This window comes from Mycobacterium sp. 852014-52450_SCH5900713 (assembly GCF_001667075.1).
Lineage (GTDB): Bacteria > Actinomycetota > Actinomycetes > Mycobacteriales > Mycobacteriaceae > Mycobacterium.
The window spans coordinates 1-56,213 of sequence record NZ_LZIL01000051.1 but is presented as its reverse complement, the minus strand read 5'-3'; the positions used below and the strand labels follow the sequence as shown (position 1 = coordinate 56,213).

Sequence of the window (56,213 nt, the reverse complement as noted above, 5' to 3'; positions counted from 1 at the left end):
TCCCGAGCACGACGACGTGCTGCTGTCCACCGAGCGGTTGCATGCGATCGACCATGTCGACACCGTCGAGCGCCGCCTCCGGGCGGCCGCGGGCGCGACGCTGGCGGCGGTGCAACGGGCCGCGGGGGCCGCGGGCCTGCTGTTCGGCGTCGACCTGGCCGCCCGGGATACGGCGACCGTCGGGGGGATGGCCTCGACGAACGCCGGCGGACTGCGCACGGTCCGCTACGGCAACATGGGCGAACAGGTTGTCGGCTTGGAGGTGGCGCTGCCCGACGGCTCGCTGGTGCGCCGCCACAGCCGCGTGCGCCGGGACAACACCGGCTACGACCTGTCGGCGCTGTTCGTCGGTGCCGAGGGCACCCTCGGTGTGATCACTTCGCTGGAGCTGCGCCTGCACCCCACCCCGGCGCGGCGGGTGACCGTGATCTGCGGGTTCGACGACCTGGCGGCGCTGGTCGAAGCCGGCCGGACGTTCCGGGACACCGACGGCATCGCCGCGCTGGAACTGATCGACGGCCGGGCCGCCGCGCTGACCGGCGAGCACCTCGGGGTGGGCGCACCGGTCGACGGCGACTGGCTACTGCTGGTGGAGTTGGCCGCCGACCACGACCAGACCGAGCGGCTCGCCGACCTGCTCGACGGCGCGCGGATGTCCTCCGAGCCCGCGGTCGGGGTGGATGTCGCTGCGCAGCAGCGGTTGTGGCAGGTGCGCGAATCGCTCGTTGAGGTGCTCGGCGTATACGGTCCGCCGCTGAAGTTCGACGTCTCCTTGCCACTGTCGTCGATCGACGAATTCGCCAGGGAGGCAGTCGATCTGGTCGGGGTCCACGCGCCGGAGGCGCTGCCCGTGCTGTTCGGCCACATCGGCGAGGGCAACCTGCATCTCAACGTGCTGCGCTGCCCGGCCGAGCGGGAGAACGCGCTGTACGGGCCGATGATGGAACTCATCGCGCGATCCGGCGGCAACGTCAGCTCCGAACACGGTGTCGGCACGCGCAAGCGCCACTACCTCGGCATGTCACGCGAACCGGCGGACATCGCGGCGATGCGAACGATCAAAGCCGCGCTGGACCCGACCGGCTACGTCAACGCGGCGGTGCTGTTCGACTGATCGTTCTTGCGCCGTCTGAGATACGCTGGGCTTCATGGCATCCGGGATCTTCGGCACGCCCATCGTCGGCATCGTCAACAATTTGTTCAATGGCATGATCGACGCGCCCGTCGTCGGACCACTGGTACGACGCGGGCTGATCAAGATTCGCTACGTCGGCAGGCGTTCGGGTAAGACGATCCAGACCCCGGTCGGGTACCGCCGCTCCGGCGACGGCATCGTCATCAACGTCATGTCGCCCGATAGCAAGACATGGTGGCGAAACTTTCTCGGCGAAGGCGGTCCGATCACGCTGCTCAACTTCGACGGCGCCGACCACACCGGCCACGCCGTCGCCAGCCGCGATGAGAAGGGCCGCGTCAAGGTCGAGGTGCAGCTCGACTGATCAGGAGCTGCTCTTGATCCCGACCGCGTGCCGCAGCTGCGCCAGGAACTGGTCGGCGTCGTCGCTGGGGACGATGTAGTGCGAGATCGCGATCCGGATGACGGTTGCCGCCTTCACCGCGGCGTTGGGACCGGGCAGGTGGCGCTGCAAGCCCTCGCGCATCTGCGGGATGACCCCGGAGAACTGGGCGATGGTGTGCTCGGGCTCGACATCGACCATGCGCACCCCGGAGTACGAGTGCTGGTACTCGACGATGAACCGCAACACGGCGTCGAGCTTGTCGACCCCCTTCAGGCCGGCCGTGGCCCGAACCAGGCCGCTCTCGAAGATCTGGCGCTCGTAGCTCGAAAAGGCCGACAGCAGTTCCTCTTTGGACGCGAACCAGCGGTAGAGCGTCGGGCGGGAAACCCCGGCCTGGGCGGCGACGTCGGACAGGCTGAGCTTGGTTTTGCCGTTGCGGCCGAGCACCTCGGCGGTGGCGTCGAGGATGCGCTGACGCGTCGAGGTGTCAGGCTCTGCGGTCTGGGCCGGACTGCTCATATCTGCAACTCTACGAAGTTGTTCACGGTGATTTCGCTTCCCGGTCGGACATGCCCGGGCGCGGGCGCACCAGTACCGATTGCTGGATGGCGCCGACCGCGCCGCGCTCGTCGAACAGCGTGCCGATCGTGGTCCCGATGCCGTCCGGGCCGTAGCTGGTCTCGGCGCGAATGCCGATCCACTCACCGTCGGGGACCCGGAACACGTGCACGGCCAGGTCGGTGTTGAGGAACGTCCACCGGGTGATGTCCAGCTTGCTGCCGATGCCGTTGGCGCAGTCGGCCACCGCGAAGAGGCGCTCCAGCGGCGTCATCGTCTCGCCGGTGACCAGGTCCACCGTCGGGTGGATCCACGATTCGCCCGGGCCCTCGCTGAGCGGTTCCGTCAGCCACAGCCAGTCGAGGCTGTGCACGTAGTTGCGGTCCCAGTCCCGCGCCTTGAGGTTGCGGTTGCGGGCCTCGCTGCGCGGCCCGGGCATCGGCGCGGCGGCGTGGGCTACCGCCCGGGTGTCCAGGGTTTGCAACCGCCATCCGCTGGCGCGCGCCACCGGCCGGGGTTCGCCGTCGGGACCGGGTGCCAGCATCTCCGCGCTGACGAGTTCGATCTGCTTCCCGCCGCGCTGAACCCGCGAGCTGACCCACAGGTCGCCCTCGGCCGGCACCCCGCCCAGCAAGTCGATGACGACGCGGGACAGTCGGGTGTCGTCGCGTTGTTCGCACCGCTCCAGCGCCCGCACCAGCAGGGCCGACACTGGCCCGCCGTGCTGTATCGCGGACGACCAGGTGCCGCGCGCCAGGTCGGTGGCGCGGAACTTTTCGCCCCACGTATCCGCGCCGTCGATGAGCTCGTAGTAGGAGTCGGTCATCGTCACCTCTCGTCAGGGCAGGCCGGCGCCGGGCGTGGTCACCGTGACGGCGTCCAGCCGGGACAGTCGGGTGCCGACCAGGCGCTGCGGATACGCCTCCGTGCTGGACAACAAAAACAACGTCCGGCGTTCGGGGCCGCCGAGCGCGCAGGCGATCGCGACGCGCTCACCCATGTCGATGCGGTCGGTCACGGCGCCACCCTCGATGATCCGCTCGAATTGGTGGGCCAGCGTCATCGAGGCCCACACCGCGCCGTCGGCGTCGAGCGCGATGCCGTCGGGCGGCCCGTCCAGGCCCTCGGCGAAAACGCAGCGGCCGGCCAGCCCGCCGTCGGCGCCGATAGTGAACGAGGTCAGCCGCCGGCCGACCGACTCGGCGACGATCAGTCTCTGCCCGTCCGGCGTGATCACCATTCCGTTTGGAAAGTCGAGGTCTTCGGCGACGACGACGGCGCTGTCGTCCGGATCGAGCCGGATGATGGCGCCGCCGTTAAAGGCCTGGCATCCGATGTACGCGCGGCCCGCGCCGTCGATGACCATGTCGCCGAGGTTGGTCGGTGTCAGTTCGGCGAGATCGGCGATGGTGTCGACGCTTTCACCGTCGTAGCGCAACACCTTGCGGTCTTCGACCGAGACGATCAGGAGCGATCCGTCGGGGCGAAAACCCAGGCCTGACGGGCAGTGCCCGGGCAGCGGCAACGTGGTAAGCGAGCCAGCCATGGTCGAGGTGTGGACCGCCTCGCCCAGCATGTCGGAGAACCACAGCAGTCCCTCGAACCAGCGCGGTCCTTCGCCGAAGCAGAAGCCGTTGGCCAGCGGCTCCGGAATCATCCGCTGCAGCCTTCGACGGCATCCTCCGCTTTACAAAACACCGCCAAAGTGTCATGCACCGCGGGCACCGGTGTCAATCTCGCTGCCGGGCGACTTCCCGCGCGACGGCCTCCAATTCTCCGGATTGGTGACGACGTCGTAGGCGGCCCCCGCGGACCGGGTGAAAGCGGTTAGCCAAGCTTTACAAATCTTGGCCAGAGTGTCACGCTGTGCGATGAGCTGCCAACGAGATGGGGAGCGGATTTGACTACCGAATCTGAGCAGACCGAGTGGACGGTGCAGGGCCTGCTGGACCTGTTCGACGTGCAGGCCGACGGCCAGGACCGGTTCACCGGTGACACCGGCGGTGATGTTGGAGCCGCCGGCGACGAACGTCAAGTGGTGGAAGGCACCCAGGTGCTCGCCCAGGCGATCGTCGCGGTGGCCAAGCGATTTCCGGACAAGTCGGTGCGCTCGGCACACGCGGTGTTCTCCCGCGCCGTGACCGTTGGACCGCCGATCGAGCTTGTCCTCGACGTCGTCGCCGAGGGCCGGTCCACCGCCACCGCGGTGGTCGCGGTGCACCAAAACGGGCGACGCTGCCTGAGCATCACCGTGCTGGCCGACGTGCCGACCGACGACGTCATTCGCCACCACCTGCCGCGGCCCGACGTGGCCGGGCCCGCGGATGCCCACCACTCGCCGATGCCGATGGTCGGCCGGGAACTGCGCCTGGTCGACGTCGTCGACGTGAACAGCCCCGACGAGGTCGGGCCGCCGGAGCTCTACGCCTGGCTGCACTACGAACCCATCCCCACCCGGGACGACCTGGCCAAGGCGTTGCTGGCGTACTTCACCGGCCACCTGGGGATTTCCACCACCATGCGCGCGCATCCCGGCATCGGCACCGCGCAGGCGCACCTGACCGTGTCCACCGCACCGATGAGCATCTCCGTCGCGTTCCACGAGCCGGTGCGCTGGAACGGGTGGCTGCTGTACACCCACGAAAGCACCCAAGTCGGCGCAGGCATGTCGTACGTGCGCGGCACCGTGCATTCCGAGGAGGGGGAGCTGCTGTGCTCCTTCGCGCAGGAGGCGCTGATCCGCCCGTTGCGCACCACCGACACGGCCATCGACTCCCGCGCACGGTTCTAACGGCCGGTCGCTGGCATGCACTTCACCATCACCCACCCGATGCACAGCCACCCGTACAACCGGGAGTTGGTGAGCGGAGATGGCATCGGGAAGGTGGCCGCGGCCACCGACGCGGCCGGAATTCACGGGTTCGGCTTCACGGATCATCCGGCGCCGTCGCAGCGATGGTTGGAGGCCGGTGGGCATGACGCGTTGGATCCCTTTGTCGCACTGGGCTTCGCGGCTGCCACGACGACCACACTGCGGCTGATTCCCAACATCGTGGTGCTGCCGTATCGAAACCCGTTCGTGGTGGCCAAGTCTGGTGCCACGCTGGACCTGCTCTCCGGCGGCCGGTTCACCCTGGCGGTGGGCGTGGGATACCTCAAGCGAGAGTTCGCCGCGCTGGGGGTCAGCTACGACGAGCGGGCCGAGCTCTTCGAGGAAGCGCTGCAGGTGATCCGGGCGGTCTGGACCGGCGACGACATCGTTTTCGAGGGAAGGCATTTCAGTGCGCGCGGGATCACCGCGCACCCCCGGCCGCTGAGTGACCCGCACCCGCCTATCTGGATCGGTGGCAACACGTCGTCGGCGCGCCAACGGGTGGCGCAATACGGTGACGGCTGGTGCCCATTCCCCGCGCCACCCCAACTGGCCCAGACCGCCGGCACGGCGGTCATCGACTCGCTGGCGCGCCTCACCGACGGCATCGACGACCTGCGCCGCCGGTGCGATGCCGCCGGCAGGGACTGGTCGGCGATCGACATCACCTTCACCAACTTCGAGGGCGGCAGCCCCGCCGACGACGAATTCAACGCCGATGCCTACCTCGACGGCCTGGAGAAGCTGGCGAAACTGGGCGTGACGTGGGTGAGCGTCCATCTCCCCGGCGACAGCATGGCGCACGCACTCGAGACACTCGATCGGTTCCGCACCCTCGTGATCGACGCGGCCTGATGGACTTCTCCCGCGTCGAACTCTCGCCCGAGGACCGGGCCTTCCGCGACGAGACCCGCGCCTTCATCGCGAAGCACGTCACGGACGAAGTGCTCCACCGGCAGCTGGAATTCGGCGAAAACTTCGACGAGCAAGTGCATCTGGCGTTGGGCGAAGCTGGCTACCTCGCATCGGATTGGAAGTTGGAGTCCGAAGGTGGATTCAGCCCGGTTCGTCGGCGCATCTTTCAACTCGAGATCGCCCGCGGGCACACGCCGTGGTACCACTGGGGCACCACGTCCGTCGTCGCTCGGCTGGTGCGGCAATTCGGGGCGCCGGAGCTCGCCGACCGGGTGCTGCCCGGTGTGTTGGCCGGCGAGATTCGGCTGTGTCTGGGCTACACCGAGCCCGAGGGTGGCTCCGACGTCGCCACCTGCAAGACGCGCGCGGTCCGCGATGGTGACGGGTCTAGCTGGATCATCAACGGCTCCAAGATGTTCACGTCGAACGCGCAGAACGCCAGGTATGTCTTTCTGCTCACCAACACCGACCCCCAAGGCCGGAAACACCGCAACCTGACGATGTTCCTGGTACCGCTCGACTCGCCGGGCGTCGAGATCCAGGGGATTCGGACCCTGGACGGTGACCGCACCAACATCGTCTACTACAGCGACGTCCGCGTCGACGACATCTACCGCATCGGTGAAGTGAACGATGGCTGGACGGTGATGCGCGCGGCGCTGGACTCAGAGCACGGCCTGGTGGATCGCGAAGATCATGGGCTGCAATACATTGCGGCGATGTCGGCGCACGGCGACCTGATGGCCGAGGTCATCGACGCCGTCGCCGCCGCCGTCGGTCGACGGGGTCCCGACGGGCGGACGCAGCTGGACGACGACTCGGTCAAATACCGGCTCGGGCGTGACGTGGCCCGGATGGAGGCGGCACTTTCCACGCCCGGGATGCTCGGGCGGGTAGCGATCGCGCAGACCATGCGCGACATCACCCCCGACCTGATGGACATCCTGGGGACAGCTTCGGCGTTGCCCACCGAAACTCCCAGCTCCGCCACCGACGGTGCGGCGGAACACCTTTACCGGCTGGCCCTGCCACTGGGGATCTACGGCGGCACCCTGGAAGTGTTCCGCAACATGATCGCCCAGCACGAGCTAAAGCTGGGACGCCCGAGCTACGGCGGATAGCTTCGGACGTTCGGGTGGGCCAACCCTCCCCGAGGGCGCTACCTTTTCACCGAGCATCGGTCGCAGAGAGGTGGGCCCGCAGTGGTTATTCTCGTGGCCCTCGGCTCGTTCGTCACCACATTGCTGGGCGGTTATGCCGCGCTGCGTATCGGTTCCTACCGCTATCTGGTGCTCGGGTTGGCGGCCGGGCTGATGCTCGGCGCGGTGGGCTTCGACCTGCTGCCGGAAGCGATGAGCCAGACGCCATGGAGCCTGTTCGGCATACCTGCTCCCTTGGCGGCCTTCGTTCTCGGCTTTCTGGTGCTGCACGTCGTCGAACACACCGTCGGCATCCATCGCGGTCACGGATCGGAGGATGCCGGTGATCCGGACGCGCCCGGCGTCGGGATCCTTGCCGCGTCGGGGCTGATCGGCCACAGCGTCATGGACGGATTCGCCATCGGGGCCGCCTTTCAAGCCGGGGCCGCGGCGGGCGTCGTCGTGGCGGTGGCGGTAATCGGCCACGATTTCGCGGACGGCTTCAACACCTACACCGTCACATCGCTCTATGGAAACGACCGTCGACGGGCATTGGCGCTGCTGGCCGCTGACGCGATCGCACCGGTGGCGGGCGCGGCGCTCACACTGGCCGTGACGATCCCCCATCGCCTGCTCGAGCTGTATCTCGGATTCTTCGCCGGCTTCCTGATGTACCTGGCCAGCGCCGACATCCTGCCGAGGGCGCATGCCGGACATCGCACCCCGGTGACCTTGGCGTGCACCATCGGCGGGGTGCTGTTCATGCTGGCGATCGTCGGGCTGGCCAGTTAGCCGCCCGCGAGCGGCAGCTCGGCCACGACATCCACGCGGGCGAGGTCGAAGCTCAGGAATCCCTTGATGGGCAGGCTTTCCGGCGGGGGGTCGGCGTAGCTCCAAGCGATGTCGTCGACATCACCCGCAGACCAATACGTCGCGAAACCCTTGTAATTGCAGTAGCTCAACGTCTTCGAGCGGCGCAACAGGTCGGTGCGCACGTGCGCCGGATCGACGTAAAGCCGTGGAGCCAAGGATGTTTCGAACACGATCACGGTGTCGTCGGTGTCCACCAGCACCGTGCCGGCGACCGAGACGCGCAAGCGACGCTTGGTGGGGCGGCAGTCGACGCGGTGGTACGGATTGGGCGGGTAGTGCACGAGCTCGCGGCCCTCTTCCAGCCAGGTGTCGACGGCGTCCCAGGGCACGTGCACGAAGCCCGGCGCCTCCGGCTCGGGTTCGCCTGGCAGGTCACCCACCTCGTCGGCCCGGAAGACATAGCTCAGCGGCTGCCCCCGCCGGTGCACCAGCAGCGCCCCTTCGGTGTCGAGCACCACACGCCCATCCTGGATGGCTTGCACACGGCGCGGATGAGGCTCGATGAAGACGACCTCGGCGGGCAGCGGGGGCGAGAAACGCCCGGCCGGATCACTGCTGAGCGGACCACGTCCGGCTACCAGGCTCATGCAGTGAGGCTAGACCTTTGCCCATCGGGATCATGCGGGGCTCAGTGGTCCGCATCGAGCAGCGCCGCGTACTCGCGTTCGAGCACCTTGGCAGCGCCGCTGTCCCAGCGCTCGGCCAGCGACCTTGACAGCGGATCGGGGAAGATTTCGTCGTCGTTGTTCTCCACTCCGTCGAAGATGGCGCGCGCCACCGATTGCGGTGAGGCCTTCGGTATGTCGAGGCCGCGGGTCATCTCGGTATCCACCGGCCCGGTCAGCACGGCATGCACCCGAACCCCCTGCCCGGCCAACATGGCACGAAGCGACTGCGTCATGGAGAACGCGGCAGCCTTGGAGACGGAGTAGGCCGGGATGAGTGGTAAGGGGGCCAACGCGTTCACCGACAGATTGTTGACAATCGATCCTCCGGAACGGACCAACAAAGGCAGGAAGGTCTGGATGACGGCGTAGGTGCCGAAAAGGTTGACCGCAAGATGCCGCTCAAGCGCGGAGTGGTCGCTCAAGTCATCGTAAAGAGCAAGCCCGGCATTGTTGATGACGATATCGAGAGAGTCGACCCGCTCGACCGCCGCCTCGAGGTCAGCCTTGTCGGTTATGTCCAGGGTCAACGGCGTCACGCGTGAATCGCCGTTGTCCGCCAAGGCCTTTCGGGTACCCACCCACACCCGTCCCGCGCCTCTGTTCAACGCTTCCACGGTCAGCGCGTGCCCGATGCCACGATTGCCACCGGTGATCAGAATCGCCTTTCCCGAGATTGTCGCCACGACGACCATCTCCCTTCTCGTTCGGAGTACCCGGCAGGCCCACGCCCGAGGGTCCGCCGCGGCGAGCCGTCGCGGCCCGCATGTATTCCGATGCACCGGGGCGCGCGAAATCATCGGCCCGCAGCTCAGGGGCCGGTGCCCCTGCGTACCATCCGGTTGACGGAAGGCAGGGACCAACCCATGGCGGGACCGATGGAGGGCGTCAAGGTCGTCGAGCTCGGGGTCTGGGTGGCCGGACCGGCCACCGGCGGCATCCTGGCCGATTGGGGCGCCGACGTCGTCAAGATCGAACCGCCGAGCGGCGACCCCGGGCGCATGTTCGGCAAGATGCTGGGCTGCGACCTCGGGGTCAACCCGCCCTTCGAGATGGACAACCGCTCCAAGCGCAGCGTCGTGCTCGACCTCACGGACGAGGCGGGCCGCGAATCCGCGTTCGAATTGCTCACCGGCGCCGACGTTTTCGTGACCAATGTGCGCCCCGGCGCGCTGCAACGCCTGGGGCTCGACTTCGAATCGGTGTCCGCCCGCAACCCGAGCCTGGTGTACGGGCTGATCACCGGATACGGCGAGACCGGACCCGACGCGGACCGGGCCGCCTACGACGTGGCCGCCTTCTGGTCGCGCGCAGGAGTGGCGCATCTGCTCACCCGGCCCGGCGATACGCCACCGTTCCAGCGTGGTGGGATGGGCGATCATTCGGCCGGCATGACGCTGGCGGCGGCCATCTGTGCGGCGCTGGTTGCCCGCGCCCGTACCGGGACCGGTCAACTGGTGAGCACATCGCTGTATCGGCAGGGTGCCTACACCGTGAGCTTCGATCTCAACACCTACCTGCTCACCGGCCAACCGATCGCAATCGGGCAGCGGGAATCGATGGGCAATCCCTGCATGAACAACTACGCCACCGCCGATGGGCGGCGATTCTGGATCGTCGGACTCGAAGGCGACCGGCACTGGCCCCCGCTGTGTCGTGCCGTCGGCCACCCGGAGTGGTTGACCGATCCGCGGTTCGGCGACGCATACGCCCGCTTCGTCAACTCGGCGGAGCTGATCGGCGAGCTGGATGCCATCTTTGCAACCCGCACCCTCGAGGAGTGGGCGCAGGCCTTCGCGGCCGAACCCGATTTCTTCTGGTCACCGGTGAACAGCCTCGAAGACGTAGTCGCCGACGAGCAGTTTCACGCCGCGGGCGGCATTGTTGACGTGCCCGATGGCGAATCCAGCGTCCCGATGGTGGCCACACCCGCCGATTTCCACGGCACACCTTGGGCACCGCGTTCTGCGGCACCGGAACTCGGGCAGCACACCGAGGAAGTGCTCGCCGAACTCAAGGCGCGCCGCGGCTTGTGACCACCGGTCGCACCTTTACAAATATGTCCTCAAGTGTCACGCTGTCCGGTAAGTCGCCTCAGGCGGCCCCAGCCCAGAACAAGCGTTGCGGTAACGCCGATGCACGTGCGGCGGTGAGGAACGGATTGAATGGTCACGTCAACGTTCGACATCAGGGAAGGCAGCCGGGTCCGCGCCGCCCGGGCGAGCCGTGCCGACCGGGAATGTCTGCGCTATCGGCTCGACGTCATTGCGGTGAGCGCCCTGGACGTCGTCGAATCGGCCGGAGGTTGGCTCTACGACCGGGCGATGGCCGGCTGGCAGGTGACGGTGCTGCTGCCGAATGACGGCGACGCCCGCTCGCTGCGGATCCTCGGCCTGCAGGCGCGCGATCTCGAGGAGTGGCTCACCGCGACGGGCCCCGGCTCGGCGAGCGAGAGCCTGGCGGTGAGCGCCGAGGCGTTCACCGCGGATGCGCGCGTGCGTGACAAGGTGCTCGCGTCGCTCGACGACCGGTTGACCGAAGTCGCGTTGTGGGGCCAGGCGCCTTCCGGGTGGCCCCTGCGCGTGGACCGCGAGGTGGCCAGGGCGCAGTACTCGCTCAGTGCGGCCGCGCGAAGGTTCAAGGGCCACGCGCTGGCGGCAGCCGGAAGTGACTGCCCCGCAGTCTATTCCACGGAAACATTGTTCTGCGATTTGGCGACCTGTGGGCGCGACGACTCGGGGCTGATCCGGCTCGACCGATGAAGAAGTACTACCGCCACACGCTGCTCTACCTGCACGAGACCATTTCGCTCGGCTCCGGGCGAAGCGACCGCTTCACCGAGGTGTTCGCCGACACCTACCGGCCCATGATGGAAGAGATCGGCGCCCGGCTGTTCGCGATCTGGGAGACCACGCCCTACAACGGCCACTGGCCGCAGGTGACGGTCATCTGGGAGATCGACGGGTTCGCCGACTATGCGCGGATCGGGGCCGCCCAGGCCCGCGGCGGCAGTCACGAGGCCGCGGCCGGCAAATGGTCCGCCTTTCTGGCCGACATCGGCGCCACGGGGGAGGGCCGAATCATGTACCCCGGCCCCAGCAACAGGACTCTTGCCCAGCTGCGGGAAGCCAATTTCGCTGCGCCGCTGGTGATCCAGGAGATCATGCAAACCAAGCCGGGGCGTCAAGACGACTACATCCGCGAACTGGAGCGGCTCTACGTCCCATGGTCGGAACGCGCCGGCAAGCGCTGGCTGGGCTCGTTCACCACGACCTTCCGCTACAACGAGGTCATCCACTACTGGGCACTGGACGGCGGCTGGGAATGCTTCGCCAACCATTACCCTTCGTGGAAGGAGAGCCCGCCCGCCGAGATCGTCACCTGGATGAGCGTGGCGCCCGCCCTGCGCGACGGCTGGGAGGATTCGATCCTGCAGGCCCTACCGCCCTCGCCGCTGCAGTGATGCGGCAGCAAGAGGCCGTGCACTTCGCCTACGACCCCTTCGACGCGCAGGTGATGGCGAATCCGCTGCCGTACTACCGAATCCTGCGTGACCACCATCCCGTCTACTACATGCCGCAGTGGGACACCTACGCGCTGTCCCGCTTCGAGGACATCTGGCAGGTGCTGGAGGTCAACGACGGCACGTTCGTCGCGTCGGAAGGGACGCTGCCGGCGGCGGCCGTCCTGGCCAAGCACAACACCGGCCCGGTCGACGACCCGCCCCTGCACCCCCTGCCGTTCCACGCGGTGTTCGACACGGATCTGTACGCGGAGATCCGGCGCGCGCATTCCCAGCCGCTGCGCCCCAGGGCGGTCACCGGCTGGGAGGCCAGAATCCGCGAGCTGGCCAACGAACGCCTCGATGAGCTGCTGCCCCGCGGTTCGTTCGACCTGACCCAGGACTACGGCGGCATCGTCGTGGCATCCGTCGTATGCGAATTGCTGGGCATTTCAACCGATCTCGCGCCCGAGGTGCTCGCCGCGGTCAACGCCGGCAGTCTGGCCGAGCCCGGCGTCGGGGTGGACACCGCCGAAGCGCGGCCCAACTATTTCCAATACCTGCTACCGGTGGTTCAGCGCCGCCGCGCCGACCGGTCCGGGGGGCCGCTTGCGGTCGTGGACGGCCTGCTCGGCTACCGCCTGCCCGACGGCAGCCCGCTCGACGACCTGGAAGTCGCGACCCAGATGCTCTGCATCTTCATCGGAGGCACCGAGACGGTGCCCAAGATCGTCGCCCACGGACTATGGGAGCTCAACCAGCGACCCGACCAGCTCGCCGCGGTGCGCGCCGACCCCGGCAACAACGTGCCGATCACGCGGGAGGAGATGATCCGGTTCTGTGCGCCGGCGCAATGGTTCGCCCGAACCGCGCGGAAGCCCTTCACCATTCACGGCGAGACCATCCGGCCCGGACAGCGCGTCATCACCCTGCTCGCCTCGGCCAACCGCGACGAGCGGGAATACCCCGAACCCGACGAATTCGTCTGGGACAGGCCCATCCGCCGGTCCCTGGCCTTCGGCCGCGGTCAACATTTCTGCATCGGCTACCACCTAGCCCGGCTGGAAGTCGATGTGCTGCTGGGGGAATGGCTGCGCCGGGTGCCCGACTACGCGATCCAGGCCGAGGCCGCCAAGCGGCTGCCCTCCAGCTTTCAATGGGGATGGAACAACATCCCGGTGGAGGTATGACGTGTGGTCCTACCGGATCGTCGCCCCCTACCTGTTCGAGCGGACAACGATCCCAGAGAAGACGCCCGAGTGCCTCGCCGACGCCGAGGTCCTGCTGCGGTTCACGGCCGCCGGCGTGTGCGGCAGCGATCTGCCCGCCTTTCGCGGTGCCCGCGGGCGCATTCCGGGCGACGACGGGACCAGCGCGGCCGAAAAGGTCGGCTTCCCGATCCACGAAGTCGCCGGCGAGGTGATCGCCAGCCGGCACCCCGAGCACCGTCCCGGCGACCTCGTGGTCGGCTGGGCATCCGGGTTCGACGGCATGATGGAACGCGTGGTCAGCAACGGCGACGGCCTGGCGCCGTACGACCCGGCGCTGACCCCGGCGCAGGCGGTCGGCCTGCAACCGCTGGCGTGCGTCCTCTACGCCTGCGAGCAGCTGCCGGATCTCGCCGGCAGGCATGTGGCGATCATCGGCCAGGGCTCCATCGGCCTGCTGTTCTCCTATGTGGCCAAGGCGGCCGGCGCCCGGCGCGTCACCGGGGTCGATCCCGTCGACCGGTCAAGCGTGGCAACCGCATTCGGCGTCGACGACCCGGTGCGCGCCACCAGTGACCGGTGGGTGAGCCAACTCGCCGCCGGCGACCGCGCCGACATCGTCATCGAGGCCGTCGGTCACCAGGTCGCCACGCTGGGCCACGCCATCGACGCGACCGCGCCCGGCGGCACCGTCTTCTACTTCGGCGTCGCCGACGACGACGCCTATCCCATCAACATGCGCGCCATGCTGCGCAACAACCTGACGCTGAAATCCGGTGTGACACTGGATCGGCGGCGGATGCTCGAGCTCGCGGGCAAGTACGCCGCCGAACACCCCGAGCTCCTCGCCACCTACCTGACCCACACGTTCGGCATCGACGACGTCCAGGGCGCCTTCGAGTTGGCCTGCCGTCCGGTTCCCGAGCGCATCAAGATCGCGATCGCGGAATGACCGACAACTCGCAGAGCGCGTTGCAGCGGGCACTGAACCGCGGCGGCCCGATATGGGGCGGCTGGATCACCGGGCCGACGTTGCTCGGCCCGGAGGAATTCGCCGGTGCCGGTTACGACTACGTGGGTTTCGACGCCCAGCACGGCTACCTCGACGACGCCGACATCGCCGGGATGCTGCGCCGGACCGAACACCTGCCGATCGGCACCCTGGTGCGGCTGCCCAACGCCGACGCGGCACCGATCGGGCGAGTGTTGGACGCCGGCGCCGACGCCGTCGTCATCGCGATGATCGAGTCGGCGGACCAGGCCGCCGCGGCGGTGGCCGCCACCCGCTACCAGCCCGCGGGCATCCGCAGCTTCGGCCCGTTGCGCGCCGGCCTTGGCCGTGACACCGCCGCGCTGGAATCCCGGGTCAGCGTGTTCGCGATGATCGAGACGGCCGCGGCGCTGGCCGGCCTGGACGACATCTGCGCCGTCGACGGGCTCGCCGGGCTCTACGTCGGCCCCGCCGATCTGGCGCTCTCGCTGGGCGTGGGCGTGGTCGGCGCGACGAAGGATCCGGCCGTCCTCGATGCCATCGTGCGAATCCACCGAGCGGCCACCGGCGCCGGATTGGTGACCGGCATTCACGCCGGGGACGGCACGACGGGCCGCGCCATGGCGAAGCTGGGGCTTTCGATGATCACCCTGACTGCCGAATCGCACGCGCTGCGCCGGGGAGCCGCCGAGCACCTGCGTGAGGCGACCGAACCATGAGCGACGATCAGACCGCGATCCGCGAGTTGATCGCCGATTACGCCCTCACACTCGACGCGGGCGACGTCGACGGGTGCCTGGCGCTGTTCACCCCGGACGCCGAATTCCTGGTCTACGGGCGGACCTTCGCCGGGCACGACGGCATCGGGCGGATGTTCCGGGATGCCCCGCGGGGGCTGCACCTGACCGGGGTCTCCCGGATTCACATCGACGACGACACCGCGACGGCCCGGTCGCAGGTGCTGTTCGTCCGGGCGGGTGACCTGCACCTGCGCCCCGCCCTGTACGACGACCAACTGGTCCGCAGCGACGGGCGTTGGCGTTTCCGGCGTCGGAGGTGCCAGTTCGTCACCAGCCACGGCCTGTCCGACAGCCCCGAGGTCACGTCATCATGAATCAACGCGTCGCACTGGTGACCGGCGCCGCCGGCGGCCAGGGTTGGGCGATCGCCAAACGGCTACGCGTGGAAGGCTATTCGGTGGCCGCCTGTGATCGGCGAGCCCACGAGCTGACCGCCTTGGTCGATGAATTGGGCGATGACGGGGTGATCGCGATCGAGCTCGACGTCACCTCCGAATCGCTGTGGGAGTCGGCCGTGCGCACCGTGATCGGCAGGTTCGGGGCGCTGACCACGCTGGTCAACAACGCCGGCGTGCTGCACCGTGCCTCGTTGGCCGACGAGACCGCCGGCGGGTTCGAGAATTCCTGGCGGGTCAATTGTTTCGGCGCTTTCCTGGGCATTCAGGCGACGCTGGAGCACCTGCGTGCGGCGCAGCAGGCCGCCATCGTCAACATCTGCAGCACCGGAGCCATCCGCCCCTTCCCGCATCACGCCGCATACAGCTCGGCGAAGTGGGCGCTTCGCGGCCTGACCCAGAACGCCGCCGCCGAACTCGCGCCCTTCGGCATCCGGGTCAACGCCGTGTTCCCCGGACCGATCGCCACCCCGATGCTCGATGACGCCACGCAACTGCGACTCGCCGCGTCGTCGGCCTTCGGGCGGATCGGACAACCGCGCGAGATCGCCGACGCCGTCGCGTTCCTGGTCTCCGGCGAGGCGTCGTTCATCACCGGTTCCGAACTGGTCGTCGACGGTGGCCAATGCGTGCAGATCCGATGACCGAATTCGACGGAGCACTGGACGCGACGGGCGCGGGACCTTCGGCTCTACTCTGAGCGCCCGGGCCATCGGCAGAATGTGCTGCCATGAAGATCACCGGCCTCGAGGTGGTGCCGTTCGAGACGTTCGTCGATCGAATCTCGTTCGGCCAGCTGATGACCGACTATCGCGTGGTGCAGACCGTGACCAAGGTGCTCACCGACGAGGGGATCGAGGGCTACTACTTCGGCGGTCACTTCCATGGCGACCAGGACGGCCTGCTCCCCGGGGATCAGGCGCTGATCACCCGATTCCTCAGCCCGCTGCTCGCCGGCCAGGACCCGTTCGACAGGGCGGAGATCTGGCGCCAACTGTGGGCCGCGAAGCTCCCCGAAAACGTCTGCAGTGTAATCGATCTGGCCCTGTGGGATCTGGCCGGCCGGGTTACCGGGTTGCCGGTGCACAAACTGCTCGGCGGGGCGCGGGACCGGGTGAAGGCCTATGCCAGCAGTTTCAACAATCTCGGATCGCCCGACGACTACGCCGCCCACGCCGTCGATTGCAAGCGTCAGGGCTACGGCGCCTACAAGATTCACCCCTACCACTACTGGAATCCCGCGACAGGCCAGTTCGCCCTGCCGCGGCCGTCCTACGTCGACTGGGACATGCGGGTGTGCCGCGAGGTTCGGGCAGCGGTGGGCGACGAGATGGTGCTGATGTTCGACCCCTGGGGCACCTACCACACCCACGAGGACGCGCTGCGGGTCGGCCGCGAGCTGCAGCGGCTGGGTTTCTACTGGTACGAGCACCCGATGCCGGAGTACCGGGTTGAGGCCTACCGGCGACTCGGCGACGAACTCGACATCCCGATCTGCTCTCCCGAGATCGCCGAGGGCGGCATCTACACCCGGGCGGATTGGATCCTGCGCCATGCCTCCGACATCAGCCGCATCGACGTGCTGCGCGGAGGCATTACCGGCGTGATGAAGCTGGCGGGGATGTGCGAGGCGGTCGGCATGCGGTGCGAGCTGCATATGAGCGGCTTCGGCAACCTGCAGGTGCTCGGCGCCACCAGCGAAGACGTCTGCGAGTACTACGAGCGCGGCCTGCTCGGGCCAGGCGCTCGCTACGACGCCGCGCCGCCGTATCTGAACTCGCCCTGCGATCCGCTCACCCCGGACGGGTTCGTCGAGATACCGCCGGCTCCCGGGCTGGGCTACGAAATCCGTTGGGAATACATCGAAGAGCACCGCCTTCCGGACGCGGCGGTGGAACCCGTCGCGCCCCTGCACCCGAGGTAGCGGCTAGTCGAACCTGATGAGCTGCCGCACGGCGGTACCGTCGGCCAGCTTGTCCATCGCCTCGTTGATCTCATCCAACCGGATCGACGACGACACCAGTGATTCCACCGGCAGCCGGCCCGCTTGCCAGAGTGCGACGAACCGCGGGATGTCGCGGCTGGGCACCGCCGAACCCAGGTAACTGCCGATCAGCGACCGGCCCTCGGCCACAAACCCTAACGGGGACACGGTGATTCGTGCATCCGGCGGCGGCAGTCCGACGGTGATGGTGCGGCCACCCGGCGCGGTCAGCGCGATGGCCGTCTCGAGTGCGGCGGGATGACCGACGGCCTCGACAACCACGGCGGCCTTCACCCGAGCGTCGGCAGCCTGCTGCGGCGTGTACGCTTCGTGCGCGCCCAGGGCGCGGGCGGTGGTCAGCTTGTCGGGCAATTGGTCGACGGCGACGACGCGCACGCCGTCATAGGTGAGCGCGGTGAGCACCGCCGCCATGCCGACACCGCCCAGGCCTACAACGGCGACTGTCTGGCCCGGCTGCGGATTGCCGACGTTGAGCACGGCGCCCCCACCCGTCAGCACGGCGCACCCCAGCAGCGCGGCGACTTCGGGCGGCACGTCCGGCGGCACCGGCACCACACTGGCCCGGTTGACCACCGCATGCGTCGCAAATCCGGATACCCCGAGGTGGTGATACACCCGGTGACCGGCGTGGTGGAGCCGGATGTCGCCGTCCAGCAGGGTCCCCGCGGCGTTGGCCGCGCTGCCCGGCTCGCAGGGGGTCAGGCCCTCGGTCGCGCAGGCCGCGCAATGACCGCACCGCGGCAGGAACACCAGCACCACCCGCTGACCGATGGCGAGGTCGGACACGCCATCACCAACCCGCTCGACGATTCCGGCCGCCTCGTGACCGAGCAGCATCGGCACCGGCCGCACCCGGTTGCCGTCGACCACCGACAGGTCGGAGTGGCACACCCCGGCCGCCTCGATGCGGATCATCAGCTCGTCGCTGCCCGGCGGGTCCAGCTCCAGATCGACAACTCGAATCGGCCGGGAATCGGCGTACGGGCGAGCGAGACCGACCCGGTCCAGCACGGCCCCCCGAATCTGAACCATGCTGGAATACAACCATGGCTTCGGAACCCCCGGCCTCGCCGGCTCCGGTGGTACCGCCGGCACCGGACGGGCTCACCAGTGACGACTTCCCCGTGCTGTGGCCGGTCGGAACCCGGTGGGCCGACAACGACATGTTCGGCCACCTCAACAACGCGGTGTACTACCAGTTGTTCGACACCGCCATCAACGCCTGGATCAACACCAGCACCGGGCTGGACCCGCTCACCACCCCCGCGCTGGGCATCGTCGCCGAGTCGGGCTGCCGGTACTACTCGGAACTGCATTTCCCCGAAGACCTCGCGGTGGGCCTGGCGGTGACCAGGCTGGGCCGCAGTAGCGTCACGTACCGGCTCGGCGTGTTCCGGGCGGCGCACGCAGAGCAGGCGCAGCCCGTCACCGCGCTCGGCCATTGGGTGCACGTCTACGTCGACAGGTCCAGTCGCAAGCCGATCGAGATCCCCGAGCCCGTCCGCTCGTTGCTGTCGTCGGCGCGCGTGGACCGATAAGCCTGAGATCGCCCGCGGGGCCGGGGCTTTCGTGCGAAACCGCCGGCCCGGCCGCACTGCCGGAGGGCGTCGCCCACCCGGCTATGCTTCGCCAATGCCCGTGATGAGCAAGACCGTCGAGGTCAGCGCCGACGCGGCCTTGATCATGGCGATCGTCGCCGACTTCGAGGCCTACCCGCAGTGGAACGAGGAGATCAAGGGTCTCTGGGTGCTCGCGCGATACGACGACGGGCGCCCCAGCCAGCTGCGGCTCGACACCGACTATCAGGGCATGCAGAGCATGTTCATCCAGGCCGTGTACTACCCCGGGGAAAACCAGATCCAGACCGTGCTGCAGCAGGGTGACCTGTTCACCAAACAGGAACAGCTGTTCAGCGTCGTGGCGATGGGGGCGTCGAGCCTGCTGACCGTGGACCTCGACGTCGAAACCTCGATGCCGGTCCCGGCGCCGATGGTGAAGCAGCTCCTCAACAACGTGCTGGACCACCTTGCCGAAAGCCTCAAGCGGCGCGCCGAGCAGTTGGCCGCGGGCTAGGCGCGGGCGAGGCAGGTCAGTCGAAGATTCCCGTGCGGTCCCGCATCTCGTTCAGCCGGGCGGCCGCGTCCGTGAATTGCCACACGGTGTGTTCGATCACCGCGGCGGCATCGCGCCGGCGCAGCGCCGCGATCAGCTGGCGGTGGTTCTCGACGGCGGCCGCACCCCACTGCTGATCGGCGGCATACATCAGCACCGGCATGTAGCGCGCGGCGTTGAGCAGGAACCAGGCCAGCTTGATCCGCCCGCTCGCCTGATTGAAGACCCGATGGAACGCGAACTCGATGCCCGCGATGGTCTCGGCATCGCTGGAGCCGACGGCCGCGGCGAGCGCCTCATTGATGCGCTCCAGCTCGTTGATCTCCGCGTCGGTGATGTGGTCGGTGGCCGCGGCCGCCAGCTCCTTGGCGATGGTGGCCTGCAGCCAGAAGATGTCCTCGACGTCCTGGCGCGTGAGCGGGAGCACGACGTGACCGCGGTGCGGCTCGAGCTGCACCATGCCCTCGCCGCGCAGCTTCAGCAGGGCTTCGCGCACCGGCGTGACGCTGACGCCGAGCTCGGCCGCGGTCTCATCGAGGCGGATGAACGTTCCCGGCCGCAAGGCCCCGGACATGATCGCCGCCCGCAGGTGGCCCGCGACCTCGTCGGACAATTGCGCCCGGCGCAGTGGCCGTCGGCGCCTCAGTCGCGTGGATATCGGTGCGTTCACGGGGGCTGCCAGGGCTTTCGGGGCGTCGTGGAGGTTGGTTTGAAACTTTTGTCGGGGCTTGTCAGCAGGGCTTTAAGGCCATAATGTGACCCAGACAACACCATGTTTTATCAAATATCAACCTGGCGCAAGCGGTGCGGGAGTGAGGGAAGGGTTGGGGTTGACCGCGCAATTAGCGAGCCATCTGGCGCAGGGAACCGAGCAGCCGTATCTGGCCCGGCGGCAGAACTGGGTGAATCAGCTCGAACGGCATGCCCTGATGCAGCCGGGCGCGACGGCGCTGCGGTTTCTTGTCAAGACCGTGACGTGGGGCGAACTGCGGAGCCGCGTCGGGGCGCTGGCCGATGCGTTGAGCCGTCGGGGAGTCGGCTTCGGCGATCGGGTCATGGTGTTGATGCTCAATCGGACCGAATTCGTCGAGTCGGTGCTGGCTGTCAACATGCTCGGCGGGATTGCCGTTCCGCTGAACTTCCGGCTCACCGCCGCCGAGATCGCGTTCCTGGTGCAGGATTGCGAAGCCCGCGTGATGATCACCGAATCGGTGCTCGCCCCGGTCGCCACCGGGGTTCGCGAGGTCGAGCCCCTGCTGGACACTATCGTCGTGGCCGGTGGCGCGGGCGACGACAACGTGCTCGGCTATGAAGACCTGATCAACGAGCCCGGCGGGCCCGCGAACATGCCCGACATCCCGAACGATTCGCCGGCGTTGATCATGTACACCTCGGGCACCACCGGCCGCCCGAAGGGCGCCGTGCTGACCCACACCAACCTGACCGGCCAGACCATGACGGGCCTCTACACCAACGGCGCCGACCTCAACAGCGACGTCGGCTTCGTCGGCGTCCCGTTCTTCCACATCGCCGGCATCGGCAACATGCTGACCGGGATGCTGCTCGGCACCCCCACGGTGATCTACCCGCTCGGCGCCTTCGAGCCGGGGCAATTGCTCGACGTGTTGGCCGAGGAGAAGGTCACCGGCCTCTTCCTGGTGCCCGCCCAGTGGCAGGCGGTCTGCGCCGAGCAGCGAGCGCGGCCCCGCGACCTGAGGCTGCGGGTGATGTCGTGGGGGGCGGCGCCCGCCCCCGACGCGCTGCTGCGCGAGATGTCGGCGACGTTCCCCGGAACCCAGATCCTGGCAGCCTTCGGCCAGACCGAGATGTCGCCGGTCACCTGCATGCTGCTGGGCGAAGACGCGATCCGCAAACGTGGATCGGTCGGCAAGGTGATCCCGACCGTGGCCGCACGTGTGGTCGACGAAAACATGAACGACGTACCGGTCGGTGAGGTTGGTGAAATCGTTTATCGCGCACCGACTTTGATGAGCGGCTACTGGAACAACCCGGAGGCCACCGCGGAGGCGTTCGCGGGCGGTTGGTTCCATTCCGGCGACCTGGTCCGGATGGACGCCGACGGCTACGTCTGGGTGGTGGACCGCAAGAAGGACATGATCATCTCCGGCGGCGAGAACATCTACTGCGCCGAGGTGGAGAACGTGCTGGCCAGCCACCCCAGCATCGTCGAAGTGGCGGTCATCGGGCGTTCCCATGACAAGTGGGGCGAGGTGCCGATCGCGGTTGCGGCGGTGGCCGGCGAGCAGCTGCTGCTCGACGAGTTGGCCGAATTCCTGGCCGAGCGGCTCGCGCGGTACAAGCATCCCAAGGCGCTCGAGATTGTGGACGCGCTGCCGCGCAACCCCGCCGGCAAGGTGCTCAAGACTGAGCTGCGGATCCGTTACGGCACCGCAAATATCGACGAAAATCGCTCTACCACAGAAGGTTTCACTGCCAGAGAGGAAAGCTGACGGAAACTGTAACGTTTGCCCGCTGTTGACGAAGGGTTAATTGTGCAGATGCAGTTCACACGTGCATGGCCATCGGGTACATTCCTGTGGTCTCCGTTACTACTTGCCAGTAGGGAGCCCATGGTCACACACGTTGGGTCGCGGCAAGGTGGGGGCACCCCCGGCCGCATAGCGGCGAGGGGGCGAATCGTGTTACACGATCCGCCGCGGCGCCCTGAGGCTCGCGGTATCGGCTGGAGGGGGCAGCGGTGACTTCAACGTCGACGAGTCGACAGGGCCCCTACCTGGTCGGCTACGTACGCGACCAACTGCAGACACCGTTGACGCTCATCGGGGGGTTCTTCCGGATGTGCGTCCTCACCGGACGGGCACTGTTCCGCTGGCCCTTCCAGTGGCGCGAGTTCGTCCTGCAGTGCTGGTTCATCATGCGAGTCGCGTTCCTGCCGACCATCATGGTGTCGATCCCGCTGACCGTGCTGCTGATCTTCACGCTCAACGTGCTGCTGGCCCAGTTCGGAGCCGCCGACCTGTCCGGTGCCGGTGCGGCGATCGGTGCCGTCACCCAGCTCGGGCCGCTCACCACGGTGCTGGTGGTGGCCGGCGCCGGCTCGACGGCGATCTGCGCGGACCTCGGTGCCCGCACCATCCGCGAGGAGATCGACGCGATGGAGGTGCTCGGCATCGACCCCATCCACCGCCTGGTGGTTCCCCGCGTGATCGCCGCGACGCTGGTCGCCACTCTGCTCAACGGCCTGGTGATCACTGTCGGCCTGGTCGGCGGCTACCTGTTCGGTGTCTACCTGCAAAACGTCTCCGGGGGCGCCTACCTCGCCACCCTCACCACGATCACCGGCCTGCCCGAGGTGGTCATCGCGACCGTCAAGGCCGCCATGTTCGGCCTCATCGCCGGACTGGTCGGCTGCTACCGCGGGTTGACCGTGCGGGGCGGCTCCAAGGGCCTGGGCACCGCGGTGAACGAGACCGTCGTGCTCTGCGTCGTCGCCCTGTACGCGGTCAACGTGGTGCTGACGACCATCGGCGTGCGATTCGGGACGGGCCACTGAGATGTCAACCTCTGCCGTATTGCGCGCCCGCTTCCCCCGGGCAGCCGAAAACCTCAACCGCTACGGCGGTGCCGCGGCCCGCGGCCTGGACGACATCGGCCAGATGGCCTGGTTCGGTGCGGAGGCCATCGCGCACATCCCGCACGCACTGCGCAACTACCGCAAGGAAACGTTGCGGCTGATCGCCCAGATCGGCATGGGCACCGGCGCCATGGCCGTCATCGGCGGCACCGTCGCGATCGTCGGCTTCGTGACCCTCTCCGGTAGCTCCCTGGTCGCGATTCAGGGCTTCGCCTCGCTGGGCAACATCGGGGTCGAGGCATTCACCGGCTTCTTCGCCGCACTGATCAACGTGCGCATCGCCGCCCCGGTCGTCACCGGCATCGCGATGGCGGCCACCGTCGGCGCGGGTGCGACCGCCGAGTTGGGCGCCATGCGCATCAGCGAAGAAATCGACGCCCTGGAAGTCATGGGCATCAAGTCGATCTCGTTCCTGGCGACCACCCGGATCATGGCCGGTCTGGTCGTCATCATCCCGCTCTATGCGCTGGCCATGATCATGTCGTTCCTGTCCCCGCAGATCACCACGACGGTGCTGTACGGTCAGTCGAACGGCACCTACGAGCACTACTTCCGGACATTCCTGCGTCCCGACGACGTGTTCTGGTCATTCCTCGAGGCCATCATCATCACGGCGGTCGTGATGATCACCCACTGCTTCTACGGATACAACGCCGGCGGTGGACCCGTCGGCGTCGGGGAGGCCGTCGGCCGATCGATGCGTTTCTCGCTGGTATCGGTGCAGGTCGTCGTTCTGGCAGCAGCGTTGGCGCTCTATGGTGTCAACCCCAACTTCGCACTCACGGTGTAGCCGCCATGACATCACCAGTGAAGGTCAACGCCCAACGGAAGCCGCCGTACAAGCTGGCCGGCATCGCGTCGTTGATCATCGCCTTGGTGGCCGGGGCCCTGGTCTACGGGCAGTTCCGGGGGGACTTCACGCCGAAGACGAAGTTGACGATGCTGGCGTCGCGGGCCGGGCTGGTGATGGATCCGGGCTCGAAGGTCACCTACAACGGGGTCGAGATCGGCCGGGTGGGCAACATCGCGGAGACGGTGCGTGACGGCAAGCCGGCCGCCAAGTTCACGCTGGAGGTCTACCCCCGATACCTGTCGCTGATTCCGGCCAACGTGAACGCCGACATTAAGGCGACCACGGTGTTCGGCGGCAAGTACGTCTCGTTGACAACGCCGCAAAACCCGTCGCCGCAGAAGCTCAACCAGCACACGGTGATCGACGCGCGCTCGGTGACCACCGAGATCAACACCCTGTTCCAGACCGTCACCTCGATCGCGGAGAAGGTGGATCCGGTCAAGCTGAACCTCACGCTGAGCGCGGCCGCCCAGGCGCTGACCGGGCTGGGCGACAAGTTCGGCCAGTCGGTGGTCAACGCCAACGCGATCCTCGATGACGTCAATCCGCAGCTGCCGCAGGCGCGTCATGACATTCAGCAGCTCGCCGGGCTGGGCGACACCTACGCCAACGCGGCGCCGGACCTGTTGGACTTCCTGAACAACGCGGTCATCACGTCGCGGACCATCAACGCGCAGCAGAAGGATCTGGACCAGGCGCTGTTGTCGGCGGCCGGGTTCGGCAACACCGGCGCCGACATCTTCAACAGGGGCGGCCCGTACCTGGCGCGCGGCGCCCAGGACCTGGTGCCCACGGCCCAGCTGCTGGACACCTACAGTCCGGAGCTGTTCTGCACGCTGCGCAACTACCACGACATCGAGCCCAAGGCGTCCTCGTTCCTGGGCGGCAACGGCTACTCGCTGAACGCCCACACCGAGGCGCTGTCGGGGCTCGGGTTGCTGGCCAACCCGGTCTCGGCGGTGGTCACGCTCGCCAGCCTGGTTGGCGGGCTGGCCGGGCTCGTCGGCGGCGCGCCGAACCCGTACACCTACCCGGAAAACCTGCCGCGGGTGAACGCGCGCGGCGGGCCGGGGGGCGCCCCCGGTTGCTGGCAGCAGATCACCCACGACCTGTGGCCCGCGCCCGAATTGGTGATAGATAGCGGCAACAGCCTCGCGCCGTACAACCACCTCGACACCGGATCCCCATACGCCATCGAGTACGTCTGGGGCCGCCAAGTAGGGGATAACACGATCAACCCATGAAAATCTCCGGAACAATCGTCAGGCTCAGCATCTTCTCGTTCGTGCTGCTGGTCTTCACTGTGATGATCGTCGTCGTATTCGGGCAGATGCGGTTTGACCGCACGAACGGCTACTCGGCGGAGTTCACCAACGTCAGCGGGTTGCGGGCCGGCCAGTTCGTCCGCGCCTCCGGCGTCGAGATCGGCAAGGTCAGTTCCGTGAAGGTTGTCGACGGCGGCAAGCGCGCGCGGGTGGAATTCAACATCGACCGCTCGGTGCCGCTGTACCAGTCGACGACGGCGCAGATCCGGTACCTCGACCTGATCGGTAACCGCTACCTGGAGCTCAAGCGCGGCGAGGGTGAGGCCGCCGAGAAGGTCCTGCCGCCAGGCGGTTTCATCCCAATGTCGCGGACCTCGCCGGCGCTCGACCTGGACGCCCTGATCGGTGGTTTCAAACCGCTGTTCCGGGCGCTGGACCCGCAGAAGGTGAACACCATCGCGACGTCGCTGATCACCGTGTTCCAGGGTCAGGGCGGCACCATCAACGACATCCTCGACCAGACCGCGCAGCTGACCAACCAGCTGGGTGAGCGGGACCAGGCGATCGGCGAGGTCATCAAGAACCTGAACATCGTGCTGGACACCACGGTTCGCCACCGACAGCAGTTCGACCAGACGGTCAACAACCTCGAGGTCCTCATCACCGGACTGAAGGACCACGGTGACCAGCTGGCGGGCGGCACCGCGCACATCAGCAACGCGGCCGGGACGGTCGCCGACCTGCTCGCCGAGGACCGCGGGCTGCTGCACAGCACCCTCAACTATCTGGATGCGGTCCAGCAGCCGCTCATCGACCAACGCGATCAGCTGAACGACTTCCTGAAGAAGGTGCCCACGGCGTTGAACATGATCGGGCGCGCCATCGGCTCCTACGGCGACTTCGTGAACTTCTACGCCTGCGACATCACGCTCAAGATCAACGGGTTGCAGGCCGGCGGCCCGGTCCGTACGGTCCGGCTCTTCCAGCAGCCGACGGGTAGGTGCACGCCGCAATGAGAACACTTGAACCGGAAAACCGGGTTCGCATCGGGCTGATGGGCATCATCGTGACGCTGCTCGTCATCGGCGTCGGTCAAAGCTTCACGAGCGTGCCCATGCTGATGGCCAAACCGCACTACTACGGCCAGTTCACCGATACCGGGGGTATCGCTGTCGGTGACAAAGTGCGAATCGCCGGCGTGGACGTCGGCAAGGTCGAGGCGCTCAATATCGAGGGCGACCACATCCTGGTCAAATTCAATCTCGGCACCGCGACCATCGGCACCGAGAGCCGGCTGGCGATCAAGACCGACACCATCCTCGGGAAGAAGATCCTGGACGTCGAGGCCCGAGGCAATCAGCAACTGAGGCCCGGCGACTCGTTACCGATTGGTCAGAGCACGACGCCCTACCAGATTTACGACGCGTTCTTCGATGTCACCAAGGCGGCCCAGGGCTGGAACATCGACACGGTCAAGGAATCGCTGCACGTGCTGTCGCAGACCATCGACCAGACCTATCCGCATCTGAGCGCGGCGCTCGACGGCGTCGCCAAGTTCTCCGACACGATCGGCAAGCGCGACGAGCAGGTCAAGCACCTGCTCGCCCAGGCCAACCAGGTGGCCAGCGTCCTCGGCGACCGTAGCGAGCAGATCGATCGCCTGCTGGTCAACACGAAGACGCTGCTGGCCGCCTTCAACGAACGCGGCCAGGCCATCAATGCGTTGTTGGCGAACGTCGCCGCCTTCTCCGAACAGGTCAAGGGCTTCATCAACGACAATCCGAACCTCAACCACGTGCTCGAACAGCTGCGCACGGTCAGCGACATCTTGAAGGAGCGCAAGGACGACGTCGCCGCGGGGCTCACCGAGGTCGGCAAGTTCCTGCCGTCGCTGAACGAGGCCATCGCGTCGGGACCGTTCTTCAAGGTGGTTCTGCACAACCTCGCGCTGTACCAGATCATCCAGCCGTGGGTCGACGCCGCCTTCAAGAAGCGCGGCATCGACCCGGAGAACTTCTGGCGCAGCGCCGGCCTGCCCGAATTCCGGTGGCCCGACCCCAACGGCACCCGGTTCCCCAACGGGGCACCGCCTCCGGCACCCCCGGTGCTGGAGGGCACGCCGGAGCACCCGGGGCCGGCCGTCCCGCCGGGATCGCCATGCTCCTACACCCCGGCCAACCCAGGCGGCAACGTCACCGTCGGCGACGAGGGCCTGCCGCGGCCGTGGAATCCGCTGCCTTGCGCCGGTGGTGGCATCGGACCGTTCGGCGGCCCGGGCTTCCCGGCTCCGGTCGACGTGATGACCTCGCCGCCGAACCCGAACGGTCTGCCGCCGACCCCGGGCATCCCGATCGCCGGGCGGCCGGGCGACCCGCCCCCGGACGTCCCGGGGACGCCCGTGCCGCTGCCGCCGCAGGCACCGCCGGGCGCGCGCACCGAGAACCTGGCGCCGGCCGGACCGACGCCGCCGCCGTCGACCTTCGCGCCCGGGTTCCCGCCGGGACCGGCGGCCCCACCCGGGCCGGGGAACCAGCTGCCGGCACCCTTCATCAACCCGGGCGGATCGGGCGGCAGCGGCGCTGCCGGGGGAGGTAGCCAGAATTGAGCACCGCCTTTGATATCCGGAACATCCGACTACCGAAGCTGACCCGGGCGACCGTCATCCTCGGGTCGCTGGTGATCGTGCTGGCCCTGGTCGTCGGGTTCGTTGGCTGGCGGCTCTTTGAGAAGCTGACCAACAACACGGTGGTGGCCTACTTCCCGGCGGCCAACGCGCTCTACCCCGGGGACAAGGTCCAGATCATGGGGTTGCGGGTCGGCGCGATCGACAAGATCGAGCCCGCCGGCGACAAGATGAAGGTCACCTTCCACTACGAGAACAAGTACCGGGTTCCCGCCAACGCCAACGCGGTGATCCTGAACCCGACGCTGGTGGCGTCGCGGGCCATTCAGTTGGAGCCGGCCTACAAGGGCGGGCCGGTGCTGGCCGACAACGCCGTGATTCCCGAGGAGCGCACGCAGGTCCCGGTGGAGTGGGACCAGCTGCGCAACAGCATCACGAACATCATCTCCAAGCTGGGCCCCACGCCCGAGCAGCCGACCGGCCCGTTCGGTGAGGTCATCGAGTCCTACGCCAACGGGCTGGCCGGCAAGGGCAAGGAATTCAACACCACGCTGAGCAACCTGTCGCAGGCGTTGACCGCGTTGAACGAGGGGCGCGGCGACTTCTTCGCGGTGGTGAAGAGCCTGGCGCTGTTCGTCAACGCGCTGCACAAGGACGACCAGCAGTTCGTCGCGCTGAACGAGAACCTGGCGGACTTCACCACGCGGCTCGCGCACAACGACCACGACCTTTCGAACGCGATCGAGCAGTTCGACGGTCTGCTGTCCACCGTGCGCCCGTTCCTGAACAAGAACCGCGAGGTGCTGACCTACGACATCAACAACCTGGCGACGGTGACGAACACGATCCTGCAGCCGGACCCGCTGAACGGGCTGGAGACCGCGCTGCACGTCCTGCCGACGGCCGCGGCGAACATCAACCAGATCTATCACCCGTCGCACGGGTCGGTGGTCGCCATCCCGGCGATCACGAACTTCGCCAACCCGATGCAGTTCATCTGCAGCTCGATCCAGGCGGGCAGCCGGCTCGGGTATCAGGAGTCGGCTGAGCTGTGCGCGCAGTACCTGGCGCCGATCCTCGATGCGATCAAGTTCAACTACCTGCCGTTCGGCGTCAACCTGTTCAGCACCGCCGAGACCCTGCCCAAGGAAGTCGCCTACTCGGAAGATCGGCTGCACCCGCCCAACGGATACAAGGACACCACCGTGCCCGGCATCTGGGTCCCGGACACCCCGACGTCGCACCGCAACACCCAGCCCGGCTGGATCGTCGCGCCTGGGATGCAAGGCCAGCAGGTCGGGCCGATCACCGCAGGTTTGATGACCCCGGACTCGCTGGCCGAGCTCATGGGAGGCCCCAACATCGCGCCCGTCCAGTCGAACCTGCAGACGCCGCCGGGGCCGCCGAACGCGTACGACGAGAACCCGATCGTGCCACCCATCGGCCTGAACGCGCCGGTGCCCATCCAGCCGCCGCCGCCCGGACCGGGCGTGGCCCCGGGTCCGGTGGCCCCGACGCCGGCGCCCGTCGGGGCGCCCGCGCCGAACGCCGGTGGGCCTGCGGTGCCGACTGACTTCGGGGGTGGCCAGTGAGGAGCAAGCCGAACCGACTTCCAGTGAGGCGCGCAATGAGTCTGGTTCGCCGCCGGGCCTGGCAGGCGATGGTCCTGCTGGTGGCCGCGCTGGTGCTGAGCTCGTGCGGCTGGCGCGGGATCTCCAACGTGGCGATTCCGGGTGGCCCGGGCAGCGGCTCCGGCGCCATGACGATCTACGTGCAGGTGCCGGACACCCTGGCGATCAACGGCAACAGCAAGGTGATGGTCGCCGACGTCTTCGTCGGGTCGATCAAGTCCATCCAGTTGAAGAACTGGATCGCCACCCTGACGCTGGGTATCGACAAGAACACCAAGCTGCCCAAGAACGCCATCGCCAAGATCGGTCAGACCTCGCTGCTGGGCTCCCAGCACGTCGAGCTCGCCTCCCCGCCGAACCCGTCGCAAGAACTGCTCAAGAGCGGCGACACCATTCCGCTGAAGAATTCCTCCTCGTATCCCACCACCGAGCAGACCCTGGCCAGCCTCTCGCTGATCCTGCGCGGCGGTGGCATCCCCAACCTGGAGGTGCTGCAGAACGAGGTCTACAACATCTTCAACGGGCGGGGCGAGGCGATCCGGTCGTTCCTCGGCAAGCTGGACACCTTCACCGACCAGGTCAACCAGCAACGCGATGACATCACCCACGCGATCGACTCGACCAACCGGCTGCTCACCTACGTGGGTGCCCGGGCAGACGTCCTCGATCGGGTGCTCACCGACATCCCACCGCTGGTCAAGCATTTCGCCGACACCAAGAACCTGCTGATCAACGCCGTCGACTCGGTGGGACGACTCAGCCAGGCCGCCGACCAGTACCTGTCGGAAGCCCGCGGGCCGCTACACACCGACCTGCAGGCGCTGCAGTGTCCGCTCAAAGAGCTGGGCAAGGGCTCGCCGTATCTGATCGGCGCGCTGAAGCTGATCCTGACGCAGCCGTTTGACATCGACACCGTGCCGAAGATCTTCCGCGGCGACTACATCAACATTTCGCTGACGCTCGACGTGACCTACAGTTCCGTCGACAACGCGTTCCTCACCGGCACCGGATTGTCGGGGGCACTGCGGGCGCTCGAGCAGTCGTTCGGGCGTGACCCCGAGACGATGATCCCCGACGTCCGCTACACGCCGAACCCGAATGACGCGCCCGGTGGGCCACTGGTGGAAAGGGGGGACAGGAATTGCTGACTCCTTTCATCAGACGCCAGTTGATCGCGTTCGGAATCCTGACGGTCATCTCGCTGCTCGTGCTCGGGGTGTACTACCTGCAGATCCCGAGCCTGGTGGGCATCGGCCGATACACGCTGAAGGCCGACCTGCCCGCGTCGGGCGGCCTGTATCCGACGGCGAACGTCACGTATCGCGGCATCACGATCGGCAAGGTCACCGACGTCGAGCCGACCGAGCGGGGCGCCAAAGCGACGATGAGCATCGACAGCCGCTACAAGATCCCGACCGACGCGACGGCCAACGTGCACTCGGTGTCGGCCGTCGGTGAGCAGTACCTGGATCTGGAATCGGCCGGGAACCCGGGCAAGTTCTTGTCGGACGGTCAGACGATCACGAAGGGCACTGTGCCCGCCGAGATCGGGCCGGCGTTGGACACGGCCAACCGCGGGCTCGCCGTGCTGCCCAAGGACAAGATTGCCCAATTGCTCGACGAGACGGCGCAATCCGTGGGTGGATTGGGTCCCGCCCTGCAGCGGCTGGTGGACTCCACGCAGGCGATCGTCGGCGATTTCAAGACCAACATCACCGACGTGAACGACATCATTCAAAACTCGGGCGGGGTGCTGGACAGCCAGGTCAAGTCGGGCGATGCCATCGAACGCTGGGCGCGCAACCTGAACAAATTGGGCGCGCAGTCCGCGCAGGAAGACCAGCACCTGAAAAGCGTGCTGCGCCAGGCGGCGCCGACGGCCGATCAGGTCAACGAGGTGTTCAACGACGTGCGGGATTCGCTGCCCCAGACGCTGGCGAACCTCGAGGTGGTGTTCGACCTGCTCAAGCGTTACCACACCGGCCTGGAACAGGTCCTGGTGTTCCTGCCTCAGGGCGCGTCGATCGCCCAGACGGTGGCCGCGCCGTTCCCCAACATGGCGGCACTGGACCTGGCGTTGTCGATCAACCAGCCGCCCCCGTGTCTGACCGGCTTCATCCCGGCATCGGAGTGGCGGTCGCCGGCTGACACCAGCCTGCAGCCGTTGCCGTCGGGCACCTACTGCAAGATTCCGATGGACACCCCGGCCAACAGCGTGCGCGGTTCGCGCAACATCCCGTGTACGGACATCGAGGGCAAGCGGGCGGCTACCCCCCGGGAATGCCGCGACCCCCACCCGTACGTCCCGGCCGGGACCAACCCCTGGTATGGCGACCCCAACCAGATCGTGACCTGCCCGGCCCCCGCGGCGCGCTGTGACCAGCCGGTGAAACCGGGTCAGGTGATCCCGGCGCCGTCGATCGACACCGGCCTGAACCCGGCGCCCTCGGACCGGGTGTCGGGGACGCCCCCGCCGACCAGCGACCCCTTGTCGCGGCCGGGGTCGGGTACCGTGCAGTGCAACGGCCAGCAGCCCAACCCGTGTGTCTATACCCCCGGTGGACCTCCCGTGGCGGTCTATAGTCCCCAAAGCGGTCAACTGGTAGGGCCAGACGGAGTTAAATACTCCGTCGAAAACTCGGCCAGAACAGGAGACGACGGATGGAAGGAGATGCTGGCGCCAGCCGGCTGAACCCCCCACCCATGCCGAAGTTACGTCGTCTGCGCAGGCGGCGTCCGAGGAGCCAGGACCCGGCGATCGCCGCCGAGCAGACCAATCCCGACGTGACGATTGAGGATTCGGCCGAACCCGAGGACGCCACCGAAGCGACCAGCGCCGACGGGACGGGCTCGATCGACGAAGCGGCGACGGCGGACGAGCCGTCGGCCGACGAGGCGCCCGCGGCGGAACCCGAGGCTGCGACCGAGGAGACCGGTCCCGCGGCCGCCGCCGAGGAGCCGCCGGAACCCGAAGCCGAGCTCGGGGCGGCAGCCGTACGGCGCGAGTCGCGGTTGGGCCGCGGCTGGTTGGCAGGCATCTCGGCGGTGCTCGTGCTCTGTGCCGCGGGCGTCGGCGCCGGTGGATACTTCGCGTTGCGTTACCACCACGAAAGCCAGGTGATAGCCCGCAACGATGCCGCGGCGCTCAAGGCGGCCGTCGATTGCGTTTCGGCGACCCAGGCGCCCGACACCAACGCGATGGCGGCGAGTGAGCAGAAGATCATCGACTGCGGCACCGACGCCTTCCGATCCCAAGCGCTGCTCTACACCAGCATGCTCGTTCAGGCGTATCAGGCCGCCAACGTTCACGTCCAGGTGTCGGACATGCGTGCGGCCGTCGAACGCAACAACCCCGATGGTTCGGTCGAGGTGCTCGTCGCGGTCCGCGTCAAGGTCGCCAACGATCAGACCCAGAACGAAACCGGGTACCGGCTGCGCGTGAAGATGGCGCAGGCGGAAGGGCAGTACAAGATAGCGAAGCTCGACCAGGTGACGAAGTGACGGTGGTGGTCGAGAAGCCACCGGCCACGGCCGTCCAGGAGTCCCCGCGGAAGGCGTTGGCGCCCTGGCATATTCGCGCCGGCGCGCTCGCCGTCGACGTCCTGCCCGGTACCGCGGTGGTGGCGACGATGGCGCTGGCCGGTTTCACCGTGCCGCCCGGCGGCGTGTGGTGGTGGCTGTGCATCGCGGTCATCGGGGTCGTCGTCCTGCTCGTGTTGGTGAACCGGCTGCTGCTGCCGACAGTCACCGGCTGGAGCGTGGGGCGGGCGCTGTTCGGCATCGCGGTGGTGCGGCGCAACGGCGAACCCATCGGACCGTGGGGGCTGCTGCTGCGGGACCTGGCGCACCTGCTCGACACCGTATCGGTGGTGGGATGGCTTTGGCCGCTGTGGGATTCGGGGCGCCGCACCTTCGCCGACATGCTGCTGCGCACCGAAGCGCGGCGCCGGGAATCGGAGGAGCCGGCGTTCGACGTTCGGCGGTGGACGACGGTGGTGGTGCTGGGCGCGGCGGGACTTTGCCTCGCGGGTGCGGTGATGAGCTATGCGGCGGTGTTCTCCCGGGATCGGGCCACCGACCAAACGCGGGCACAGCTCGACACGCAGGGCCCGAAGATCGTCGCGCAGATGCTGACCTACGACCCGAAATCGTTGCACGACGATTTCAATCGCGCCCTGTCGTTGGCGACCGACAAATACCGGAAGCAGCTGTCCGACCAGCAGGACATGGTGCAGAAGGGCAACCCGGTCATCAACGAGTACTGGGTGACCGACCACGCGATCCAGTCCGCGTCGCCCGATCGGGCGACGATGCTGATGTTCATGCAGGGGCGGCGCGGCGCGGCGCCCGATGAACGCTACATCTCCGCCACCGTTCGGGTGACTTTCGTCAAAGACGGCGGCGGCCATTGGCTCGTCGACGATCTCACGGTGCTCACCAAGCCCAAACCGCCCGGGAGTGGAAAATGAGCCCCCGCCGCAAGTTTCAGCCGGGCGAGGAGCCGCTGCTGGTCGCGCACCCGGTGCCGCCGGGGCGACCGTGGGGTCTGCCGCTGGCCACCGCCCTCGCCGCGCTCGTCATGACGGTCGCGATCACGGTGTGCACCCTGATGCTCATCAACCATCAAAGCCGAGAGCGCGCCGCGTCGAAGAATCGCGAGGTGCTCAGCTACGTGACCGGCTTCATGACGCAGTTCACCTCCATCGATCCCTTCCATGCGAACGACTACGTGATGCGGGTACTCGCCCAGGCGACCGGCGACTTCGCCAAGGAGTACCGCGACAAGGCGAACGAGATCTTGCTGCAGGTGGCCCGGGCCGAACCGGCCACCGGCACCGTCCTGGACGCGGGGGTGGAGCGATGGAACGACGACGGCAGCGCCACCGTCATCGTGGCCACCTCGGTCAGCTCGAAATCGCCGGACGGTAAACAAGTTTGGGAAAACGCCAATCGGTGGACGGCGACCACCACGCAGGAAGGAAGCCAGTGGAAGATCAGCAACCTGCAGCAGGTGATCTAGCCGCCGACGGGAGCGCCGCCGCAGAGGAGGCGGCGACCGAGGAGCGCGCCGAGTCGGTGGATGCCGACAAAGACTCCTCTGCCGCAGCGGAATCCACGACCGACGACGCCGAAGCCGAGCCGGCCGAGACGCAGCCCGCCGGTCGCAAACGGCGCAAATGGCTGGCCGGTAAGCGGCTGGCCATCACCGTCGTCGTGGCCGCCTTGCTGTTCGTCGGGTCGGCGGCCTTCGCCGGCGCGGCGGTGCAGCCGTATCTGAGCGATCGGGCCGCCGCGGCGACGAAACTCAAAGTGGCGCGAACGGCGGCCGACGCGATCACCACCCTGTGGACGTACACGCCGGAGAACATGGACACCCTCGCCGACCGCGCGTCTCGCTACCTCAGTGGGGATTTCGAGGCGCAGTACCGTAAGTTCGTCGACGCCATCGTGGCCCCCAACAAGCAGGCCAAGATCACCAACCACACCGATGTGACCGGCGCGGCGGTCGAGACGATCGACGACGCCAATGCGGCTGTCATCGTGTACACCAACACCACGTCCACCAGCCCGCTGACCAAGAACGTGCCGTCGCTGAAGTACCTGTCCTACCGGCTGTTCCTGAAGCGCGTGAAGAGCCGCTGGCTGGTGACCAGGATGACCACGATCACGTCGCTGGATTTGACGCCGCACGTCTAACGCGGTCTGCTACGACCCATGGCTGTTACCTCGCCGGTGTCGGAGCGATCGACCGTCGCGGCGTTGTTGCTGTTGACCTTCGCCACCGGCCTGGCGGACTCGATCAGTATCCTGGTGCTCGGCCACGTGTTCGTCGCCAACATGACGGGAAACGTTATCTTCCTGGGTTTTTGGCTGGCGCCCAGGACGAGCATCGACCTGACGGCGGTCGTGGTGGCGCTGCCCACCTTCGTGTGCACCACGATCCTCAGCGGCCGGATTTCCCGGCTTTTCGCCGACCGGACGCGGCAATGGATCACCACCGTATTGTCAATGGAGATAACCCTTTTGCTGGTCCTGGCGATCCTGGCCGGCACCGGGATCCTGCGATATCACGACAACACCAAGCTGATCATGATCGGCATCCTCGCGGTCACGTTCGGTCTGCAGCACTCGAGCGCCCGCCAGTTCGGCATCCAGGAACTGTCCACCACGGTGCTGACGTCGACGATCGTCAGCCTCGGTCTGGACAGCCGCCTGGCCGGCGGCACGGGCGATCGGCAAACGTTGCGTCTCGGCGTCGTGTTGACGATGTGTGCCGGTGCGTTCCTAGGGGCGACGATGTCACGATTCGTCGTCGCGCCGGTGTTCGCCGTCACGGCGGCGGTGGTGGCGGCCAGCCTCTTGATATTCCGCTTCGGCCGGGCTAGTTGAAGGCCAGCCAGCTGGGCAGCGCCCGCTCGTGCGAATCGCAGAGCACCTGCCGGGTGTCGCAGGAGCCCCGCGGCGAGCCCGCACCGGCCCACATGCCGCCGGTGTCGCGGCGCAACACGATGGCCGACGACCCGCCCCCGTCGAGCAGCACGGCGTTGTCGCTGCCCAGCCCGCGGAACAGGTCTTGCATGTTGTCCGGCGTGTAGCTGCCGCCCTCGAAGACGTACATCTCGTCCTTCTGCCGCGAGTACGCCAAAGCCGTTCGCGCGGCGCTCGGTCCGCCGTCGCGCAGCTGCCCGGTCTCGCCGGGCGCCAATAGCCCGATGCCGGATACCGCCACGAACCGCTCGTTCTTGTTCAGGAGATCCTGGACCACCGGAGTCGCGGAATCGTAGTCGCTCTTGGTTTTGGGCCACACCACGTACGGCGCACCGCCGGACGGCAGGATCATCGTCGTCAGGGCGCTCCAGTTTTCGCCACCGCCGGACAGGCCCTGCTTGCCGGGGTAGGCGAGGGTGCCGGTGACGGCCTGGTTGGCCCGGCCCTGCCCGTGGGTGTTGTCCACGAAGGCGCCCAGCGGTGAGCTGCAGCCGGTCTGGCGCCACGAGCCGGCCTTCTGCCCGCGCACGTCGAAGAAGTTCGCGTTGATCGCGATCGTCGGTTGACCCATCCGCTGCCACGCCTGCAGTGGCGCATAGAGTTCCGATGCCTGCCAGAGCCCCTCTCCGGTGCGGGCCCCGGGATTGTTCTCGCAGCGGGCCTGATCGCCCTGATGGGTGTCGACCAGCAGGTGGGGCGAGAGCCGTCCCGCCGCGTTCTTGATGATCATCAGGTGGCCGCCGTTGTTCATCTCATACCAACTGCCGCCGGCGTTGAGCATCGGTGCGGGATGGCCGGGGCCGAAGTTATAGACCAGGTAGGAACCCTTGGTGGTGTTGATGGCGTTCGCCAGCAGATCGCGGCCGTCGGCGGCGTGCGCGACCGGCAGTCCCGTGCACGCCAGGGCGACCCACGCGACCGCGGCGGTGCAGCCGGAAAGCAGCCGGCGCAAGCCCGCGCGTCGGGTCAGCACGATCGCCCTTTCCGCCGTGATCTCGATGCAACATCAACATCATCAGTCACATCCGTAACACTGTCAATCTAAGTAACGGGCGGATGACGCTTGGGCAGCGTTCGAATTACGTTTCCCCGCTTGAGCTTTCGCGCTCAGTGGCGATCGTCCGCTCGTGCTTGCCCTGGCGCGCCTGGTGTTGGGCCTGGTGCTCCATGGCGATCGCCGTCTCGACCGCCCCGGGGATCCGGTGATACCCCTTGCGGTCGTACAGGTGGGTGATGACGCCGCCGAGCAGCAGGCCGATCGCGAGGCCGATCGCGGTCATGATCAACGCCTGCGATATCCCGGTATCCGCACGGCCCTTGAAGTACAGCAGCGACCGAGCGCCCAGGAAAACCTGATGCATGGGCTCGAATTCGGCCAGCCAGCGGAAGAAGGGCGGCGTCGCCTCCAGCGGGACCGTGGCGCCGGCCGACGGCAACCCGAGGATCACGAAGATCAGCATGCTGACCAGCAGGCCGCCCGTGCCCAGCACCGAGAGCAGCGAGCTGGAGGTGATGCCCACCGCGGCGATCGCGAACACCCCGTACGCCCAGAGCTGCCAGCCGAGATCGATGGGCATTCCGAGCCCGTGGGCGATGGCCACGTAAACGGCCGAGGTGAGCAGCCCCAGCAGCAGCATGATGGCCCACTTGAGCAGCAGGGTCTGGAAGCGCGAAATTCTGACCTGCTCGGCGAAGCGATACACCGGGCCGAATTCGGCTGGTACGTAACCGAGTAACGCATCGACGAGGGTGCTGACCACGATGCTGCCGGTGAACCCCGCGAGCAGCAGCAAGAGCGCGTAATAGAAGGCCGACAGCCCGTTGCCGGTGCCGTTGGGCAGCGGGTTGTACACAGTCGACTCGATCTCGATCGGAGTGGAAAGGCCCTCTTCGGCGGCTCCGGCGAGCGGGGCGCCGCCCGTCTGCGCCTTGACCTGAGCCAGAAGTCGTTCGCCCACTTCGCCATTGGCCACGCCCATCGCCATGTTCAGGGTCTGGCCGGCGATGCTGGCGCCGAGAGTGCCGGCCCGCGGATTGGTCGAAATCGTGATCACGGGCCGTTCCGCAGGACCGGGAAGCAGCGCACTCGTCCCCAGGTCCCGCAGCTTCGACGAGAAGCTCGGCGGTATCAGCACCGAACCGTATACGTGACCCGTCTCCAGTTGATGCCTGGCCGTGTCACGGGGGAGCACGCGGACGTCGAACTTGTTCTTGTCCAGGCCGTTCACCAAGCGCCCGGTCAACTCCGCGCCCCCCGGCCCGGCATCCTCGTTCACCACGGCGATGGGGAAGTGCCGCAGGTTGGTCATCGGGTTCAAGATGCCGCCCAGGTACAGCGCGCACAACGCCGACATCAGGGCCAGCGTGATGACCAGCGGCGCCGCCCAGAAGCGTACGGTCCGGACCGCCTTGATGTTCCGGTTGGGGTTCGGCGCCGCGTGTTGCGATCGCGTTTGAGACATGCCGGCTCCTGTCTGTCACGCCCACTCTATGGGCTCAGTCGCCGAGCTTCGCGTGCATCTCCCAGACCAATAGCTCCGATGGCTCGTTCGCCGTCACTCGCCGGCCGGCATCGTCGGCGAACCGAACGGCGTCACCCTCCTGCAGGTCGCCCACGCCTTCGCAGGTGAGTGCGCCCCGGGCCGTGTATAGGTGCAGGTAGGGCGCTTTGGGAAGGGTCACCTGGTCGCCCGTCCGCAACCGCCCGGCGTGCAGCGCGGCATTGCGGTTGTGCAGGGCGATCGCACCGCCTTGCCCCGGGATGCCGGAGGCGATCGTCACGAGTGTGCCGTCCAACAGCTTCGCGTCGATCTCGTGCTGTTGATAGCCCGGGGCGATGCCGGCCTCGTCGGGCACCACCCACATCTGAACGAAATGCACTGGCTCCGTGGACGATTTGTTCTTCTCCGAATGCAGGATTCCACTGCCCGCCGACATGCGCTGGGCCAGACCAGGATAGATGACGCCGCGGTTGCCGATGGAGTCCTGATGTGCCAGTTCACCCCGCAAGACCCAGGTCACGATCTCCATGTCCCGGTGCGGATGCGTGTCGAATCCGGTTCCGGGCGCGACGATGTCGTCGTTGTTCACCAGGAGTAGTCCGTGGTGCGTGTTGTCCGGGTCGTAGTGGTCGCCGAACGAGAACGAGTGCCGGGAGGTCAGCCAGGGCGTGGTGGTGACGGCCCGCGCATCCGCGCGACGAACTTCCGCGTGGGCTGCCATGCCGTCAGCCTAATCGGCGGCGCGGTCAGGCCACCGTCGCGGTGAGCAGTCCTTGGGCATGCCGGAGGGCGGCGTCGAGCTCGGGCAGGGTCAGCTTGGCGGGGCGGCCCAAGTGGATCTCGATCTGGTACTCGGGCTGGGCGTCCGGCCCGAAAATCGGCAGGACCACGAATTCAGCTGCCCCCAAGTCGCTTTCGAGGGTGTCGGTGACCGATTGCAGCGTCACCATCGTCATCAGGGTGGTGAGCTGACGGGTGACCCGGGCCGTCGGCTCCAGGGACGCGAGCACGTCCGCCAGCCGGTTGTGCAGCGACTGATGGGTGTCGTCGAAGCGCCACGCGCCGTAGCCACGCGCGCGGATAGCGGCGAGCACCCGCTGGTGTTCCGTGATTTCAGACCGGGTCAGCCGCGGTAGCACTCGTTGCAGCCAGGCGTTGACCAACTCCTCCTCGCGCCAGGCCATCGCCACCAGGCCGAACGGCGGGTCGATGGGGAAGCGCTGGCCGACGGCCTGTCCGCCGTCGGTGCCATGGCCGACCGCGTCGACGGTGGTCAGGTGGCGGCCGCCGATTCTCGACATCGAGCAGCCCGCGCGGAGCGTCTCGTGCAGGAATCGCAGCGCCGCGCGGCCGCGGTCCAGCAACGGAAACTGCTCGCGCAGGCCGTGCACCAGCCCGAACAGGCCGCTGCCGAGCACATACCGCCGATCTTCGCGACGGGCCACCCAGGCTCGCCCCTCCAGCTCGGCCAGCACCAGGGCGCAGGTGGAGGTGCTTATCGCGCAGCGCTTCGCCAGCTCGGCCGACGCCAGCCCGCGCGGGGAATCCGCAAGCGCGGCAAGCACATCCATCACGCGGACGGTGGGCGGCGATTTGGCGGTTGACGTACCGATGCACACCTCCCTACGATCCGTCCAAAATACAAGGATAACCGTCCTAATATTAGGAGATATTCCGTCATGATCAAGGTGGGAGTGTGGGGGCCGGGTTCCATGGGGGTGATCGCGCTGCGCGGCGTGATCGACCACCCGGAGTTGCAGCTTGTCGACCTTGTCGTGCACAGCGATGCCAAGGCGGGCCGCGACGCGGGCGAGCTGTGCGGGTCCGGGCCGGTCGGGGTGGTGGCCACCCAGGACCCGGCGGCGCTGCTCGCCGGCGAGGCCGACGCGGTGGTGTACGCCGCCGGCGCCAACCTGCGACCGCTGGACGCCGTCAAGGACATGGCCTCGATCCTGCGGGCCGGCAAGAACGTGGTGTCCTGTTCGGTGGTGCCGCTGGTCTTCCCCGACGGGGTTGACGCCGCATTCACCGACCCGCTGCGGCAGGCCGCGCACGACGGCGGTGCGTCGTTCTTCACCACCGGCATCGACTCCGGGTTCGCCAATGACGTTCTGCCGCTGGTGCTTACCGGGGTTTCGAGGTCGATCGATTCGGTGCGGGTGACGGAGATGTTCAACTACGCCACCTATCCGGACCGGGCGGCGGTGTACGAGATCCTCGGGTTCGGCAAGCCGCCGGAGTACCAGGCGTTTGCGGCCCAGCCCGGGATGTTCGCCTTCGGCTGGGGGCCCGTTCTGCACCAGCTCGCCGCCGGCCTGGGGGTCAAGATCGACAACATCGAGGAAGGCAACGAACGCATCCCCGCCACCGAGTCCTTCGACACGCCCACCGGCCACATCGCCGCCGGGACCATCGCGGCCATGCGCTCCACGTTGACCGGATACGTCGGCGGCAAGCCAACTTTCATCCTCGACCACGTGACCCGGATGCGTGACGACGTCGCGCCGGACTGGCCGCAGCCGAACATCTCGATCCCGCCGAAGGACCTCGGCTACGGGGCCGCCTCCGGTCGCGGCCTGTATCGGGTGGAGATCGAGGGATCCCCAAGCATGCGGTGCGAATTCGAGATGGCCGAAGACCACGACCATGACCTGGGTGCGCGCATCGCCGGCGCCTCGCGGATGGTCAACGCCATCCCCGCGGTGTGCGCGGCCCCACCCGGGCTGCTTTCGGCGCTGGACCTGCCGCTGATCACCGGGGCCGGCTTGGTCCGCCCGGTGGCGGGACCGCCGCCGGACAGCCGCCTGTTCTAGGGCCGGTCGCCCGGATAGGTGGCGGCGGCGAGTTCGAGGATCTCGGCCCGGTCCGCCGCCAGGATGAACCCGCTGCCGATCGACGCATCGAGGGCCGCGGTGAAGCGTTCCAGGTATTGCGTCATCCCCCCTGGGTAGAGGCGGCGCAACGTGTCGGCGTCGAAGAGTTCGCCGGAGCCGAAGAGCCCGGCCATGATGCCCTCGTCGCCACCGAGCCCGGAGGTTCGCGCGACCGGCACGTCCACCCACGGCGTTCTGACGCCGCCCTGCGCCAGGCCGTTGGCATCCGGAACGGGTTGCGGTCCATAGGCATCGTGCACCTGCATGGGCGCCGCGCTGGGCGCCGGCGCACCCGTGCCCACCCATGCGTCCAGTGCGGCGATCGCCGCCTGTGCCACGTAGTGGTGCTGCGGGGCAAAGTTGATGTTGTGCGAAAAGCGTTGTCCCAAGAGCACGTTGGTCGGTGCGTAGGCGGCGACGAGGTGCGTGAGCGGTGCCGAACCGCTGTCGATAGGCGCCACCTGGATGGTGTAGTTGTCGGCGTGCGCGGCGCCGGGAATCTCCCAGACCCGCAGCCATTGGTTCTCAGGCTGTCTGGCGAAGAAATAGCCCTCCCGTGCGCCACCGAAGAGATCGGTCTCGGTGATGATCGTCAGCAACGGCACCCGCAGGTCCGGGCGGAACGCGACCGCTTGGGGCGCACCGGTTTCGTCGAAGATGGAGGTTCCGTCGAGCGGTGCGGCGGGGCCGAACCTCGAATGGACGAAGAAGCCGTCGTACGTCGCGGCCAGTGGGTCGACCGCGTTGACGTAGGTGGTGAGAAACATCGCCGACTGCGACTCGCCCAACGCAATGACGTGCCGGGCCCGCAGATCACCCAAAACCCCTGTGCCGCTGGGCCTTTTGATCAGCCCGCCGATCTGAGAAAAGATGTCGTAGGAGAAGGCGTCACCCGGGTGGCGCAGGGGCGCATAGCGCGTCGGGTCCTGGCTCTTCAGCGACATGTCGACCCCGAGCAGACTCGCGCCACCGTCGATCCCGACACGCTGGGCCGAGACGGCGACGTACGCGTAGCCCGCGCGAATGATCTCCCGGTGCGCCATCATCCACACCGCGGGCGCGTCGATGCCGCCGCTCACGTTGAGCCATTCGACCAGCACCGTCCCGTTGAACCGTGCGGGATCCGCGGGTGTCAACACCACCATGCGGGTGGTGTAATCCGCTGTCGCGGAGGGTGTTACGCTCCACCGGCCGTCGGGCTCCAGAGCCGCCGCGGGGGCATACGAGGTGGCCGTCCCGGACACGAAGAACTCCTCGGCGCGGTAGCCAACGCCGGCGAGGTCGAAAGCGCCCAACAGCAGCAGGGGGCGCCCGGGTACGGGTGTGATGTCGAGCGGGCCGGTCATAGCGAATCGGGCAGCCCGAACTTCGCGAACAGCTTCTCGTCGAGGAACGCGACCACATGTGACACCCGGTCGCCGCGCACGTCCAGGACGTGCAACTGGAAGGGGACGTGCCGGTCCCCGGCCCGCATGTACATCGCGGCGCCGGGCTGGCCGTTGGCGACCAGCGGCAGGAGGCGCATGTCGCCGGGGGACTCGGCGGGGCATTGCTGATGAATGAGGGTGACGATGTCCCGCGCACCCTGGTACCAGCCGGTGTAGGGCGGCATCTCCCAGATCGCCTCGGCGGTGAACAACTCCACCAGGCGGTCGATGTCGTAGGTCTCGAAGGCGGCGATGTAGCGGTCCAACAGGTCCTGCGTCTCGGCCGAATCCGGCGGGGCCAACCGGTCGTCGGCGCTGGGTCCGACGGCGTCCAGCTGGGAGCGGGCCCGCTGCAGCAGGCTGTTGACGGCGGTCGTGGTGGTACCGATGGCCTCGGCCACCTCGGCGGCCTTCCACTGCAGCACGTCGCGCAGCAGCAGCACTGCTCGCTGCCGGGGTGAAAGGTGTTGCAGCGCGGCGACAAACGCCAACCGCACCGACTCGCGCGACCCGACGATGACCGACGGGTCGGCCGGGTCATTCGTCGGATCCGGAAGCGGCTCGAGCCAGGGCACCTCGCGGCGCTCCTGCAGCTCGGCGGTCGGGTCGGCGCTGGGCGCGCCCAGGCCGGTCGGCAAGGGCCGGCGTTGCCGGCCCTCCAGCGCGCTCAGGCAGGTGTTGGTGGCGATGCGATGCAGCCACGTCCGCACCGAGGACTTGCCTTCGAAGCTGTCGTAGGCCCGCCACGCCCGCAGCAGCGTTTCCTGAACCAGATCCTCCGCGTCGTGCAACGACCCGGTCATCCGGTAGCAGTGGGCGAGCAGCTCACGACGGTACGGTTCGGCATGCGCCGAGAAGTCCCCGTCGACCGTCGGGACGAATTCGGAGTCGGCGGTGTTTTGCGCGAGCAGCCCCACGATGGGAGAGCCTACGGCAGTGTCTGGCGCGGCGACCTGCGGCGGGAGCCATTACGCTGCCCGTAATGACTAGGACCGTGGTGAACCGCGACGAACGGAACTTCGACGGATTCGGCGGCGTGCGCATCGTCTACGACGTCTGGACACCCGACATCGCGCCGCGGGCGGTGGTCGTCCTGTCGCATGGTCTCGGCGAGTATGCCCGGCGTTACGATCACGTCGCTCAGCGCTTCGGTGCGGCGGGCCTGGTCACGTACGCGCTGGACCACCGCGGGCACGGCCGCTCGGGCGGCAAGCGGGTGCTGGTGCGGGACATCTCCGAGTACACCGCGGACTTCGACAGCCTGGTCCGGATCGCCACCCGCGAGCATCCCGGGCTCGAGTGCATCGTGCTCGGGCACAGCATGGGCGGCGCCATCGTGTTCGCCTACGGCGTCGAACGCCCCGACAATTACGACCTGATGGTGCTGTCCGGGCCGGCGGTGGCGGCGCAGGATCAGGTCTCGCCGCTGATGGTGCTGGCCGCCCGGGTACTCGGCGCCCTGGTGCCCGGCCTGCCGGTGCAGGAGCTCGACGTCGACGCCATCTCCCGGGATCCCGCGGTGGTGAAGGCATACAAGAACGATCCACTGGTGTACCACGGCAAGGTCCCGGCCGGCATCGGTCGGGCACTCCTGCAGGTCGGCGAGACGATGCCGGAACGCGCGCCGGCGCTGACCGCGCCGCTGCTGGTGGTGCACGGATCCGACGACCGTCTGATCGCCGTCGCCGGCAGCCGGCGACTGGTCGAGTGCGTGGGCTCCACCGACGTGCAATTGAAGGTTTACCCGGGGCTTTACCACGAGGTCTTCAACGAGCCGGAGCGCGACCAGGTGCTTGGCGACGTGGTCTCGTGGATCACCGCCCGGCTCTGAGCCGAATGTGTCGGATCGCTCCCGTAGTTTGGCGCATATGACGCGCGCCGGCGACGATGCAGAACGAAGTGATGCGGTGGGGGTGCCCCCGGCCGCGAAGCGGCGAGCGGGAGAGCGGCGCATATGACCGACGACAAAATGCTGGCCCGCATCGCCGCGCTGTTGCGTCAGGCCGAAGGCACCGACAACCCACACGAGGCGGACGCCTTCATGAGCGCCGCGCAGCGGTTGGCGACGGCGGCCTCGATCGACTTGGCGGTGGCGCGTTCGCACGCCGCCAATCGCTCGCCCGCCCAGGCGCCGACCCAGCGCACCATCACCATCGGAAACGCGGGCACCAAGGGGTTGCGGACGTATGTGCAGCTGTTCGTGTTGATCGCCCTGGCCAACGACGTGCGCTGTGATGTGGCATCGAATTCGACGTTCGTTTACGCCTACGGGTTCGCCGAGGACATCGACGCTACCCACGCGTTGTACGCCAGCCTGGTCGTCCAGATGGTGCGGGCGTCGGACGCCTACCTCGCGTCGGGCGCGCACCGGCCCACGCCGACCATCACCGCGCGGCTGAACTTCCAGCTGGCCTTCGGGGCGCGGGTGGGCCAGCGCTTGGCGGACGCGCGCGACGAGGCCCGGCGCGAGGCCACCAAGGACCGCAGGCGCCCACCGGGCACCGCTATTGCTCTGCGGGACAAGGATGTCGAGCTACATGACTACTACCGGAGCGCATCGAAGGCGCGCGGCACCTATCAGGTGAGCCGGGCGACGTCCGGTTATTCCTCGGCGGCGCGGCGCGCCGGCGACCGCGCCGGTCGGCGGGCGCGGCTGGGCAACAGCCCCGAACTGCCCGGAGCGCGCGCCCCGCTGGGCCGGTGAGCCCGGCGCGGTCCGGCAAGCGGGACTCCCAGCGAGCCAAGGTGTACGCGGCCGAGGAGTTCGTCCGGACGCTGTTCGATCGTGCCGCCGAACACGGGTCGCGCACCGTGGACTTCTTCGGCGCGCAGCTCACGCTGCCGCCGGAGGGACGATTCGGCTCGGTCTCCGCTGCCCAGCGCTATGTTGACCAGGTGCTTGCGTTGCCGGCGGTGCGCCGGCGGTGGCCCTCCGCCCCGCCGCTTCGGGTGCGTCCGCGACAGGCCGCCACCGCGGCCCACTACGAATTTCGTGATGGCGCAGGCATTATCGCGGTCCCCGACCGCGACACCGCCGACTGGGCGCTGCGCGAGCTGGTGGTGCTCCACGAAGTCGCGCACCACCTGTGCCAGGCCGAGCCGCCCCACGGCCCGGAGTTCGTCGCGACGTTCTGGGAGCTGGCGGAGCTGGTGATGGGGCCGGAACTCGGGCACGTGCTGCGCGTCGTGTACGCGAAAGAGGGTGTGCGGTGAGCTCGTTCGGCGGCGACGCGGATGCCCGGGCGCGCGAGGTCGAAGCCCGGATGACCGACGACGAGCGATTCGCGTTGCTGGTCGGGGTGATGGGTGCCGGTGAAATGTGGCCCGTTCGCGACGAGCGCATCCCGCCGGATGTTCCGATGAGCGCCGCCTACGTCCCCGGCGTTCCGCGGCTCGGCGTGCCGGCTTTGCTGATGAGCGATGCCGGGCTGGGTGTGACCAATCCGGGCTATCGCCCGGGCGACACGGCCACCGCGCTGCCCGCCGGGCTGGCGCTGGCCGCCGGCTTCGACCCGGCACTCGCCCGCGCCGCGGGTGAGGTGATCGGCCGGGAGGCCCGCAGCCGCGGGTTCAACGTGCAACTCGCCGGCGCCATGAACCTCGCGCGCGACCCGCGCAACGGACGCAACTTCGAATACCTTTCCGAGGACCCGCTTTTGACCGCGGCCATCGCCGCGGAGTCGATCGACGGCATCCAGCGGCAAGGTGTGATCTCGACCGTCAAGCACTTCTCGCTGAACTGCAACGAGACCAATCGGCACTTCTTGGACGCGGTCATCAACCCCGACGCGCATCGCGAATCCGACCTGCTGGCCTTCGAGATGGCCATCGAGCGCGCGCGGCCCGGTGCCGTGATGGCCGCCTACAACAAGGTCAACGGAACATACGCCGCCGCCAACCAAATCCTGATCAACGGGGTGCTGAAAGATGCCTGGGGATACCGGGGCTGGGTCATGTCCGACTGGGGGGCGACGCCGTCCTGGGAGTGCGCGCCGGCCGGGCTGGACCAAGAGTGCGGGGCGCAGATCGACGCGCTGCTGTGGCAGTCGGAGACATTCGGTGCGCCGCTGCGGGCCGCCCACGCCGACGGCAGGCTGACCCACGAACGCCTCTCGGACATGGTCCGGCGGATCCTGCGGTCGATGTTCGCGGTCGGCGTCGACCGGCCCGAAGCCGCGCCCGCGCCGGACATGGCCGCGCACAACGAGATCGCGTTGCGGATCGCCCGGCAGGGAATCGTGCTGTTGACCAACCGCGGGCTGCTCCCCCTGGCGCCGGCATCGACCGCCCGGATCGCCGTCATCGGCGGATATGCCCACGCCGGGGTGCCCGCCGGCTACGGGTCGAGCACCGTCGTCCCGCCGGGTGGTTACGCGGCCGTCATCCCGATCGGCGGCTCGGGGCTGGAGGCCGGGCTGCGCAAGCTGCACCTGCTGCCGTCCAGCCCGCTGGACGAGCTGCGAAAGCAATTCCCCAGCGCCGAAATCGAGTTCGACCCCGGCGCCAGTCCCGCCGAGGCCGTCTTCGCGGCGCGGCGCGCCGACATCGCCATCGTGTTCGCGATCCGCGCCGAAGGGGAGGGCTTCGACATCGCCGACCTGTCGCTGCCCTGGGGACAGGACGCGTTGATCTCCGCCGTGGCGGCCGCCAACCCCAACACCGTCGTGGTGCTCGAAACCGGCAACCCGGCGGACATGCCCTGGCGGGACTCGGTCCAGGCCATCGTGCAGGCCTGGTATCCGGGACAGTCCGGCGGCCGGGCCATCGCGGAAGTCCTTGCCGGCCAGGTCAATCCGTCGGGCCGGCTGCCGATCACCTTCCCGGTCGACCTGCGTCAGACGCCGCGCCCGGAGCTGCCCGGCCTTGGCCTGCCATGGGGGGAGCCGAGCACGGTCGACTACATGGAGGGATCGGATGTCGGCTACCGCTGGTTCGCCACCACCGGTGAGGCCCCGATGTTCGCCTTTGGTCATGGGTTGTCGTACACCGACTTTGCATACCGCGATCTGGCGGTAACCGGAGGGGACACGGTGACCGCAAGCTTCAGCGTCGTCAACACCGGCGACCGCGCCGGCGCCGACGTCCCGCAGCTGTACCTGACCGCCGACCCGGACCGAGAATGCCTGCGGTTGCTGGGATTTGAACGGGTCGAGCTCGATCCGGGCGCCACCCGCCGCGTCACGATCGAGGCCGACCCGCGCCTGCTCGCCCGCTACGACGGCACCGTGGGACGCTGGCGCATCAGGGCGGGCGGCTATCTGGTCGCGGTCAGCGCGTCGGCGGTCGCGCCGCGGCTGGCGGCGGCGGTGCAGCTCGCCGGTCGTACGTTCGGGCGCTGATTCCCGGCCGCATCGAGTGTGCGTTCACGGCTTTGACTGTGCGCTCAGGGTTTGGTTTCCCCGGCGCGTCGCCGCCCTGGACGCACACTCGACGCGGGCCTCAGCGGATTAGTTGACCGGGGTCAGCTCGTCGCCACAGGTGCAGCGGTACGGCTCGCCCGAACCTGAGCAGTGGCAGGGAACCTCGATGCGAACGCGGCACCCGCAGCCCTCGTGGCCACAGGTCAGTTCGGTGCCTGCTTCGTAATTTGCCATTTCACTCACCCATTCCTTTGTCGTGGACTCCTACGGCTGTGATCGAACACATCGTCACTATATACCCCCCATGGGTATCCGGGGAAGGGGCGCGAGGAAGTTCCGGTGTTCAACGCACTCTGAAGCAATCTGCTGTATCTGAATGCGTCGTATCGGGTCTGAGCGTGAGAGTCCTCGGCCGTCGTCGATTGGCCGCTCGCGCAGGGCTGTCTGGTCCCGCGCAAGCCGCAGAGACGCCGGCGGCTTCCGGGCGTCGACGAAGTCACTTCAGCTTCGCCCAAATCGCAGCATGGTTTGACGCTTGATGTACCGGGGCGGTCGTGTCATAGATCGGCCATGGATCCTTGGCGCTCCTTGTGCACCTGCCACTACATCGGTGACGTGGGATGGGCGACACGCGTCATTCGGCGGTTACACTACAGCTCATGTCTCTAGCGATGAGCGGTCCCATCCGTTGGGTAAGAGAAGAGCTCCCGGCGTGCGCAACCGAGATATGTTGCAGTACAACGCCGTTGTGACATTAGGAACTCTCCCGAGAAGCCCTCGTACAAAACACAATAGGGATAGTCATGGCCAAGCAACCTATTGACGTGCCATTCCAGCCCATTCGGTACGAGCTCTATACGTCGATGGAGTTGATGGCCGGCTATGACATCACCAAACCCGACAGCATGGCTTCGACGCTGGACTTCCGCTCCTATCGCTATTTCATAGCCAACGGCGGTGCTGCACATACGGATCCCTACGCAGGCATGATCGAGGCGCTCCACGACAACTCGATAATGCAAGCCATGACACGACTACTCGAAGCCGTTGACAGGCCGACCGTCGCCATTATGGGCGGACATGACGCATCTCGGGACGCCCCGAACTATGCTCACGTAGTTGAGATTTCACGCCGGCTCACCAACAGCGGTTGCTTCGTTGCCAGTGGTGGCGGACCCGGCGCGATGGAGGCAACACATCTGGGAGCGTTGTTCGCACCTGCGAGTGACGACCAGGTTACGCACGCGCTGGAACAATTGCGGTCAGTTCCTGAGCTTCCCGCCAGCGCAAAAGTGGTCGGCGCCAGTGGTGAGATCGACATGGCCATCGTGCGCGAACTACACGCGTGGGCTAGGCCGGCATTCGAGCTCGCTGAAGCGCAAATCGGCAACGGCGGGCAGAGCCTGGCGGTACCAACCTGGTACTACGGAAACGAGCCGATCACTCCGTTCGCGACATCGGTTGCCAAGTACTTTCAGAACAGCATTCGCGAGGACGTACTCCTGTCGCTGGCCGCCAACGGCATCATCTACACACCAGGAACGGCGGGCACCCTGCAGGAAGTCTTTCAGGATGCGCGGCAGAATTACTATCTGACCCATCCAGAGCAGTTCGCCCCGATGGTCTTCTTCGGTGAGGATTATTGGACGAATGTCCTGCCGGTTCGTCCCGTCCTGCAAGCCTTATTCGTCAACAAGATGGGAATGTCGTTGAGCGATTTCGACCGGTTGGTCGCGATCGTCGACACGGTGGACGACGCCGTCGACACGCTGTTGGGACACGCACCGTCGAAAGCCAAGACGGCCCATCGCATGGAGGCGCTGGGATTCGGGCCAATGATGACCTTGGCACGCCAACCCAGATAAGGCAGGAGCGATCGACGGTGCGAGGGTGCGCTCGGGCTAGCGTTGGCTGATGATTGAGAAACCGACCCCGCAAGACGTCGACGCTTTTCTGGACAACACCGTGGTTGGCGACGATCCGGCCCTGAGCGCGGCGGTGGAAGCCAGCGACGCCGCCGGGCTACCGCAGATCGCCGTGTCGGCCCAGCAGGGCAAGTTTCTGAGCCTGTTGGCCGGGGCTATCCAGGCACACCGCATCCTCGAGCTCGGCACGCTGGGCGGCTTCAGCACCATCTGGCTGGCCCGCGGTGCCGGCCCGCAGGGCCGGGTGGTGACGCTGGAATACGAGCCCAGGCACGCCGAGGTCGCACGGGCCAACCTGGAGCGGGCGGGGCTCGCCGACCGGGTGGAGGTGATCGTGGGCGCCGCGCTGGACACGCTGCCGACATTGAACGGTGACCCGTTCGATCTGGTGTTCATCGACGCCGACAAAGAGAACTATGTCGCGTACCTTCAGTGGGCTGTCCGGCTAACCCGTCCCGGCGGACTCATCGTGGCGGACAACGTCGTTCGAGAAGGGCAGGTCCTGGAACCGCAGGACAACGCCCAGGCGCGGGCCGTGCGCGAGACGTTGGAGCTGATGGGTGAGCACCCGCGACTCGACACGGCGGTGATCCAAACGGTGGGAGCCAAGCGCTGGGATGGCTTCGCGCTCGCGTTGGTGCGCTAGCGTCGATCAGCGCGGGCTGAGGTCGGCGACCGCCTGGGCGGCGGAGGTGAGTTCGCCGATGCGCAGCGCGGTTTCACCGGCGTACAGCGCCGCCCGGTCCACCCACGCATCGGGCATCTCCGCGAGCGGTGCGAGCGGCGTGAACAGCGGGCGGCCCGCCGACTGCAGGCGCATCAATGCGCCGGCGTCGAAGTAGCCCAGCGCGGCCATCGAGCGGCTCGCCGCGTTGATGGACGCCGGCAAAGTCTTCGCCCAGCCGTCGTCGCGGCACCAGCGCCGCGTCGCGGCGTTGGGCACGACGCGATGCCGCAGCGGCCAGCTCAGGCCGAACAAGTTCGTTTCGATCGTCTTGTCCGCCTGGGCTACTCGCCGCTGATACTCCCGGTTGGCGTTGGCCTCGTGCGTCATCAGGAATCGCGTTCCGGCGACAACGCCGCTGGCGCCCGCCGCCAGGGCGGCCCGGCTGTCGGCGCCGGTGGCGATACCGCCCGCGAGAAACACCGGGCGAGTGCCGGCCGCGGCCAGCGCCTGCGGCAGGAACTGCAGTGCCGGCATGGTGCCGACGAGGTGGCCACCGGCCTCGCGGCCCTGGGCGATCAAACCGTCGGCGCCCCAACCGATAGCGGCGCCTGCCTGTGCCGCGGTACCGACCATCACGAAGACGAAGATGCCGGCATCGCGAAGGTGCTGCACGAGTCCCCGCTTTTCACCGAACGCCAGCACGACGGCGTCAACACCGGCATCGACGCAGACCGCGACGTGCGAGCGATGCACGAAGGGCATCAACAAGTTCACCGCGATAGCGCGGCCCGGCGCCCCCTGGCGCACCTGATCGATGGCCGCCCGGAGCTGGCGCGGGGTGGCCAGGCCCAGGGTGCCGAGGCCGCCCGCCTGGGCGACCGCGGCCACCAGCGCCCCGCCCGCCAGGCCACCGCCCATGCCCGCCTGCGCGACCGGAACATCCAGGCGCAGCCGGTCCACGATGTCCATGTCCTACGACGCTACGCGGGCGGTCAATCCCGCTTATGGCGGGCTTGATTTCGTTGCTGGCGCACCGCGATCGAGCGTAATCTTGACGGCAGATGGATGGGTGCAGACAGCCCACAGTGCTTGTCACACAACGGGCTTGCTGCATAACAGAAAGGTCACAAAATGAGTACAGTCCATTCATCAATCGATCACCACCCGGATTTGTTGGCTCTGCGCGCGAGCTATGACCGCGTCGCCGAGTCGATGAGTGCGCACGTCACCTTCGGACTGGCGTTGCTGACCGGCCTGTACGTGGCCGCGTCACCGTGGATGGTGGGTTTCAGCGCGACGGGATCGCTCGCCACGTCCAACCTGGTTGCCGGAATCGCGGCGGCGTTCTTGGCGTACGGGTTCGCCACGGCGCTCGACCGAGCCCACGGCATGACTTGGACGATGCCGGTGCTCGGCGTGTGGGCCATCGTCTCGCTGTGGATTCTGCCGGACGTCGCGCTTACCGCCGGCATGATGTGGTCGAACATCGTTGCCGGTGCGTTGCTGACGCTGCTGGGCCTCAACGCCACGTACTTCGGCAGGCGCACGCGCGAGGCGGCGACCCGCGCATAATTCCAAACCCGTTGAGCGAAGCGGCGATCGGACCTAACCGCAGACCGCGCCGATCGCCGCGGAGCTCACCAGCTTGACGTACTTGGCCAGTACGCCGGTCTGGTAGCGCGGTGGGGGAGGGGTGAAACCCTCTCGCCGGGAATCGAATTCGGCCGGATCGACGAGGACGTCGAGGACCTGGTTGGCAACGTCCAGGCGGATCGGATCGCCGTCGCGCAGGAAGGCGATGGGCCCGGCGTCGACCGCCTCGGGGGCGATGTGGCCCACGCACAGGCCGGTCGTCCCGCCGGAGAAGCGACCGTCGGTCAGCAGCAGCACGTCCTTACCCAGTCCGGCGCCCTTGATCGCGCCGGTGATCGCGAGCATTTCCCGCATCCCGGGCCCACCCTTGGGGCCCTCGTAGCGGATCACCACGGCGTCGCCCTTGGTGATCGTCCCGTCCTCGAGGGCGTCCAGCGCGGCGCGCTCGCCGTCGAAAACCCTTGCCGTGCCCTCGAACACCTGCGAGTCGAAACCGGCCGACTTGACCACCGCGCCCTCGGGCGCCAGCGACCCGCGCAGGATCGTGATGCCGCCGGTCGGATGGATGGGATTGTCCAGGGCCCGCAGCACCTTGCCGTCCGGGTCGGGCGGGTCGATCGCGGCCAGGTTCTCGGCAAGGGTCCGGCCCGTCACCGTCAGGCAGTCCCCATGCAGCAGACCGGCGTCCAGCAGCGCCTTCATCGCCACCGGCACACCGCCGATCTGGTCGACGTGCGACATGACGTGGCGGCCGAACGGTTTGACGTCGGCCAGGTGCGGAACCTTGGAACCGATCCGGCTGAAGTCGTCGAGCGACAGCTCGACGTCGGCCTCGTGCGCGATCGCCAGCAGGTGCAGCACGGCGTTGGTCGACCCGCCGAATGCCATCACCACCGCGATGGCGTTTTCGAAGGCCTCCTTGGTGAGGATGTCGCGGGCGGTGATGCCGCGACGCAACAACTCCACGACGGCCTGGCCGCTGCGGCGCGCGAACCCGTCGCGGCGGTAATCGGTGGCCGGCGGCGCCGCGCTGCCGGGCAGCGACATGCCGAGGGCCTCCGCGGCGCTGGCCATCGTGTTGGCGGTGTACATGCCGCCGCACGCGCCCTCGCTGGGACAGATCGCGCGCTCGATCGCATCGACGTCCTCCCGGGACATCAAGCCGCGGGCGCACGCGCCCACGGCCTCGAACGCGTCGATGATGGTGACCTCGCGTTCCGTGCCGTCGGACAGCTTCGCTCGTCCGGGCAGGATGGAGCCCGCATACAGGAACACCGCCGCCAGATCCAGGCGCGCGGCGGCCATCAGCATCCCGGGCAGCGACTTGTCGCAGCCGGCCAGGAGCACCGACCCGTCGAGGCGCTCGGCCTGCATCACGGTCTCGACGCTGTCCGCGATCACCTCGCGCGACACCAGCGAGAAGTGCATCCCCTCGTGGCCCATCGAGATGCCGTCGGAAACCGAGATCGTCCCGAACTCGAGCGGATAGCCGCCGGCCGCGAACACGCCTTCCTTGACCGCCTTGGCGAGCCGGTCAAGCGAGAGGTTGCACGGGGTGATCTCGTTCCACGACGACGCCACCCCGATCTGCGGCTTGGCGAAGTCCTCGTCACCCATGCCGACCGCCCGCAGCATGCCGCGGGCGGCGGCCTTCTCCAGGCCGTCGGTTACGTCACGACTGCGCGGTTTGATGTCGGTGACTCCAGTCGCATCGCGTGTTGTGGCCATCCTGCAAGTATGCGTGAACTGGCCGGACGGCAAATCCGCGGGTCATACCCGGGCGGGGTATAAAGTGGGTTCGTGGCGCCGACGGGCGCGAAGTGGCAGAGGTGAGGCAGGCGATGACGAACGCGCACGGATATTCGCAGCAGAAGGACAACTACGCCAAGCGGCTGCGGCGCATCGAGGGTCAGGTGCGAGGCATCGCCCGGATGATCGAGGAAGACAAGTACTGCATCGACGTCCTCACCCAGATCAGCGCCGTGAACAGCGCGCTGCGTTCCGTCGCACTGAACCTGCTTGACGAGCACCTCAACCACTGCGTCACCCGGGCCGTGGCCGAGGGCGGCGACGATGCGGATCACAAGCTCGCCGAAGCCTCCGCCGCCATCGCGCGCCTGGTTCGTTCCTGATTGGTGATCGAGTTGAGACCCGAACTCCGGCCCTGACAAGGGGGGAGCCGTAGTTGCGGTCCGTACGCTAAGGCAGTGTGATCGCATTAGGCGCGACAACCCAGGACCTGGGTAGCCCGGCCGATACCGACGCCATGACTGCCGAACCCAATGCTGCCGCGCGAACGTGGACCCCACGGATCGCCGCCCAACTCGTTGTGCTGGCCGCGGCGGCGTTCATCTATGTCACTGCCGAAATCCTGCCCGTCGGCGCGTTGCCGGCCATCGCCCGCAACCTGCACGTCAGCCTGGTGCTGGTGGGCACCCTGCTGTCGTGGTACGCCCTGGTGGCGGCCCTGACGACGATCCCGCTGGTGCGCTGGACCGCGCACCTGCCGCGGCGCCGGGTGCTGGTGCTCAGCCTGACCTGCCTGACCGTCTCCCAGGTGATCTCCGCGCTGGCGCCCACCTTCGCGGTGCTGGCCGCCGGTCGCGTGCTCTGCGCCGTCACCCACGGCCTGCTCTGGTCGGTCATCGCGCCGATCGCGACCCGGCTGGTGCCGCCCAGCCACGCCGGCCGCGCGACGATGTCGATCTACATCGGGACCAGCCTCGCGCTGGTCGTCGGGAGCCCGCTGACCGCGGCCATGAGCCTGATGTGGGGTTGGCGCCTGGCGGTCGTGTGCGTGACCGTGGCCGCCGCCATCGTCACGGTGGCCGCCCGAGTGATGCTGCCGGAGATGGTGCTGACCGCGGACCAGCTCAAGTGCGTGGGGCCCCGGGCCCGCCACCACCGCAACCGCCGGCTGATCATCGTCAGCATCATCACCATGGTCGGCGTGACCGGGCATTTCGTCTCGTACACCTACATCGTGGAGATCATCCGCGAAGTTGTCGGCGTGCGCGGGCCCAACCTCGCGTGGGTGCTGGCCGCCTATGGCGCCGCCGGGGTGGTCGCCGTGGGCCTGGTGGCGCGGCCGCTCGACCGGCGGCCCAAAGGGGCGATCATCGGCTGCATGACCGGCTTGACGGCCGCGTTCGTCGTGCTGACCGCGCTGGCGCTGGGCGGGCGGCCCGCCGCGGCGGCAGCCCTGATCGGGACCGCCGCGATCGTGCTCTGGGGGGCGATGGCGACCGCCGTGTCGCCGATGATGCAGTCCGCGGCGATGCGCAGTGGGGCCGACGATCCCGACGGGGCGTCGGGCCTGTACGTGACGGCGTTTCAGGTGGGCATCATGGCGGGCGCGCTGGCCGGCGGCCTGCTGTACGAGCGCAGCATTGTCCTGATGCTGGTCGCCTCGGCCGGTTTGATGGCCGCCGCGCTGGTCGGTGCGGCGGCCAACCGCCACGCACTCGACGTTGCGCCGACAAGCTCACGCGATTCATAGCTGGCCAGCTCAACGGCGCAAATGCGGTCGGAACGGGGCGCCGGGGCACCCCGGAATACGTTAGCTGGAGTGCGCCCTATGCCACACTGTGTCAGGAACTCGAGCGTGGAGGGATGCATATGTCGGGCTGGACGCGAGGGAGGCTTTGGGCCGCCCTGAACGCAGCCGGATTGGCTTCGGTCATGGGTTTGGCACTGGTCTTGAGCGCCGCTCCGGCGCTGGCGGATCCGGACCCGGCCCCCGGTGATCCGGGCGTGGTGGCGGGCCCCCCCCCCCCCCCCCCCCCCCCCCCCCCCCCCCTGGCCCCCCCCCCCCCCCCCCCCCGGCCCCGGCCCC

Annotated in this window: 56 protein-coding genes and 1 pseudogene (1 of these 57 running past the window's edge); 41 read left to right on the top strand and 16 right to left on the bottom strand. The window is 67.7% G+C overall.

Features of this window, described 5'->3' with window-relative positions; translation table 11 throughout:
* On the top strand, positions 1-1,114 hold the 3' portion of the coding sequence (locus A5773_RS15910; protein WP_067791540.1) for an FAD-binding oxidoreductase. 227 nt of this gene lie to the left of the window's left edge; only the last 1,114 of its 1,341 coding nucleotides appear in the window; its start codon lies off the left edge, out of view; the stop codon is at positions 1,112-1,114.
* Between the two features lie 34 nt (positions 1,115-1,148).
* Complete coding sequence (locus A5773_RS15905; RefSeq protein WP_067262040.1) at positions 1,149-1,499, top strand: hypothetical protein; 351 nt, start codon at positions 1,149-1,151, stop codon at positions 1,497-1,499.
* Here the strand turns inward: A5773_RS15905 and A5773_RS15900 are convergent, their stop codons facing one another.
* From A5773_RS15900 to A5773_RS15890, 3 genes are read right to left on the bottom strand one after another with little or no spacing between them, the layout of a single operon-like run.
* A complete protein-coding gene (locus tag A5773_RS15900) occupies positions 1,500-2,039 on the bottom strand; it encodes a TetR/AcrR family transcriptional regulator (protein ID WP_067791538.1) in 540 nt (179 codons plus the stop codon).
* A gap of 22 nt (positions 2,040-2,061) precedes the next feature.
* The gene (locus A5773_RS15895) at positions 2,062-2,904 is read right to left on the bottom strand and encodes a thioesterase family protein (protein WP_067791601.1); all 843 of its coding nucleotides are present in this window, start codon (positions 2,902-2,904) and stop codon (positions 2,062-2,064) included.
* Positions 2,905-2,916: 12 nt separating this feature from the next.
* Entirely contained in the window at positions 2,917-3,735 is an 819-nt protein-coding gene (locus A5773_RS15890) for an SMP-30/gluconolactonase/LRE family protein (protein WP_066949433.1), read from the bottom strand.
* A gap of 243 nt (positions 3,736-3,978) precedes the next feature.
* Here A5773_RS15890 and A5773_RS15885 point away from each other — a divergent pair, with 243 nt between their 5' ends.
* From A5773_RS15885 to A5773_RS15870, 4 genes are all read left to right on the top strand, one after another.
* Entirely contained in the window at positions 3,979-4,869 is an 891-nt protein-coding gene (locus A5773_RS15885; protein ID WP_197505385.1) for an acyl-CoA thioesterase II, read from the top strand.
* A gap of 15 nt (positions 4,870-4,884) precedes the next feature.
* Positions 4,885-5,805 carry an LLM class F420-dependent oxidoreductase gene (locus tag A5773_RS15880; protein ID WP_067791536.1) on the top strand — a complete coding sequence of 307 codons (921 nt, stop codon included), beginning with the start codon at positions 4,885-4,887 and terminating at the stop codon, positions 5,803-5,805.
* Positions 5,805-6,986 (top strand): acyl-CoA dehydrogenase family protein, encoded by a 1,182-nt coding sequence (locus tag A5773_RS15875; RefSeq protein WP_067791535.1) that lies wholly within the window; start codon positions 5,805-5,807, stop codon positions 6,984-6,986. The genes A5773_RS15880 and A5773_RS15875 overlap by 1 nt, the downstream gene beginning before the upstream one ends.
* Positions 6,987-7,067: 81 nt before the next feature.
* Positions 7,068-7,796 (top strand): ZIP family metal transporter, encoded by a 729-nt coding sequence (locus A5773_RS15870; protein WP_066949445.1) that lies wholly within the window; start codon positions 7,068-7,070, stop codon positions 7,794-7,796.
* On the opposite strand, the gene A5773_RS15865 is transcribed toward A5773_RS15870, so the two are convergent.
* Positions 7,793-8,464, bottom strand: a complete 672-nt coding sequence (locus tag A5773_RS15865; RefSeq protein ID WP_066949448.1) for a DUF427 domain-containing protein — start codon at positions 8,462-8,464, stop codon at positions 7,793-7,795. The two genes, A5773_RS15870 and A5773_RS15865, sit on opposite strands and share 4 nt — an antisense overlap.
* Before the next feature lie 41 nt (positions 8,465-8,505).
* Positions 8,506-9,237, bottom strand: coding sequence for an SDR family NAD(P)-dependent oxidoreductase (locus A5773_RS15860; RefSeq protein ID WP_067791533.1), 732 nt, complete (start codon positions 9,235-9,237; stop codon positions 8,506-8,508).
* 171 nt (positions 9,238-9,408) lie between these two features.
* Here A5773_RS15860 and A5773_RS15855 point away from each other — a divergent pair, with 171 nt between their 5' ends.
* The 9 genes from A5773_RS15855 (at position 9,409) to A5773_RS15815 (ending at position 17,362) form a co-directional block, all read left to right on the top strand.
* Positions 9,409-10,578, top strand: a complete 1,170-nt coding sequence (locus A5773_RS15855; protein ID WP_067791531.1) for a CaiB/BaiF CoA-transferase family protein — start codon at positions 9,409-9,411, stop codon at positions 10,576-10,578.
* Between the two features lie 129 nt (positions 10,579-10,707).
* On the top strand, positions 10,708-11,304 hold the full coding sequence (locus A5773_RS15850; RefSeq protein WP_067791529.1) for a hypothetical protein: 597 nt from the start codon (positions 10,708-10,710) through the stop codon (positions 11,302-11,304).
* Positions 11,301-12,005, top strand: a complete 705-nt coding sequence (locus tag A5773_RS15845) for an NIPSNAP family protein (protein ID WP_067791527.1) — start codon at positions 11,301-11,303, stop codon at positions 12,003-12,005. The genes A5773_RS15850 and A5773_RS15845 overlap by 4 nt, the downstream gene beginning before the upstream one ends.
* Before the next feature lie 17 nt (positions 12,006-12,022).
* Positions 12,023-13,234, top strand: coding sequence for a cytochrome P450 (locus tag A5773_RS15840; protein WP_197505388.1), 1,212 nt, complete (start codon positions 12,023-12,025; stop codon positions 13,232-13,234).
* A gap of 1 nt (position 13,235) precedes the next feature.
* Complete coding sequence (locus A5773_RS15835; RefSeq protein ID WP_067791524.1) at positions 13,236-14,204, top strand: zinc-binding dehydrogenase; 969 nt, start codon at positions 13,236-13,238, stop codon at positions 14,202-14,204.
* Positions 14,201-14,962: an HpcH/HpaI aldolase/citrate lyase family protein gene (locus tag A5773_RS15830; RefSeq protein ID WP_066949468.1), complete on the top strand. Its 762-nt coding sequence runs from the start codon at positions 14,201-14,203 to the stop codon at positions 14,960-14,962. Before A5773_RS15835 ends, A5773_RS15830 begins: the two co-directional genes overlap by 4 nt.
* Positions 14,959-15,357 carry a nuclear transport factor 2 family protein gene (locus A5773_RS15825; RefSeq protein ID WP_067791522.1) on the top strand — a complete coding sequence of 133 codons (399 nt, stop codon included), beginning with the start codon at positions 14,959-14,961 and terminating at the stop codon, positions 15,355-15,357. The genes A5773_RS15830 and A5773_RS15825 overlap by 4 nt, the downstream gene beginning before the upstream one ends.
* On the top strand, positions 15,354-16,082 hold the full coding sequence (locus A5773_RS15820) for an SDR family NAD(P)-dependent oxidoreductase (RefSeq protein ID WP_067262018.1): 729 nt from the start codon (positions 15,354-15,356) through the stop codon (positions 16,080-16,082). Before A5773_RS15825 ends, A5773_RS15820 begins: the two co-directional genes overlap by 4 nt.
* 86 nt (positions 16,083-16,168) lie before the next feature.
* On the top strand, positions 16,169-17,362 hold the full coding sequence (locus tag A5773_RS15815) for an enolase C-terminal domain-like protein (RefSeq protein ID WP_067791520.1): 1,194 nt from the start codon (positions 16,169-16,171) through the stop codon (positions 17,360-17,362).
* 3 nt (positions 17,363-17,365) lie between these two features.
* Here the strand turns inward: A5773_RS15815 and A5773_RS15810 are convergent, their stop codons facing one another.
* On the bottom strand, positions 17,366-18,475 hold the full coding sequence (locus tag A5773_RS15810) for an alcohol dehydrogenase catalytic domain-containing protein (RefSeq protein ID WP_066949521.1): 1,110 nt from the start codon (positions 18,473-18,475) through the stop codon (positions 17,366-17,368).
* A gap of 14 nt (positions 18,476-18,489) precedes the next feature.
* On the opposite strand from A5773_RS15810, the gene A5773_RS15805 reads away from it, so the two are divergent.
* Positions 18,490-18,981, top strand: coding sequence for a thioesterase family protein (locus tag A5773_RS15805; protein WP_066949481.1), 492 nt, complete (start codon positions 18,490-18,492; stop codon positions 18,979-18,981).
* Between the two features lie 94 nt (positions 18,982-19,075).
* Positions 19,076-19,516 carry an SRPBCC family protein gene (locus A5773_RS15800; protein WP_066949484.1) on the top strand — a complete coding sequence of 147 codons (441 nt, stop codon included), beginning with the start codon at positions 19,076-19,078 and terminating at the stop codon, positions 19,514-19,516.
* A 16-nt stretch (positions 19,517-19,532) separates the two neighbouring features.
* On the opposite strand, the gene A5773_RS15795 is transcribed toward A5773_RS15800, so the two are convergent.
* Entirely contained in the window at positions 19,533-20,225 is a 693-nt protein-coding gene (locus tag A5773_RS15795) for a GntR family transcriptional regulator (RefSeq protein WP_082948261.1), read from the bottom strand.
* Positions 20,226-20,385: 160 nt separating this feature from the next.
* Here A5773_RS15795 and fadD5 point away from each other — a divergent pair, with 160 nt between their 5' ends.
* The 14 genes from fadD5 to A5773_RS15725 all read left to right on the top strand — a co-directional run bounded on the left by fadD5 (position 20,386) and on the right by A5773_RS15725 (position 35,933).
* Positions 20,386-22,026 (top strand): fatty-acid--CoA ligase FadD5, encoded by a 1,641-nt coding sequence (fadD5, locus tag A5773_RS15790; RefSeq protein WP_067791599.1) that lies wholly within the window; start codon positions 20,386-20,388, stop codon positions 22,024-22,026.
* A gap of 248 nt (positions 22,027-22,274) precedes the next feature.
* Complete coding sequence (locus A5773_RS15785) at positions 22,275-23,090, top strand: ABC transporter permease (RefSeq protein WP_066949488.1); 816 nt, start codon at positions 22,275-22,277, stop codon at positions 23,088-23,090.
* 1 nt (position 23,091) lies between these two features.
* Entirely contained in the window at positions 23,092-23,961 is an 870-nt protein-coding gene (locus A5773_RS15780) for an ABC transporter permease (protein ID WP_066949491.1), read from the top strand.
* A 5-nt stretch (positions 23,962-23,966) separates the two neighbouring features.
* On the top strand, positions 23,967-25,268 hold the full coding sequence (locus tag A5773_RS15775; RefSeq protein ID WP_067791518.1) for an MCE family protein: 1,302 nt from the start codon (positions 23,967-23,969) through the stop codon (positions 25,266-25,268).
* Entirely contained in the window at positions 25,265-26,305 is a 1,041-nt protein-coding gene (locus tag A5773_RS15770; protein ID WP_066951882.1) for a virulence factor Mce family protein, read from the top strand. Before A5773_RS15775 ends, A5773_RS15770 begins: the two co-directional genes overlap by 4 nt.
* A complete protein-coding gene (locus tag A5773_RS15765) occupies positions 26,302-27,894 on the top strand; it encodes a virulence factor Mce family protein (RefSeq protein ID WP_066951879.1) in 1,593 nt (530 codons plus the stop codon). The genes A5773_RS15770 and A5773_RS15765 overlap by 4 nt, the downstream gene beginning before the upstream one ends.
* Entirely contained in the window at positions 27,891-29,504 is a 1,614-nt protein-coding gene (locus tag A5773_RS15760; protein WP_067264462.1) for a virulence factor Mce family protein, read from the top strand. The genes A5773_RS15765 and A5773_RS15760 overlap by 4 nt, the downstream gene beginning before the upstream one ends.
* A 35-nt stretch (positions 29,505-29,539) precedes the next feature.
* Positions 29,540-30,691 carry a virulence factor Mce family protein gene (locus A5773_RS15755; protein ID WP_066951872.1) on the top strand — a complete coding sequence of 384 codons (1,152 nt, stop codon included), beginning with the start codon at positions 29,540-29,542 and terminating at the stop codon, positions 30,689-30,691.
* On the top strand, positions 30,685-32,235 hold the full coding sequence (locus A5773_RS15750) for a virulence factor Mce family protein (RefSeq protein WP_066951869.1): 1,551 nt from the start codon (positions 30,685-30,687) through the stop codon (positions 32,233-32,235). The genes A5773_RS15755 and A5773_RS15750 overlap by 7 nt, the downstream gene beginning before the upstream one ends.
* Positions 32,205-33,044 carry an Mce protein gene (locus tag A5773_RS15745; RefSeq protein WP_066951866.1) on the top strand — a complete coding sequence of 280 codons (840 nt, stop codon included), beginning with the start codon at positions 32,205-32,207 and terminating at the stop codon, positions 33,042-33,044. Before A5773_RS15750 ends, A5773_RS15745 begins: the two co-directional genes overlap by 31 nt.
* The gene (locus tag A5773_RS15740) at positions 33,041-34,012 is read left to right on the top strand and encodes an RDD family protein (RefSeq protein ID WP_067791516.1); all 972 of its coding nucleotides are present in this window, start codon (positions 33,041-33,043) and stop codon (positions 34,010-34,012) included. The genes A5773_RS15745 and A5773_RS15740 overlap by 4 nt, the downstream gene beginning before the upstream one ends.
* The gene (locus A5773_RS15735) at positions 34,009-34,563 is read left to right on the top strand and encodes a mammalian cell entry protein (protein WP_066951860.1); all 555 of its coding nucleotides are present in this window, start codon (positions 34,009-34,011) and stop codon (positions 34,561-34,563) included. Before A5773_RS15740 ends, A5773_RS15735 begins: the two co-directional genes overlap by 4 nt.
* The gene (locus A5773_RS15730; protein ID WP_066951858.1) at positions 34,530-35,240 is read left to right on the top strand and encodes a mammalian cell entry protein; all 711 of its coding nucleotides are present in this window, start codon (positions 34,530-34,532) and stop codon (positions 35,238-35,240) included. The genes A5773_RS15735 and A5773_RS15730 overlap by 34 nt, the downstream gene beginning before the upstream one ends.
* A gap of 18 nt (positions 35,241-35,258) precedes the next feature.
* Complete coding sequence (locus A5773_RS15725) at positions 35,259-35,933, top strand: YoaK family protein (protein ID WP_066951856.1); 675 nt, start codon at positions 35,259-35,261, stop codon at positions 35,931-35,933.
* On the opposite strand, the gene A5773_RS15720 is transcribed toward A5773_RS15725, so the two are convergent.
* The 4 genes from A5773_RS15720 to A5773_RS15705 form a co-directional block, all read right to left on the bottom strand.
* Complete coding sequence (locus tag A5773_RS15720; RefSeq protein ID WP_156744853.1) at positions 35,926-37,032, bottom strand: phosphodiester glycosidase family protein; 1,107 nt, start codon at positions 37,030-37,032, stop codon at positions 35,926-35,928. The genes A5773_RS15725 and A5773_RS15720 overlap by 8 nt on opposite strands.
* A gap of 79 nt (positions 37,033-37,111) precedes the next feature.
* Positions 37,112-38,494, bottom strand: a complete 1,383-nt coding sequence (locus A5773_RS15715) for a YhgE/Pip domain-containing protein (protein ID WP_067791512.1) — start codon at positions 38,492-38,494, stop codon at positions 37,112-37,114.
* Positions 38,495-38,528: 34 nt separating this feature from the next.
* Positions 38,529-39,254, bottom strand: coding sequence for a pirin-like bicupin family protein (locus A5773_RS15710; RefSeq protein ID WP_066951848.1), 726 nt, complete (start codon positions 39,252-39,254; stop codon positions 38,529-38,531).
* Between the two features lie 25 nt (positions 39,255-39,279).
* Positions 39,280-40,104 (bottom strand): MarR family transcriptional regulator, encoded by an 825-nt coding sequence (locus tag A5773_RS15705; protein ID WP_067791597.1) that lies wholly within the window; start codon positions 40,102-40,104, stop codon positions 39,280-39,282.
* 108 nt (positions 40,105-40,212) lie between these two features.
* Between A5773_RS15705 and A5773_RS15700 the strand changes: the two genes are divergently transcribed.
* Entirely contained in the window at positions 40,213-41,346 is a 1,134-nt protein-coding gene (locus A5773_RS15700) for a dihydrodipicolinate reductase (protein ID WP_082948259.1), read from the top strand.
* Here A5773_RS15700 and A5773_RS15695 read toward each other — a convergent pair.
* Together A5773_RS15695 and A5773_RS15690 are read right to left on the bottom strand one after the other, a co-directional pair.
* Entirely contained in the window at positions 41,343-42,752 is a 1,410-nt protein-coding gene (locus tag A5773_RS15695; protein ID WP_067791510.1) for an alpha/beta hydrolase domain-containing protein, read from the bottom strand. The two genes, A5773_RS15700 and A5773_RS15695, sit on opposite strands and share 4 nt — an antisense overlap.
* A pseudogene (locus A5773_RS15690) lies at positions 42,749-43,877 on the bottom strand (sigma-70 family RNA polymerase sigma factor). The gene A5773_RS15695 and the pseudogene A5773_RS15690 overlap by 4 nt, the downstream one beginning before the upstream one ends.
* Here A5773_RS15690 and A5773_RS15685 point away from each other — a divergent pair.
* The 4 genes from A5773_RS15685 (at position 43,816) to A5773_RS15670 (ending at position 48,172) form a co-directional block, all read left to right on the top strand.
* A complete protein-coding gene (locus A5773_RS15685) occupies positions 43,816-44,664 on the top strand; it encodes an alpha/beta hydrolase (RefSeq protein WP_156664352.1) in 849 nt (282 codons plus the stop codon). The pseudogene A5773_RS15690 and the gene A5773_RS15685 sit on opposite strands and share 62 nt — an antisense overlap.
* 123 nt (positions 44,665-44,787) lie before the next feature.
* Positions 44,788-45,537: a DUF2786 domain-containing protein gene (locus A5773_RS15680; protein ID WP_067791506.1), complete on the top strand. Its 750-nt coding sequence runs from the start codon at positions 44,788-44,790 to the stop codon at positions 45,535-45,537.
* A complete protein-coding gene (locus A5773_RS15675) occupies positions 45,534-46,046 on the top strand; it encodes a TIGR04338 family metallohydrolase (RefSeq protein ID WP_066951841.1) in 513 nt (170 codons plus the stop codon). The genes A5773_RS15680 and A5773_RS15675 overlap by 4 nt, the downstream gene beginning before the upstream one ends.
* Before the next feature lie 50 nt (positions 46,047-46,096).
* Positions 46,097-48,172, top strand: a complete 2,076-nt coding sequence (locus A5773_RS15670; protein WP_067791593.1) for a beta-glucosidase — start codon at positions 46,097-46,099, stop codon at positions 48,170-48,172.
* Between the two features lie 108 nt (positions 48,173-48,280).
* On the opposite strand, the gene A5773_RS25660 is transcribed toward A5773_RS15670, so the two are convergent.
* Positions 48,281-48,427, bottom strand: a complete 147-nt coding sequence (locus A5773_RS25660) for a metallothionein (RefSeq protein WP_082948264.1) — start codon at positions 48,425-48,427, stop codon at positions 48,281-48,283.
* Positions 48,428-48,996: 569 nt separating this feature from the next.
* Between A5773_RS25660 and A5773_RS15665 the strand changes: the two genes are divergently transcribed.
* Both A5773_RS15665 and A5773_RS15660 read left to right on the top strand, forming a co-directional pair.
* Complete coding sequence (locus A5773_RS15665) at positions 48,997-50,058, top strand: LOG family protein (protein ID WP_067791503.1); 1,062 nt, start codon at positions 48,997-48,999, stop codon at positions 50,056-50,058.
* 49 nt (positions 50,059-50,107) lie between these two features.
* Entirely contained in the window at positions 50,108-50,764 is a 657-nt protein-coding gene (locus A5773_RS15660) for an O-methyltransferase (protein ID WP_066951838.1), read from the top strand.
* Positions 50,765-50,770: 6 nt separating this feature from the next.
* Here the strand turns inward: A5773_RS15660 and A5773_RS15655 are convergent, their stop codons facing one another.
* A complete protein-coding gene (locus A5773_RS15655) occupies positions 50,771-51,754 on the bottom strand; it encodes a nitronate monooxygenase family protein (RefSeq protein ID WP_067791501.1) in 984 nt (327 codons plus the stop codon).
* A gap of 162 nt (positions 51,755-51,916) precedes the next feature.
* On the opposite strand from A5773_RS15655, the gene A5773_RS15650 reads away from it, so the two are divergent.
* Entirely contained in the window at positions 51,917-52,357 is a 441-nt protein-coding gene (locus A5773_RS15650) for an SPW repeat protein (RefSeq protein WP_066951833.1), read from the top strand.
* A 33-nt stretch (positions 52,358-52,390) separates the two neighbouring features.
* Here A5773_RS15650 and ilvD read toward each other — a convergent pair whose 3' ends face one another.
* Positions 52,391-54,106: a dihydroxy-acid dehydratase gene (gene ilvD / locus A5773_RS15645; RefSeq protein ID WP_066951832.1), complete on the bottom strand. Its 1,716-nt coding sequence runs from the start codon at positions 54,104-54,106 to the stop codon at positions 52,391-52,393.
* A 113-nt stretch (positions 54,107-54,219) separates the two neighbouring features.
* Between ilvD and A5773_RS15640 the strand changes: the two genes are divergently transcribed.
* Both A5773_RS15640 and A5773_RS15635 read left to right on the top strand, forming a co-directional pair.
* Complete coding sequence (locus A5773_RS15640) at positions 54,220-54,510, top strand: metal-sensitive transcriptional regulator (protein WP_066951830.1); 291 nt, start codon at positions 54,220-54,222, stop codon at positions 54,508-54,510.
* Between the two features lie 134 nt (positions 54,511-54,644).
* Positions 54,645-55,877 (top strand): MFS transporter, encoded by a 1,233-nt coding sequence (locus tag A5773_RS15635; RefSeq protein ID WP_066951828.1) that lies wholly within the window; start codon positions 54,645-54,647, stop codon positions 55,875-55,877.
* Positions 55,878-56,213 lie beyond the last annotated feature (336 nt).

Excerpts from the sequence above, each read along its gene's own strand:
- A5773_RS15900 (WP_067791538.1), bottom strand. The coding sequence starts at position 2,039 with ATGAGCAGTCCGGCCCAGACCGCAGAGCCTGACACCTCGACGCGTCAG.
- A5773_RS15875 (WP_067791535.1), top strand. The coding sequence starts at position 5,805 with ATGGACTTCTCCCGCGTCGAACTCTCGCCCGAGGACCGGGCCTTCCGC.
- A5773_RS15880 (WP_067791536.1), top strand. The coding sequence starts at position 4,885 with ATGCACTTCACCATCACCCACCCGATGCACAGCCACCCGTACAACCGG.
- A5773_RS15775 (WP_067791518.1), top strand. The coding sequence starts at position 23,967 with ATGACATCACCAGTGAAGGTCAACGCCCAACGGAAGCCGCCGTACAAG.
- A5773_RS15695 (WP_067791510.1), bottom strand. The coding sequence starts at position 42,752 with ATGACCGGCCCGCTCGACATCACACCCGTACCCGGGCGCCCCCTGCTG.
- A5773_RS15660 (WP_066951838.1), top strand. The coding sequence starts at position 50,108 with ATGATTGAGAAACCGACCCCGCAAGACGTCGACGCTTTTCTGGACAAC.
- A5773_RS15765 (WP_066951879.1), top strand. The coding sequence starts at position 26,302 with ATGAGAACACTTGAACCGGAAAACCGGGTTCGCATCGGGCTGATGGGC.
- A5773_RS15780 (WP_066949491.1), top strand. The coding sequence starts at position 23,092 with ATGTCAACCTCTGCCGTATTGCGCGCCCGCTTCCCCCGGGCAGCCGAA.
- A5773_RS15725 (WP_066951856.1), top strand. The coding sequence starts at position 35,259 with ATGGCTGTTACCTCGCCGGTGTCGGAGCGATCGACCGTCGCGGCGTTG.
- A5773_RS15650 (WP_066951833.1), top strand. The coding sequence starts at position 51,917 with ATGAGTACAGTCCATTCATCAATCGATCACCACCCGGATTTGTTGGCT.
- A5773_RS15635 (WP_066951828.1), top strand. The coding sequence starts at position 54,645 with ATGACTGCCGAACCCAATGCTGCCGCGCGAACGTGGACCCCACGGATC.
- A5773_RS15670 (WP_067791593.1), top strand. The coding sequence starts at position 46,097 with ATGACCGACGACGAGCGATTCGCGTTGCTGGTCGGGGTGATGGGTGCC.
- A5773_RS15735 (WP_066951860.1), top strand. The coding sequence starts at position 34,009 with ATGAGCCCCCGCCGCAAGTTTCAGCCGGGCGAGGAGCCGCTGCTGGTC.
- A5773_RS15860 (WP_067791533.1), bottom strand. The coding sequence starts at position 9,237 with ATGGTCGTCGTGGCGACAATCTCGGGAAAGGCGATTCTGATCACCGGT.
- A5773_RS15655 (WP_067791501.1), bottom strand. The coding sequence starts at position 51,754 with ATGGACATCGTGGACCGGCTGCGCCTGGATGTTCCGGTCGCGCAGGCG.
- A5773_RS15715 (WP_067791512.1), bottom strand. The coding sequence starts at position 38,494 with ATGTCTCAAACGCGATCGCAACACGCGGCGCCGAACCCCAACCGGAAC.
- A5773_RS15865 (WP_066949448.1), bottom strand. The coding sequence starts at position 8,464 with ATGAGCCTGGTAGCCGGACGTGGTCCGCTCAGCAGTGATCCGGCCGGG.
- A5773_RS15770 (WP_066951882.1), top strand. The coding sequence starts at position 25,265 with ATGAAAATCTCCGGAACAATCGTCAGGCTCAGCATCTTCTCGTTCGTG.
- A5773_RS15745 (WP_066951866.1), top strand. The coding sequence starts at position 32,205 with ATGGAAGGAGATGCTGGCGCCAGCCGGCTGAACCCCCCACCCATGCCG.
- A5773_RS15890 (WP_066949433.1), bottom strand. The coding sequence starts at position 3,735 with ATGATTCCGGAGCCGCTGGCCAACGGCTTCTGCTTCGGCGAAGGACCG.
- A5773_RS15855 (WP_067791531.1), top strand. The coding sequence starts at position 9,409 with ATGGCGGGACCGATGGAGGGCGTCAAGGTCGTCGAGCTCGGGGTCTGG.
- A5773_RS15825 (WP_067791522.1), top strand. The coding sequence starts at position 14,959 with ATGAGCGACGATCAGACCGCGATCCGCGAGTTGATCGCCGATTACGCC.
- A5773_RS15820 (WP_067262018.1), top strand. The coding sequence starts at position 15,354 with ATGAATCAACGCGTCGCACTGGTGACCGGCGCCGCCGGCGGCCAGGGT.
- A5773_RS15830 (WP_066949468.1), top strand. The coding sequence starts at position 14,201 with ATGACCGACAACTCGCAGAGCGCGTTGCAGCGGGCACTGAACCGCGGC.
- A5773_RS15755 (WP_066951872.1), top strand. The coding sequence starts at position 29,540 with ATGAGTCTGGTTCGCCGCCGGGCCTGGCAGGCGATGGTCCTGCTGGTG.
- A5773_RS15905 (WP_067262040.1), top strand. The coding sequence starts at position 1,149 with ATGGCATCCGGGATCTTCGGCACGCCCATCGTCGGCATCGTCAACAAT.
- A5773_RS15895 (WP_067791601.1), bottom strand. The coding sequence starts at position 2,904 with ATGACCGACTCCTACTACGAGCTCATCGACGGCGCGGATACGTGGGGC.
- A5773_RS15705 (WP_067791597.1), bottom strand. The coding sequence starts at position 40,104 with ATGGATGTGCTTGCCGCGCTTGCGGATTCCCCGCGCGGGCTGGCGTCG.
- A5773_RS15815 (WP_067791520.1), top strand. The coding sequence starts at position 16,169 with ATGAAGATCACCGGCCTCGAGGTGGTGCCGTTCGAGACGTTCGTCGAT.
- A5773_RS15850 (WP_067791529.1), top strand. The coding sequence starts at position 10,708 with ATGGTCACGTCAACGTTCGACATCAGGGAAGGCAGCCGGGTCCGCGCC.
- A5773_RS25660 (WP_082948264.1), bottom strand. The coding sequence starts at position 48,427 with ATGGCAAATTACGAAGCAGGCACCGAACTGACCTGTGGCCACGAGGGC.
- A5773_RS15810 (WP_066949521.1), bottom strand. The coding sequence starts at position 18,475 with ATGGTTCAGATTCGGGGGGCCGTGCTGGACCGGGTCGGTCTCGCTCGC.
- A5773_RS15700 (WP_082948259.1), top strand. The coding sequence starts at position 40,213 with ATGATCAAGGTGGGAGTGTGGGGGCCGGGTTCCATGGGGGTGATCGCG.
- A5773_RS15710 (WP_066951848.1), bottom strand. The coding sequence starts at position 39,254 with ATGGCAGCCCACGCGGAAGTTCGTCGCGCGGATGCGCGGGCCGTCACC.
- A5773_RS15685 (WP_156664352.1), top strand. The coding sequence starts at position 43,816 with ATGACTAGGACCGTGGTGAACCGCGACGAACGGAACTTCGACGGATTC.
- A5773_RS15845 (WP_067791527.1), top strand. The coding sequence starts at position 11,301 with ATGAAGAAGTACTACCGCCACACGCTGCTCTACCTGCACGAGACCATT.
- A5773_RS15680 (WP_067791506.1), top strand. The coding sequence starts at position 44,788 with ATGACCGACGACAAAATGCTGGCCCGCATCGCCGCGCTGTTGCGTCAG.
- A5773_RS15665 (WP_067791503.1), top strand. The coding sequence starts at position 48,997 with ATGGCCAAGCAACCTATTGACGTGCCATTCCAGCCCATTCGGTACGAG.
- A5773_RS15800 (WP_066949484.1), top strand. The coding sequence starts at position 19,076 with ATGCCCGTGATGAGCAAGACCGTCGAGGTCAGCGCCGACGCGGCCTTG.
- ilvD (WP_066951832.1), bottom strand. The coding sequence starts at position 54,106 with ATGGCCACAACACGCGATGCGACTGGAGTCACCGACATCAAACCGCGC.
- A5773_RS15805 (WP_066949481.1), top strand. The coding sequence starts at position 18,490 with ATGGCTTCGGAACCCCCGGCCTCGCCGGCTCCGGTGGTACCGCCGGCA.
- A5773_RS15640 (WP_066951830.1), top strand. The coding sequence starts at position 54,220 with ATGACGAACGCGCACGGATATTCGCAGCAGAAGGACAACTACGCCAAG.